Annotated in this window: 47 protein-coding genes and 1 pseudogene (2 of these 48 cut by a window edge); 27 read left to right on the top strand and 21 right to left on the bottom strand. The window is 63.0% G+C overall.

Annotated elements, in window-relative coordinates:
- The 3 genes in view from AC56LN_RS04020 to AC56LN_RS04010 are tightly spaced (each overlapping or abutting the next) and all read left to right on the top strand, a layout consistent with a single transcriptional unit that may run on beyond the window.
- Window positions 1-308 carry the final stretch of an efflux RND transporter periplasmic adaptor subunit gene (locus AC56LN_RS04020; protein WP_499570066.1) on the top strand. The gene continues 898 nt to the left of window position 1, outside the view, so 308 of the gene's 1,206 nt are visible here — the last part of the coding sequence; its start codon lies beyond the left edge, outside the window; its stop codon occupies window positions 306-308.
- A complete protein-coding gene (locus AC56LN_RS04015) occupies window positions 305-1,039 on the top strand; it encodes an ABC transporter ATP-binding protein (RefSeq protein ID WP_499570065.1) in 735 nt (244 codons plus the stop codon). The genes AC56LN_RS04020 and AC56LN_RS04015 overlap by 4 nt, the downstream gene beginning before the upstream one ends.
- On the top strand, window positions 1,036-2,259 hold the full coding sequence (locus AC56LN_RS04010; RefSeq protein ID WP_499570064.1) for an ABC transporter permease: 1,224 nt from the start codon (window positions 1,036-1,038) through the stop codon (window positions 2,257-2,259). Before AC56LN_RS04015 ends, AC56LN_RS04010 begins: the two co-directional genes overlap by 4 nt.
- A gap of 29 nt (window positions 2,260-2,288) precedes the next feature.
- Here the strand turns inward: AC56LN_RS04010 and AC56LN_RS04005 are convergent, their stop codons facing one another.
- The 3 genes from AC56LN_RS04005 to AC56LN_RS03995 form a co-directional block, all read right to left on the bottom strand.
- Window positions 2,289-2,762: an RES family NAD+ phosphorylase gene (locus AC56LN_RS04005; RefSeq protein WP_499570063.1), complete on the bottom strand. Its 474-nt coding sequence runs from the start codon at window positions 2,760-2,762 to the stop codon at window positions 2,289-2,291.
- Window positions 2,759-3,241 (bottom strand): Xre family toxin-antitoxin system antitoxin, encoded by a 483-nt coding sequence (locus tag AC56LN_RS04000; protein ID WP_499570062.1) that lies wholly within the window; start codon window positions 3,239-3,241, stop codon window positions 2,759-2,761. Before AC56LN_RS04000 ends, AC56LN_RS04005 begins: the two co-directional genes overlap by 4 nt.
- A 98-nt stretch (window positions 3,242-3,339) precedes the next feature.
- Entirely contained in the window at window positions 3,340-3,969 is a 630-nt protein-coding gene (locus AC56LN_RS03995; protein ID WP_499570060.1) for a helix-turn-helix domain-containing protein, read from the bottom strand.
- Window positions 3,970-4,108: 139 nt separating this feature from the next.
- On the opposite strand from AC56LN_RS03995, the gene AC56LN_RS03990 reads away from it, so the two are divergent.
- The 9 genes from AC56LN_RS03990 to AC56LN_RS03950 all read left to right on the top strand — a co-directional run bounded on the left by AC56LN_RS03990 (window position 4,109) and on the right by AC56LN_RS03950 (window position 18,395).
- Window positions 4,109-6,157: a serine hydrolase domain-containing protein gene (locus AC56LN_RS03990; protein ID WP_499570059.1), complete on the top strand. Its 2,049-nt coding sequence runs from the start codon at window positions 4,109-4,111 to the stop codon at window positions 6,155-6,157.
- Window positions 6,157-7,170, top strand: a complete 1,014-nt coding sequence (locus AC56LN_RS03985; protein ID WP_499570057.1) for a dipeptide epimerase — start codon at window positions 6,157-6,159, stop codon at window positions 7,168-7,170. The genes AC56LN_RS03990 and AC56LN_RS03985 overlap by 1 nt, the downstream gene beginning before the upstream one ends.
- A complete protein-coding gene (locus AC56LN_RS03980; protein WP_499570056.1) occupies window positions 7,167-8,468 on the top strand; it encodes a peptide MFS transporter in 1,302 nt (433 codons plus the stop codon). Before AC56LN_RS03985 ends, AC56LN_RS03980 begins: the two co-directional genes overlap by 4 nt.
- A 27-nt stretch (window positions 8,469-8,495) precedes the next feature.
- Entirely contained in the window at window positions 8,496-10,721 is a 2,226-nt protein-coding gene (locus AC56LN_RS03975) for a TonB-dependent receptor (RefSeq protein ID WP_499570054.1), read from the top strand.
- Window positions 10,721-11,755: an N-acetyltransferase DgcN family protein gene (locus AC56LN_RS03970; protein WP_499570053.1), complete on the top strand. Its 1,035-nt coding sequence runs from the start codon at window positions 10,721-10,723 to the stop codon at window positions 11,753-11,755. The genes AC56LN_RS03975 and AC56LN_RS03970 overlap by 1 nt, the downstream gene beginning before the upstream one ends.
- Window positions 11,752-13,329 carry a serine hydrolase gene (locus AC56LN_RS03965; protein WP_499570052.1) on the top strand — a complete coding sequence of 526 codons (1,578 nt, stop codon included), beginning with the start codon at window positions 11,752-11,754 and terminating at the stop codon, window positions 13,327-13,329. Before AC56LN_RS03970 ends, AC56LN_RS03965 begins: the two co-directional genes overlap by 4 nt.
- Window positions 13,326-14,540 (top strand): dipeptidase, encoded by a 1,215-nt coding sequence (locus AC56LN_RS03960; protein WP_499570051.1) that lies wholly within the window; start codon window positions 13,326-13,328, stop codon window positions 14,538-14,540. Before AC56LN_RS03965 ends, AC56LN_RS03960 begins: the two co-directional genes overlap by 4 nt.
- 252 nt (window positions 14,541-14,792) lie before the next feature.
- The gene (locus tag AC56LN_RS03955; RefSeq protein ID WP_499570050.1) at window positions 14,793-16,469 is read left to right on the top strand and encodes a methyl-accepting chemotaxis protein; all 1,677 of its coding nucleotides are present in this window, start codon (window positions 14,793-14,795) and stop codon (window positions 16,467-16,469) included.
- Window positions 16,470-16,730: 261 nt separating this feature from the next.
- The gene (locus tag AC56LN_RS03950) at window positions 16,731-18,395 is read left to right on the top strand and encodes a methyl-accepting chemotaxis protein (protein ID WP_499570049.1); all 1,665 of its coding nucleotides are present in this window, start codon (window positions 16,731-16,733) and stop codon (window positions 18,393-18,395) included.
- 28 nt (window positions 18,396-18,423) lie between these two features.
- Here the strand turns inward: AC56LN_RS03950 and AC56LN_RS03945 are convergent, their stop codons facing one another.
- Window positions 18,424-19,365, bottom strand: coding sequence for a LysR family transcriptional regulator (locus tag AC56LN_RS03945; protein ID WP_499570048.1), 942 nt, complete (start codon window positions 19,363-19,365; stop codon window positions 18,424-18,426).
- Here AC56LN_RS03945 and AC56LN_RS03940 point away from each other — a divergent pair.
- Genes AC56LN_RS03940 through AC56LN_RS03925 form a run of 4 tightly spaced genes read left to right on the top strand, consistent with a single transcriptional unit; the run spans window position 19,346 to window position 23,609 of the window.
- Window positions 19,346-20,812: a CitMHS family transporter gene (locus AC56LN_RS03940; RefSeq protein WP_499570047.1), complete on the top strand. Its 1,467-nt coding sequence runs from the start codon at window positions 19,346-19,348 to the stop codon at window positions 20,810-20,812. The two genes, AC56LN_RS03945 and AC56LN_RS03940, sit on opposite strands and share 20 nt — an antisense overlap.
- Before the next feature lie 31 nt (window positions 20,813-20,843).
- Window positions 20,844-22,181, top strand: a complete 1,338-nt coding sequence (locus AC56LN_RS03935) for an acyclic terpene utilization AtuA family protein (protein ID WP_499570046.1) — start codon at window positions 20,844-20,846, stop codon at window positions 22,179-22,181.
- 1 nt (window position 22,182) lies between these two features.
- Window positions 22,183-22,485: an AtuA-related protein gene (locus AC56LN_RS03930; protein WP_499570045.1), complete on the top strand. Its 303-nt coding sequence runs from the start codon at window positions 22,183-22,185 to the stop codon at window positions 22,483-22,485.
- 47 nt (window positions 22,486-22,532) lie between these two features.
- Entirely contained in the window at window positions 22,533-23,609 is a 1,077-nt protein-coding gene (locus tag AC56LN_RS03925) for a porin (RefSeq protein ID WP_499570044.1), read from the top strand.
- A 61-nt stretch (window positions 23,610-23,670) separates the two neighbouring features.
- Here the strand turns inward: AC56LN_RS03925 and AC56LN_RS03920 are convergent, their stop codons facing one another.
- From AC56LN_RS03920 to edd, 6 genes are all read right to left on the bottom strand, one after another.
- Entirely contained in the window at window positions 23,671-24,348 is a 678-nt protein-coding gene (locus AC56LN_RS03920) for a penicillin-insensitive murein endopeptidase (protein WP_499570043.1), read from the bottom strand.
- Window positions 24,345-24,899, bottom strand: a complete 555-nt coding sequence (locus tag AC56LN_RS03915) for a Rhs element Vgr protein (protein WP_499570042.1) — start codon at window positions 24,897-24,899, stop codon at window positions 24,345-24,347. The genes AC56LN_RS03920 and AC56LN_RS03915 overlap by 4 nt, the downstream gene beginning before the upstream one ends.
- Before the next feature lie 555 nt (window positions 24,900-25,454).
- A complete protein-coding gene (locus AC56LN_RS03910) occupies window positions 25,455-26,831 on the bottom strand; it encodes a DUF4062 domain-containing protein (protein ID WP_499570041.1) in 1,377 nt (458 codons plus the stop codon).
- A gap of 109 nt (window positions 26,832-26,940) precedes the next feature.
- A complete protein-coding gene (locus tag AC56LN_RS03905; RefSeq protein ID WP_499570039.1) occupies window positions 26,941-27,129 on the bottom strand; it encodes a hypothetical protein in 189 nt (62 codons plus the stop codon).
- A gap of 20 nt (window positions 27,130-27,149) precedes the next feature.
- On the bottom strand, window positions 27,150-27,773 hold the full coding sequence (gene eda / locus AC56LN_RS03900; protein ID WP_499570038.1) for a bifunctional 4-hydroxy-2-oxoglutarate aldolase/2-dehydro-3-deoxy-phosphogluconate aldolase: 624 nt from the start codon (window positions 27,771-27,773) through the stop codon (window positions 27,150-27,152).
- On the bottom strand, window positions 27,770-29,689 hold the full coding sequence (gene edd, locus AC56LN_RS03895; RefSeq protein WP_499570037.1) for a phosphogluconate dehydratase: 1,920 nt from the start codon (window positions 29,687-29,689) through the stop codon (window positions 27,770-27,772). Before edd ends, eda begins: the two co-directional genes overlap by 4 nt.
- Window positions 29,690-29,919: 230 nt before the next feature.
- Between edd and pgi the strand changes: the two genes are divergently transcribed.
- Together pgi and AC56LN_RS03885 are read left to right on the top strand one after the other, a co-directional pair.
- Complete coding sequence (pgi, locus tag AC56LN_RS03890) at window positions 29,920-31,563, top strand: glucose-6-phosphate isomerase (RefSeq protein WP_499570036.1); 1,644 nt, start codon at window positions 29,920-29,922, stop codon at window positions 31,561-31,563.
- Window positions 31,564-31,587: 24 nt separating this feature from the next.
- Window positions 31,588-32,484: an SMP-30/gluconolactonase/LRE family protein gene (locus AC56LN_RS03885; RefSeq protein ID WP_499570035.1), complete on the top strand. Its 897-nt coding sequence runs from the start codon at window positions 31,588-31,590 to the stop codon at window positions 32,482-32,484.
- Window positions 32,485-32,502: 18 nt separating this feature from the next.
- Here the strand turns inward: AC56LN_RS03885 and AC56LN_RS03880 are convergent, their stop codons facing one another.
- The 3 genes from AC56LN_RS03880 to AC56LN_RS03870 form a co-directional block, all read right to left on the bottom strand.
- Window positions 32,503-34,911, bottom strand: coding sequence for a TonB-dependent receptor plug domain-containing protein (locus AC56LN_RS03880; RefSeq protein WP_499570034.1), 2,409 nt, complete (start codon window positions 34,909-34,911; stop codon window positions 32,503-32,505).
- Between the two features lie 144 nt (window positions 34,912-35,055).
- The gene (locus AC56LN_RS03875) at window positions 35,056-36,477 is read right to left on the bottom strand and encodes a methyl-accepting chemotaxis protein (protein ID WP_499570032.1); all 1,422 of its coding nucleotides are present in this window, start codon (window positions 36,475-36,477) and stop codon (window positions 35,056-35,058) included.
- 143 nt (window positions 36,478-36,620) lie between these two features.
- Window positions 36,621-37,556, bottom strand: a complete 936-nt coding sequence (locus tag AC56LN_RS03870; RefSeq protein ID WP_499570030.1) for an aromatic alcohol reductase — start codon at window positions 37,554-37,556, stop codon at window positions 36,621-36,623.
- A gap of 151 nt (window positions 37,557-37,707) precedes the next feature.
- On the opposite strand from AC56LN_RS03870, the gene AC56LN_RS03865 reads away from it, so the two are divergent.
- From AC56LN_RS03865 to tal, 5 genes are all read left to right on the top strand, one after another.
- A complete protein-coding gene (locus AC56LN_RS03865) occupies window positions 37,708-38,619 on the top strand; it encodes a LysR family transcriptional regulator (RefSeq protein ID WP_499570029.1) in 912 nt (303 codons plus the stop codon).
- A gap of 140 nt (window positions 38,620-38,759) precedes the next feature.
- The gene (gene zwf, locus AC56LN_RS03860; protein ID WP_499570027.1) at window positions 38,760-40,229 is read left to right on the top strand and encodes a glucose-6-phosphate dehydrogenase; all 1,470 of its coding nucleotides are present in this window, start codon (window positions 38,760-38,762) and stop codon (window positions 40,227-40,229) included.
- Between the two features lie 9 nt (window positions 40,230-40,238).
- Complete coding sequence (locus AC56LN_RS03855; RefSeq protein ID WP_183555662.1) at window positions 40,239-41,093, top strand: SIS domain-containing protein; 855 nt, start codon at window positions 40,239-40,241, stop codon at window positions 41,091-41,093.
- A 35-nt stretch (window positions 41,094-41,128) separates the two neighbouring features.
- A complete protein-coding gene (locus AC56LN_RS03850; RefSeq protein WP_332531379.1) occupies window positions 41,129-41,626 on the top strand; it encodes a free L-methionine (R)-S-oxide reductase MsrC in 498 nt (165 codons plus the stop codon).
- A gap of 19 nt (window positions 41,627-41,645) precedes the next feature.
- Window positions 41,646-42,575: a transaldolase gene (gene tal, locus AC56LN_RS03845; protein ID WP_499570026.1), complete on the top strand. Its 930-nt coding sequence runs from the start codon at window positions 41,646-41,648 to the stop codon at window positions 42,573-42,575.
- A 307-nt stretch (window positions 42,576-42,882) separates the two neighbouring features.
- On the opposite strand, the gene AC56LN_RS03840 is transcribed toward tal, so the two are convergent.
- Both AC56LN_RS03840 and AC56LN_RS03835 read right to left on the bottom strand, forming a co-directional pair.
- Window positions 42,883-43,374: a TetR family transcriptional regulator C-terminal domain-containing protein gene (locus AC56LN_RS03840; RefSeq protein ID WP_499570777.1), complete on the bottom strand. Its 492-nt coding sequence runs from the start codon at window positions 43,372-43,374 to the stop codon at window positions 42,883-42,885.
- Window positions 43,375-43,500 (bottom strand): annotated as a pseudogene (locus tag AC56LN_RS03835) (TetR family transcriptional regulator); the annotation flags it as partial. It abuts the gene before it with no gap.
- A 163-nt stretch (window positions 43,501-43,663) separates the two neighbouring features.
- Between AC56LN_RS03835 and AC56LN_RS03830 the strand changes: the two are divergent.
- The 3 genes from AC56LN_RS03830 to AC56LN_RS03820 are packed head-to-tail and all read left to right on the top strand — an operon-like array spanning window position 43,664 to window position 49,644.
- Complete coding sequence (locus tag AC56LN_RS03830; RefSeq protein WP_499570025.1) at window positions 43,664-44,986, top strand: efflux RND transporter periplasmic adaptor subunit; 1,323 nt, start codon at window positions 43,664-43,666, stop codon at window positions 44,984-44,986.
- Between the two features lie 24 nt (window positions 44,987-45,010).
- Window positions 45,011-48,199 carry an efflux RND transporter permease subunit gene (locus AC56LN_RS03825; RefSeq protein ID WP_499570024.1) on the top strand — a complete coding sequence of 1,063 codons (3,189 nt, stop codon included), beginning with the start codon at window positions 45,011-45,013 and terminating at the stop codon, window positions 48,197-48,199.
- The gene (locus tag AC56LN_RS03820; RefSeq protein ID WP_499570023.1) at window positions 48,196-49,644 is read left to right on the top strand and encodes an efflux transporter outer membrane subunit; all 1,449 of its coding nucleotides are present in this window, start codon (window positions 48,196-48,198) and stop codon (window positions 49,642-49,644) included. Before AC56LN_RS03825 ends, AC56LN_RS03820 begins: the two co-directional genes overlap by 4 nt.
- Window positions 49,645-49,745: 101 nt before the next feature.
- Here AC56LN_RS03820 and AC56LN_RS03815 read toward each other — a convergent pair whose 3' ends face one another.
- From AC56LN_RS03815 to AC56LN_RS03800, 4 genes are read right to left on the bottom strand one after another with little or no spacing between them, the layout of a single operon-like run.
- Entirely contained in the window at window positions 49,746-50,006 is a 261-nt protein-coding gene (locus tag AC56LN_RS03815; RefSeq protein WP_499570022.1) for a PAAR domain-containing protein, read from the bottom strand.
- Entirely contained in the window at window positions 49,999-51,393 is a 1,395-nt protein-coding gene (locus AC56LN_RS03810; protein ID WP_499570021.1) for a T6SS immunity protein Tli4 family protein, read from the bottom strand. The genes AC56LN_RS03815 and AC56LN_RS03810 overlap by 8 nt, the downstream gene beginning before the upstream one ends.
- Window positions 51,393-53,123: an esterase/lipase family protein gene (locus tag AC56LN_RS03805; protein ID WP_499570020.1), complete on the bottom strand. Its 1,731-nt coding sequence runs from the start codon at window positions 53,121-53,123 to the stop codon at window positions 51,393-51,395. Before AC56LN_RS03805 ends, AC56LN_RS03810 begins: the two co-directional genes overlap by 1 nt.
- A gap of 29 nt (window positions 53,124-53,152) precedes the next feature.
- The gene (locus AC56LN_RS03800) at window positions 53,153-55,885 is read right to left on the bottom strand and encodes a type VI secretion system Vgr family protein (protein WP_499570019.1); all 2,733 of its coding nucleotides are present in this window, start codon (window positions 55,883-55,885) and stop codon (window positions 53,153-53,155) included.
- 175 nt (window positions 55,886-56,060) lie between these two features.
- On the opposite strand from AC56LN_RS03800, the gene AC56LN_RS03795 reads away from it, so the two are divergent.
- Complete coding sequence (locus AC56LN_RS03795) at window positions 56,061-56,330, top strand: hypothetical protein (protein ID WP_499570018.1); 270 nt, start codon at window positions 56,061-56,063, stop codon at window positions 56,328-56,330.
- Window positions 56,331-56,343: 13 nt separating this feature from the next.
- On the opposite strand, the gene hemW is transcribed toward AC56LN_RS03795, so the two are convergent.
- Window positions 56,344-57,594, bottom strand: a complete 1,251-nt coding sequence (gene hemW, locus AC56LN_RS03790; RefSeq protein ID WP_499570017.1) for a radical SAM family heme chaperone HemW — start codon at window positions 57,592-57,594, stop codon at window positions 56,344-56,346.
- Window position 57,595: 1 nt separating this feature from the next.
- Window positions 57,596-57,671: the 3' end of an RdgB/HAM1 family non-canonical purine NTP pyrophosphatase gene (gene rdgB, locus AC56LN_RS03785; RefSeq protein WP_499570776.1), read on the bottom strand. Its footprint extends 515 nt past the window's final position; only the last 76 of its 591 coding nucleotides appear in the window; the start codon falls outside the window, past its right edge; it ends in the stop codon at window positions 57,596-57,598.

Genomic DNA, 57,671 nt, shown 5'->3' with positions numbered 1-57,671 from the left:
CCACGGCGCTGCGTTTCCGGCTGTCGGAAGAAGAGCAGGAGGCCGAGCGCAAGCGCAACAAGGACGCCAAGCCCGGCACCGTTGCCCCCACGCCCGCGCCGGTCAAGGACGACGACGTCGCATTCCGCAGCGCGAGCGACACCACGCGCATGTTCAAGATTTACAAGCTCGACGCGATGAACCAGCCGCACCCGGTCGACATCCGCGCCGGCCTGTCCAACTTCCGTTATACCGAAGTGGTCTCGGGCGACCTGAAGCCGGGCGACCGCGTCGTCACCCGCTCGCTGGCCACGCCGGAGAATCCATGACAGGACCGCTGATCGACATCCGCAGCGTCGTCAAGACCTACCTGAGCTGCGCGGTGGAAACCCCGGTGCTGCACGGCGTCGACCTGCGCGTGGAGCACGGCGACTTCGTCTCGATCATGGGCCAGTCGGGTTCCGGCAAATCGACACTGATGAACATCCTCGGTTGCCTCGATCAGGCGACCGGCGGCACCTACCTGCTCAATGGCATTGACACGCGCACCCTCGGGCGCGCTGAACTGGCCGACATCCGCAACCGCACGATCGGCTTCGTGTTCCAGAGCTTCAATCTCATCAAGCGCATGAGCGTGGCGGAAAACGTCGCCCTGCCCCTGATCTATGGCGGCATGGGCCGCGCCAAGGCGCAGGCGCGCGCGGTGCAGGAGCTCGAGCGCGTGGGCCTGGGCGAGTTTGCCAAACGCACGCCAAGCCAGCTGTCGGGCGGCCAGCAGCAGCGCGTGGCGATCGCGCGCGCGCTCGTGACCGATCCGCCACTGCTGCTGGCCGATGAACCCACCGGCAACCTCGACACCCACACGAGCGACGACATCATGACCAGCTTCGGCACCCTGAACCGCGAGCGCGGCATCACGATCGTGCTGGTGACGCACGAACCCGACGTCGCCGCCTACAGCCGGCGCCTGGTGCGCCTGAAGGATGGCCGCGTGCTGTACGACGGCCCGGCGGCCGAAGGCCTGCAACTGGCAAGCAGCCAGGCAGGAGCCGCGCGATGAACCTGGTCCAGGTCCTGATCGAGTCGTTCCGTTCGATGGCGGCCAACCGGCTGCGCACCGCCCTGACGATGCTGGGCATCGTGATCGGCATCGCGTCGGTCGTGCTGCTGCTCGCACTGGGCGACAGCATGCAGCGCTTCATCAGCAAGCAGTTGCAGATGCTGGGCACGAACATGGTCTACGTGATGCCGGGGGGCGATCGCACGGCGGCCCAGCGCGCCCGCGAAGGCAAGGTGGCGGTGCTCACGCTCGACGATGCCGAGGCACTCAATGCGCTACCCAGCCTGACCGGCGCCGCGCCGGCGCTGCAGGGCAGCTTCAAGGTCGCCGCCGGCAACGAGAACGCCAGCAGCATGGTCATGGGCGTGACGCCGGCGATGTTCACGATCCGCAACTGGAAAGTCGACCAGGGCACGCTGTTTGGCGAGAGCGACGTGCGCGCCAGCGCGCGCCTGGTGGTGATCGGCCAGAAGGTCGCGGACCAGTTCTTTTACCGCGCCGATCCGCTCGGCCAGTTCCTGCGCATCGAGAACGTCGCGTTCCAGGTGGTGGGCGTGCTGGCCGGCGAAGGCCGCCAGACCGACGGCACCGACCTGGCCGAACAGATCCTCGTGCCGATCACGGCGGCCAGCGCCAACCTGGTCAAGTCGCCGTTTCCGCAGAACGTCCATTACATCAATGCGCAGGGGCGGCCCGGGGTGGCGATGACGGACGCGATCGAGGACATCAAGGAAGTCATACGCAGCAGGCACCGGATCCGCGTCGACGATCCCGACGATTTCCGGGTGCAGAACCTGAATACGATCGCCGAGACGGCCAACAAGATCACGGCCGGCGTGGCGCTGCTGCTTGGCCTGATCGGCGCGATCTCGCTGCTGGTCGGCGGCATCGGCATCATGAACATCATGCTGGTGTCGGTGACCGAGCGCACGCGCGAGATTGGCATCCGCATGGCCATCGGCGCGCGGCCCAACGACGTGCTGATGCAGTTCCTGGCCGAAGCGGTGGTGATCTGCCTGGCCGGTGGTTTGGTCGGCATTGCCATCGCGGCCGGCGGCGCGGCGCTGATCACGAAGTTTGCCGATTTCGAGGTCTATCTCACCATCACCGCGGTCGTAGTGGCGTGCGGGTTTTCCACGGCAGTGGGCGTGTTCTTCGGCTTTTATCCGGCCCGGCGCGCTTCACGGCTGTTGCCGGTGGATTGCCTGCGCTACGAATGACATCCTCCCGGAACAGCGGGAGTTTGGGATCAGGAAAAGAAGCGAGGGTCGTACGTCCAGCGCTTGTGGGTCGTTGCGACGATTGTCCCGGCATCGCCGTGGCGCGGATTGATCAGCACATTGAATTCGTCCGGCACGATGACGGAAGGGACAAGCAGGAGCGCCGAGTCGCCCGATGCAATCCAGGCATCGCCCGTGATCCGGGCGGCTAGGCCTGCCGGAATCGCATCCCAACCGCCAGGCAGCGGATCGAGCACCCGACGCGCATCCCACACCTGGTCCGGAATGTCGATCCGTACCAGGTAGCGATTGAACGGCAGGCCGCCGCTACGCAGGTAATGCACGGTTTCGAGCGTGGCCAGCGCGATGTTCATGGCGCAGTACACGACGGGTGTGCCTTTGCTGTTCCAGCGCCCGCCCGTCATCTTGGCGCCGGTGCCATGCAGATCATTGGCAGCGTAGGTCGGTGCTTCGACTGCGATACGCCACACCGGCACGGTCATGCGTACGCCCCGCTCTGGCTCATGGACAGCAGTTCAGCGACGAGTTTCTGCCCCTCGAACGTATCCATGTAGCTGGCCGGTGTCGCACCGGCCAGCGCCGGCAGTGGCCTGGTCAGCCAGTCCGAGACCCAGCGCGCCGCATCGAACCCGGCCGGATCCCCGGACTGCTCGACCATGGTCTGTACCATGCCGATCAGCGTTTCGACACCCAGTACCCGTTCGGACTCGTCTTTGGACAGCAGCGTGGCGTCCTTTTCCTTGCGGCTGATCGTGGCACGGGACAGGCCGAGGCTGGACAACAGATGCTCCTTGCTCATGCCCATGCGCGACGACAGATTGCTGATCGTCGCGGCAGAGATGCCCTGGCGGATGACTGCGATGCGTGCCTGAGGATCAAGGCGATAGACCTGTATTCCATCGCTGACAATGGTGGTACCAGGCGCCGGAGCGCGTTTTGCCGTTGCCTTGGAATTTGACATGACCGTCTCCTTTAAGACAGAAGTATAGATCAAATGAGGCAAAGCGCAAGTACGTGCACCCCGCCCTGCACCGTAGACAGGGCGCGGTAAAACCAGACTCAGGTTCCTGACTGCGTGTGCGACGACATGATCGCCTGCATCTGCTCTTCATCCTCGCTCGACATCACGGTCAGCACCTCGGCCTCGTCGCACCCTTCCGGCGCCAGGTACGCGTGCCCCATGCTCGAGTCGAAGTAGATCGACTGCCCTTCCCTGAGCACCACCGGATCATAAAATTCGCTGTGCAGCACGACTGCGCCCTTGAGCACGTACGTGAATTCTTCGCCCGAGTGATGCACGAGTTGCCCGAACTGCTTGACCGACTTGGCGCGGATGCGCGCGATGACGGGAATCATGCGTTTGCGGCGCAGCTCCGCGCACAGGTAGTGATAGTCGTAGTTGGGCGTTTCCACCCGCACCGCGCTGGCCAGGTCGCCGATGCTGCGCCGCGCCGTTACCGGTGTGTCCGCGCCTTTGTCGTCTTCGGCAAACAGCTCCGACATGCGCATGCCGAGCTTTTGGCTCAACTGATACAGCTTGTCGTAGCTGAGCGTCAGCTGGCCGTGTTCCACCTTTGACAGCGTGGACACCGGGATGCCGCTGTTGACGCTCATTTCTTTCAGCGTCCACCCCTTGCGGCTGCGCAGGCTGCGGATCAACACGCCAAGGGTCGGGGATTCAGAGGTCATGGACGGCATTCATAAAGTGTTGACATGGTTTCTAATTGAGTAGATATTTCTCCAATCAGAGAAATATAACTCGGATCAAGCTTTATTTTATAGGCTGACCCGATCGACCGCAAACAACCGCACGAACACGGGAGCCTTGATGAAATTTCTGAAGATGGTCTTGATGAGCATTGTCTGCTGGAGTGCCGGCGCCGCCGCGCAGCAGGCGCCCCAGGCCCCGGCCGTGCCGCCCTCGCCTGCCGCCACGAAGCCGGCTGCTACCGCGCCAAAAGGACCGCCGCCAACGCTCGTTGCGGCGCCGCGCGCCGGCAACGGCCACGCGCTCGACAAGACGGACGTCGACGCCTGGCTCGATGGCTACATGCCGTTCGCGCTGAACAAGAGCGACATCCCCGGCGCGGTTGTCGTCGTCGTCAAGGATGGCCAGATCCTGACCGCGCGCGGCTTCGGTTACGCCGACGTCGACAAGCGCACGCCGGTCGATCCGGAGCGCACGCTGTTTCGTCCCGGCTCGGTCTCCAAGCTCGTGACCTGGACCGCCGTCATGCAACTGGTCGAACAGGGCAAGCTCGATCTGGATGCCGACATCAACGGGTACCTCGATTTCAGGATCGCCCCGCGTGCCGGCAAACCCGTCACGATGCGCCAGATCATGACCCACACGGCCGGCTTCGAAGAGTCGGTGAAGTACCTGATCGTCTACGACAAGGCGGATATCCGCCCGCTCGGCGAACTGCTCAAGGAGCGCGTCCCGGCGCGCATCTTTGATGCCGGCACCACGCCCGCCTACTCCAACTACGCCACCTCGCTGGCCGGCTACATCGTCGGGCGCATCGCCGGCATGTCGTTCGACGATTATGTGGAGCAGCGCATCTTTGCACCACTGAACATGCGCACCGCGAGCTTCCGCCAGCCGCTGCCGCCCGCACTGGCGCCGCTGGTGGCCACCGGCTACAGCAAGCCAGGCGAGCCGTCGCTGGGCTTCGAAGTCGTCAACTCGGCGCCCGCCGGCGGCCTGTCGGCCAGCGGCACCGACATGGCCAACTTCATGATCGCGCACCTGCAGAAAGGCCAGTTCAACGGCGCGCGCATCCTGTCCGAGGCCACTGCCAACGCAATGCACAGCAGTTCGCTGGACAAGGTCAACCCCGCATCCCTGCTGCCACCGCTGAACCGCATGGAACTGGGCTTTTTCGAAACCAACGTCAATGGCCGCGACGTGATCGCCCACCTGGGCGACACCGAAGCGTTCCACACATCGCTGCACCTGTACATGGACGACGGCGTCGGCCTGTACCTGTCGGTCAACAGCGGCGGGCGCGAAGGCGCCTCCAACCCGCTGCGCAGCGCTGTATTCCAGGATTTCTCGGACCGCTACCTCCCCTCCACCCTGGCGCCCGATGGCCGCGTCGACGCGAAACTCGCCGCGCAGCACGCGCAGATGATGACCGGCTCGTGGGAAAGCAGCCGCCGCGCCGAAACCAGCTTCTTCGCCATCTTCGATCTGCTCGGCCAGGTCAAGGTGGCCGTCGACGACAAGGGTGCGCTCGTCATACCGGCCATGGTGGGGACCAATGGCCGGCCCCGCGAATGGGTCGAGATCGCGCCTTTCGTCTGGCGCGACCGCAACGGCGAAGACCGTCTCGCGGCGCAGGTGGTCAACGATCGCGTGGTCCGCTGGAGCATGGACTTCATGTCGCCGTTCATGGTCATGGAACCCGTCCCGGCCGGAAAGAACGGCGCCTGGCTGCTGCCCGCGCTGTACGTGGCGCTGGCCGTGTTCGTGTTTGCGGTGCTGGCCATGCCGGCCGGCTGGATCGTGCGCCGCCGCTTCAAGCTGCAGCATGCATTGACCGGCCCGGCGCGCAAGGCGGCGCTCGCCACGCGCATCGCGGCTGCGGCCTGCCTGGCAGTACTGGCGGGCTGGGTCGGCATCGTGTCGGTGTTCGATATCAGCCTCAAATACGCCACCGCCTCGCTCGACCCGTGGCTGTGGCTCCTGCAGATCGGCGGCCTGCTGGCCTTCGTGGCGGCGCTGCTGGCCGGCGCGCGCAATCTGCAACTGGCGTTTGCACCTGGCCAGGGTCGCCTGCGCCGCGTGTGGAGCGTGCTGTTCCTGGCCTCCGCACTGCTGATCGCCTATGTCTGCCTGCGCTTCGGCCTGCTGTCCATGACGGTGTCTTACTGATGGCCCGCCTTACCGTGGCGATCGCCGTCGAGAAGCTGCCGTTGACCACGCCGTTTCGCATCTCCGGCTATCTGTTCGATGCCTTCAACGTCATCGTCGTGACGCTCCGCGATGGCCGCCACAGCGGACGCGGCGAAGGCGGTGGCGTGTATTACCTGGGCGACGACGTGCCGCACATGCTGGCGCAGCTCGAGGGCGCCAGCGCCGCGATTGCCGCCGGGCCGACGCGCGACGCACTGCGCGCGATCCTGCCGCCCGGCGGCGCGCGCAATGCCGTCGATTGCGCGCTGTGGGAGCTGGAGGCGGCGCGCGCCGGCGTGCCGGTCTGGCAGCTGGCCGGCAAGACGGCGCCACGACCACTGCGCACCACCTTCACTCTGGGCGCCGACACGCCATCGGCGATGGCCGCCACCGCGCAGCGCCACGCGCAGGCACGCTCGATCAAGATCAAGCTGACGGGCGACCTGGCACTCGACCTGGCGCGCGTGGCGGCGATCCGCGCCGCGCGGCCCGAGGTCTGGCTGGGCGTCGACGGCAATCAGGGATTCACGCCGGGCCAGCTCGATGCGCTCATTGCCGGCCTCGTGGAACAGGACGTGGCGCTGCTCGAACAGCCGCTGGCGCGCGGCCAGGAAGCCGATCTGGAAGGCCTGCGCTCGCCGATTCCGCTGGCAGGCGATGAAAGTATCCAGTCGCTGGACGACATTGCCGCCAGCGTCGGGCGCTACGACATCGTCAACATCAAGCTCGACAAATGCGGCGGCCTGACCGAGGGCCTGTTGATGGCGCGGGAAGCGCGGCGCCTGGGCCTGCAGGTCATGGTCGGCAATATGGGCGGCTCGAGCCTGGCGATGGCACCCAGCTTCGTGCTGGGCCAGGAATGCGACATCGTCGACCTGGACGGCCCGATCTTCCTGGCCGCCGACCGCCGCCCGGGCGTCGAGTACTTCGCCGGCAATGTCTGGGCCGGTCCCGACGTCTGGGGCGGCGGCGCGGCGAAGGCCACGGCATGACCGCCACGATGCCGGCCCAGGCCACGTGGTTCGGCCATCCGCGCGGCCTGACCGTGCTGTTCCTGACGAATATGTGGGAACAGTTCTCGTACTACGGCATGCGCGCGCTGCTGGTCTACTTCATGACCAGGGAGCTGCTGTTCAGCCAGGCCCATGCATCGTTCATCTACGGCGCCTACACGGCCGCCGCCTACTTCACGCCGATCCTCGGCGGCATGCTGGCCGACCGCGTCCTGGGCAAGCGGCGCGCCATCATCATCGGCGCCTCGGTCATGGCGGCCGGGCACTTCATGATGACCTTCGACGCCCTGTTCTACATTGCGCTGGCCACCATCGCACTGGGCAACGGCCTGTTCCTGCCCACGCTGCCAAGCCAGGTCGGCGACCTGTATGCGCGTGGTGACGCGCGCCGTGGCTGGGCCTTCAATGTGTATTACGTCGGGATCAATATCGGCGGCTTCCTGGCGCCGCTACTCTGCGGCACGGTGGGCGAGCTGTATGGCTGGCACTACGGCTTCGGCCTGGCCGGCATCGGCATGCTGCTGGGCCTTGTCATCTATATCAGCGGCGCGCGCCACCTGCCGCCCGAGACGGCGCCCGCCAGGTCCACCGTGACAACCGACGCACCGCGTGGCCTGGGCCGCGAAACGATCCTGGTGCTGATCGGGATCGGCCTGGCCGTCACGGTGTTTCGCGCCGCCTACGAACAGGTCGGCAACACGGTCGCGCTGTGGGCCGGCAGCGGCGTCGATCGTGCGGCCGGGGGGTTTCTGATTCCGATGACCTGGTTCCAGTCGCTCAATCCGCTGTTCGTGATGCTGCTCACGCCGCCCCTGCTGGCCTACTGGCACCGCCGGGCGGCGGCCGGCATCGATCAGGCACCGCTGCGCCGCATGGCGGCCGGCGCGCTGATCGTGGCGCTGGCGTATCTGCTGCTGGCAGCGGTGGGCTGGACCGCCAATGGCCAGGTTACGGGCTGGATCTGGCTCGTGTTGTTCTTCCTGGTGCTGACGATCGGCGAGCTGTTCATCCTGCCGACCGGCCTGGGCCTGTTTGCCCGCCTGGCGCCGCGCCATCTGGGCAGCACGACGGTGGCGGCGTGGTTCCTCGTCACCTTCGCCGGCAGCCTGGCGGCCGGCCTCGTGGGCAGCCTGTGGAGCCGCTTCGCCCCTGGCGCGTTCTTCGCCCTTCTGGCGCTGCTGTCGGCGATCGCCGCCGGCCTGCTGTGGTGCCTGCACCCGCCGATGCAGGCGGCGGAGCGGCGCCATGCAATCACGTCCGAACCATCCGCACGCTAATTACAACGACTACCGGGAGAGATTCACATGGCAACAGTAGCAGGCCGTATCGCAGTGACTTCCATGGCGCTGGCCATATCGAGTGCCTTCGCCGCAGACCAGGCCACGCCGCAGGACGACGTCCAGCAAGTGGTCGTGACAGCGCAAAAGCGCGCGCAGACGATGGTGGATGTGCCGCAGTCGATGTCGGTGGTGGGTGGCGACACGCTCGACAAACACCAGGCCACCGGCTTTGCCGATTACCTCAAACTCGTGCCCAGCCTGCAGCTGGTGCAAAGCACGCCCGGCGAAGGCCGGCTGGTGCTGCGCGGGCTGGACACGGGCGGCGTGGCGTCCACCGTCGCGGTCTACCTCGATGAAACGCCGTTCGGTTCCAGCAGCGGCCTGGCCAATGGCGCAATCCTGGCGGGCGACTTCGACACCTTCGATCTGGCCCGCATCGAGGTGCTGCGCGGACCGCAGGGCGCGCTGTACGGCGCCAGCGCGCTCGGTGGCCTGGTCAAGTTCGTGACCAATGCGCCGGACCTGAACGGCTTCGCACTGCGCGCACGGCTGGGCGCAGCCACCGTCGACGGCGGCAAGGTGGCGTACCGCTCGAACCTGGTGGTCAACACGCCAATCAGCGACACGGTGGTGCTGCGCATGTCCGGCTCGTACCAGAAGGAACCGGGCTTCATCGACTCGATCGGCACCGCCGGCTCGGACATCGAGCGTAATATCAATGGCGCGCGCAACTACGGGGGCCGCGCGTCGCTCCTGTACAAGCCGAGTACCACATTCGACCTGCGCCTGAGCGCCGTGACGCAGAACATCGCCACCGATGCACCCGGCACCGTGGAGAGCGACCCGGACACGCTCGAGACGCTGTATGGCCGCCCGACGCAGTCGCAGTTCATTCCGCACAGGCGCGACATCCACTACCGTGTCTTCAACGGCACCGCCAACTGGAACCTCGGCGCAGCCAGCCTGACCTCGTCCACCAGCTACAGCACGCAAAAGCAGTTCGCGCGCGAAGACGTCAGCTTCAACCTGAGCGCACTGGTCGAAGAGGTGTTCGGTGTGCCCAATGAGCTTTACCTGGGCCAGGAAACCGAAGTGAAAAAATTTACCCAGGAGCTGCGCCTGAGTTCCAACGCCGGCAAAAGGTTCGACTGGCTGGCCGGCCTGTACTACACCGACGAAGAAGGCGCCATCGCGCAGCGCTACAACGCCGTGGCGCCGGGCTCGATGACGCCGGCAACCGGCCTGCCGCTGCTGGCCGACATCCGCCTGCGCTCGAACTACCGCGAGGTGGCCGCGTTTGCCAACTCGACCATCCACCTGACGCCGGTGTACGACCTCGATGTCGGTGGGCGCTATAGCCATAACAGGCAGGATGCCCGCCAGATTGGCGACGGCGCCCTGGCCGGCGGCCCGGCCGACAACCGCGCCGATTCGTCCGAAGGCGTATTTACCTATGCCGTGGCACTCAAACGAAAGTTCAGCGAACGCAGCGCCGTGTATGCGCGCGCGGCCAAGGGTTTCCGGCCCGGCGGGCCGAACGTGCTGCCGCCCAATCCCGGACCCGGCACGCCCGCCACCTATGATTCGGACAGCGTGATGAGCTACGAGGCCGGCATCAAGACCCAGACGGTCGACGGCATGTGGTCTCTCGACCTGTCGGCCTTCCACATCAAATGGAAGGACATCCAGCTGCTGGCGGTGGTCAACGGGTTTGGCGTGAACACCAACGGCGCCGGCGCCACTGCCGACGGCATCGAGATCAGCGCGGGCTTGCGCCCGATGCGGGGCTTGCGGCTGTCGGCCAACGGGGCCTGGAACAAGGCGCGCCTCGATGGCGCGACCGATCCGCTGGTGGGCGGCTTCAAGGGCGACCGCCTGCCCTTCTCGCCGAAATACACGGCCGCGCTGCTGGCCGACTATCGCTGGACGATCCGCGACACCACGCCCGCCTACGCCGGCGTGTCGGTGCGCCGCATCGCGGGGCAGTTCGCGTCGTTCGATTTCGACTACCGCACGGCCAACGGCCGCCAGCGCGAGATCCCGTCGTACAACGTGTTCGATGCCCATGCGGGCGTCGAATTGGGGACCTGGACGGTCGAACTGTTCGGCAAGAACCTGGGCAACAGCGACGGCAGGACGTCTACCGCATCCTTGCTGGCCAACGGCGGCTTCGTCTATCCGAATGGTGCGCTCGGCACCGGCGTGATCGCACCGCGCACGCTCGGCTTCACGCTGACCAGGGAGTATTGATGGCGCCCGTATCGAACGACGCACGCGCCGTTGACCGCTGCCTGCTGTTTCTTGGCGACGTGACCGAACCCGGCTTCGCCAAGACCGCCTTCGGACTGCGCGATTGGGCGGGCGAACGCTGCGTGGGCGAACTGCGCCTGCCCGGCGCCACGGTGACCACCGGCCTGCCCGCGCTGTCAGCCTGGGAGGCTGCGGCGCAGGGCGCCACCGCCATCGTCATTGGCGTGGCGGCGCCGGGCGGCACGATCCCCACGAGCTGGGTGCCGGCGCTGGCCGAGTCGCTGGCGGCGGGTCTGGACATCGTCTCGGGCATGCACGTGCGCCTCGACCAGATCGACGTGCTGAAGGCCGCCGCGGCGCGCCACGGCCGGCGCCTGATCGACGTGCGCACGCCACCCGCCGACATCCCCATCGCCAGCGGCCGGCCGCGCCCGGGGCGGCGTATCCTCACGGTCGGCACCGACTGCGCACTGGGCAAAAAATACACGGCGCTCGCGCTCAGTCGCGGCCTCGCCGCGCGCGGCCTGGACGTGACCTTTCGCGCCACCGGCCAGACTGGCATCATGATCGCCGGCAGCGGCATGCCGATCGACGCCGTGGTGTCGGACTTCGTGGCCGGCGCCGCCGAGATGCTGAGCCCAGCGGCAGCGCCCGGGCACATCGACGTGATCGAGGGCCAGGGCTCGCTGTTTCATCCCGCATTTGCCGGTGTCTCGCTCGGCCTGCTGCATGGCAGCCAGCCCGACATGTTCGTGGTGTGCCACGACCCGGCGCGCAGTCACCAGCTTGGGTATCCGGGTTCGCCACTGCCGTCGATCGAGACCGTCATCGAACAGACGATCGTGCTCGGACGCGTGACCAGTCCGGCGATCCGCTGCATCGGCGTCGCGCTCAATACCGGCAGCATGGACGCACTGGCCGCGCAGGCTGCCATCGAGGCGCATGCCCGCCATTTGCCGTACCCTGTTGCCGACCCGATGCGCGGCGGTGCCCATTTCGAGCGCCTGCTCGACGCTTGCCTGGAGATGCCATGAACTGTTCTCGTCTCGCTCCTTCCCTGATGCTGGCGCTTGCCAGCTTCCCCGCGCTGGCCGCGCCACCGGCGGGCTTCGAGGCCCGCGTCGAGACGCTGCGCCAGCGCGTCGGCACGCCGGGCCTGGCGATTGCCATCGTCGAAGACGGCAAGACGACGCTGGCGCGCGGATTCGGCGTGCGCCAGCTGGGCGCGCCGGCGCCCGTTGACGGCGATACGCTGTTCCCGATCGGCTCGACCACCAAGGCAATGACGGCGGCCGCACTGGCCACGCTGGTCGATGCCGGCAAGCTCACGTGGGACGACAAGGTGACCGACCACCTGCCCGCCTTCCAGATGTACGACCCATGGGTCACGCGCGAACTCACGATCCGCGACCTGCTGACGCACCGCGCTGGCCTGGGCTACGGCGCGGGCGACCTGCTGTTCGTGCCGCGCACGAACCTGTCGCGCGCCGAGACCGTGCGCCGCGTGCGCTACCTGAAGCCGGCCACCAGCTTTCGCAGCATCTACGCGTATTCAAACCTGATGTATGTCGTGGCGGGCCAGCTGATCGAGCAGGTGAGCGGCCAGCCGTGGGAAGCCTACGCGCGCGAGCACGTGCTGCGCCCGAGCGGCATGCGGCTGTCCACCACCGACAACGTCGACAACTTCGCCACCGCCAACCGCGCCTTCCCGCACGCGCGGATGGACGGCGGGCTGCGTGGCGCCGGCACCCAGGTGCGCCTGGACGAACGCGATGACCTGGGCCGCAACGCGGCGCCCGCCGGCGGCGTGGCCAGCAGCGCCAACGACCTGGCCGCGTGGCTGCACACGCAGCTGGCCGGCGGCGTGGCGCCGGATGGCAAGCGTGTCTTCAGCAAGGCCACGCACGCGCAGATGTGGGCGCCGTCGATGACCGTGCCGCTCGACGAGATGCCGCCGGAACTGAAGCTCATTGAATCGACCTTCGCCAACTATGGCCTCGGCTGGGACCTGGTGGACTACCGCGGCGCGCGCATGGTCTGGCATGGCGGCGCGGTGCTGGGCTTCGGCACGGCCGTCGTGATGCTGCCCGAGCAGAAGGTGGGCTTCGCGATTGCGATCAACAGCGAAGACGGTGAGCTGGTGCGGGGCCTGATGTACGAACTGGCCGACCATTACCTGGCCAAGCCGAATGCCGACTGGCCGGCCACGTTCGAGACCTACAAGGCGAACAAGATTGCCGAGGGCCTCGCGCTGCTCAAAAGCAGCGCCGCGAAACCGGTGCGCTCGACGCCTTCGGTGGCGCAGGCTGCGCTGGCCGGGACGTATGCCGACCCGTGGTACGGCAAGATCACCATCGCGGCAACGAAGAATGGTCTGCGGGTCGATTTCGGCTCGACGCCGCGCATGGCAGGCCCGCTCGTACACTGGCAGTACGATACGTGGATCGCGCGCTTCGACGACGAGACCATCGAGCCTGCGTACCTGAGCTTCGCATTCGACAAGGACGGCAAGGTCGAACGCATCAGCCTCAAGCCGGTCTCGCCCATTGCCGATTTCAGCTGGGATTACGCGGACCTGAACTTCACCCCGATCAAGGCGCCCGAATGAACCGCACCATGACGTCCACCATGACACTGGCCTGCGCCCTGCTGGCCGGCTGCGCCACACCGGCGCCGACGCCGAATCCAATGGATCCGACGCACCGCTCGCTGCTGACACTCGACGCGCACCTCGACACGCCAGTGCATTTCGGCCGCGCCGGCTGGGACTTCGGTGCGCGCCACGATCCGGCCACCGAGCTCGCGCAACTCGACCTGCCCCGCATGGCCGACGGCAGCCTGGATGGCGGCTTCTTCGTGATCTACACCGAGCAGGGACCGCTGACGGCGGACGGTTTCGCCGCCGCGCGCCGCCATGCACTGGCGCGCTCCGCGCTGATCGACGCCACGCTCGCGCGCTATCCGGACCGGATCGGCATGGCCACCAGCGCGCACGACGCACGCCGCCTCGACGCGGCCGGCAAGCTGGTGGCGTTCAAGAGCATCGAGAACAGCTATCCGCTGGGCGAGAGCGTGGCTGCGCTGGCGGAATTCCAGCGCCAGGGCGTGCGCCTGGTGGGCGTCGTCCACAGCCTGAACAACCAGTTTGCCGATTCGTCGACTGACAAGCCGCGCTGGAATGGCCTGAGTCCCCTGGGCCGCGACTGGGTAGCCGAGATGAACCGGCTCGGCATGGTGATCGATGCGAGCCATGCGTCCGACGCTGTCGTTGATCAGTTGCTGGACCTGTCGCGCGCCCCGCTGCTGCTGTCGCACACGAGTTCGCGCACAAGCTTCGACCATCCGCGCAACCTGGACGATGCGCGCATCCGCCGCATCGCTGCGGCCGGCGGCGCGGTCTGCGCATCGACGATCTACCTGGGCGACATGCGCCTGGGTCCACGACGGGGCGAGCTGTTCGACCAGATCGACCAGATCGGCGACATGACGCCGGCGCAGCAGACGGCGCTGGGCAAGGAGTGGCTTGCGCTCGAAGCGGACACACCGATGTGGAACACGAGCTTCGACCAGTACATGGCCTCGCTACAGCATCTGATCGACGTCGCGGGCATCGATCACGTGTGCATGGGCGCGGACTTCGACGGCGGTGGCGGGTTTCCCGGGCTGGCCGATGTGTCGTCCCTGCCGCGCATCACCGCGCGGCTGAAGGCTGGCGGGATGTCGGACACGGATCTGGCCAAGCTGTGGAGCGGCAATCTGCTGCGCGTGATGGATGCGGCGGCGAAGGCAGCGCAGCAAGCACGTCAATTCGGCCCATAGCCTGGTGTTATACGTGATCCATGCGCAGGAATTGATTTCCTGATAACTCAGATATGCAATTGTTATCGGGCAATGCCAACCAACTATCAATTTGTTTATCTAGAGCAACATTTATCGTTATTACCGGATTTTTTGATGTCCATTCAGGCTGGCCGCGTTTACGCTTGCCGCTGTGCACTTGCGCTCCCGGCACGATGCACGCCCCGGCTTCACCAGGTTGCCGGGGCATCAATTGCTACCTGAACGGATACTATGAAAATCAACGATCTGAAAATCGGCGCACGCCTTGGCGGTGCGTTTGCTGCCGTACTCGCCCTGATGGTCCTGATGCTGGGCGTCGCCCTCTGGCAGCTCGAGCGGATCGCCGACGCCAAGCAGACCATGGCGCAAACGTCCTACCGCGCCAAGCTGGCCAAGGAGTGGAGCCAGGGCACCGTGACCAACAGCGTCAGCACCGTTGCCAAGTACAAGAGCATCGATCCGGTCGACGAGAAGTACCACGACGCGCAGATGAAAGTCATCAGCGACAGGGCCGGCAAGCTGCAGAAAGAGCTCGAATCGCTGGTCCAGAGTGAACAGGGCAAGGCACTGCTGGCGGACATTGCCACTGAGCGCGCCAAGTATTCTGTCATGCGCAACGAGGGTTTCAAGATGAAAAGCGCGCTTGGCGCCGACAACGCCGAGGTCAAGGCGTTCTTCGAGACCAGGGTGATCCCCGAAATGCGCATTTATGTCGGCACCATCGAGAAACTCGCGACGTTCCAGGAGCAATTGTTCAACAATGCGGACAACAGCATCGATGCGACCGTCGTGTCGGCAACACGCATCCTGATCGGCCTGGGCATCGCGGCGCTGGCAATCGGCGCGGCCTGCGGCTGGCTGCTCACGCGCAGCATCACGCGCCCGCTGGCGCACGCAGTCGGCCTGGCCCGCCAGGTGGCCTCGGGCGACCTGACGGCCGATATCCGCGCCGAGTCGCGCGACGAAGTGGGCGACCTGGTGCTGGCACTCAAGACCATGAACGACAACCTGCTCAAGACCGTCACCGAAGTGCGCGCCGGCACCGAGACCATCGTCACCGCATCGCAGCAGATCGCCTCGGGCAATCTCGACCTGTCGTCGCGCACCGAACAGCAGGCCAGCTCGCTCGAAGAGACCGCATCGTCGATGGAAGAGCTGACCAGCACCGTGCGCCAGAATGCCGACAATGCGCGCCAGGCCAATGTGCTGGCCAAGAATGCGTCGCAGATCGCGGCACATGGCGGTGACGTCGTGTCGCAGGTGGTGTCCACGATGGCGTCGATCAATGCGTCGTCGAAGAAGATCGGCGACATCATCGCCGTCATCGACGGTATCGCATTCCAGACCAACATCCTGGCCCTGAATGCGGCAGTCGAAGCAGCGCGCGCCGGTGAGCAGGGGCGCGGCTTTGCGGTGGTGGCGAGCGAAGTGCGCAACCTCGCACAGCGCTCGGCCGCCGCGGCCAAGGAAATCCGCGGCCTGATCAGCGACTCGGTCGCCAAGGTCGATGCCGGTGGCCGCCTGGTCGATGAAGCCGGTGTGACGATGCAGGAAATCGTGCAGGGCATCGGGCGCGTGACCGACATCATGGGCGACATCGCCATGGCCAGCGCCGAGCAGACCACGGGCATCGAGCAGGTCAACGAAGCGATCACGCAGATGGATGGCGTCACCCAGCAGAACGCGGCGCTGGTGGAAGAAGCAGCGGCCGCCGCCGCATCGCTGCAGGAACAGGCGACGACGCTGGCGCAATTGGTCAGTGTGTTCAATGTCGGCCATGGCAGGCCGGGTAGCGCACGCCAGGCTGCGCAACCGGCAATGGCCGGGCGTTCACTGGCGGTACGCAGCACCACGCCGGCCCGCGCCAGTGTCGAGCGGGTCGAGGATGAAGAAAACGCCATCGCCTGATGACGTCTGCCGCAGCGGGCCGCCCTGGCCCGTTGTGGCACAAAAATATATATGTTGGCAACGTTATTGTGCGCACTCCCTGCGAAAGGTGATGTTCACACATTATTTCGTTTACGTTAAGCAACACCCCACGCAAATTTTTCATTTACCCCTGTAAATACAGCACGATCCGGGATTATTCTGCTCCTGAGGGTTGCCCGTAAGTAAAATCATCTGAAGGCACCCTCGATCGTCTCACCTATTGTCAGAAATGGAATAGAAATGAACATCAAGGACCTCAAGATCGGCACCCGTCTGGGTGCAACACTCGCCATCATCGTCGGCCTCATGGCGCTCATGGCAGGCATCGCACTATGGCAACTCTTGCAGATTTCGACTGCGAAGACAGAGATGTCGGAGGCCTCTGAAAAATTCATGCTGGCCACGCAATGGCGCCAGGGCGTGGCGGTCAACCGGGTCAGCACCATCGCGCGGTTCAAGAGCACCTCGCCTGCCGACGAGAAATACCACGAGCAGGAAATGAAGGCGGTCAGCGCCAACGTGAGCAAGGTCCAGGACGAACTGGAATCGCGCATCAAAAGCGACGAAGGCAAGGCATTGATCGCCGCCGTGGCGACGCGCCGCACCGCCTACATCGACGCGCGCAATGCCGCTTACAAGCTCAAGCGGGAACTGGGGCCTGACAATCCGCAGGTCCCGGCCTATTTTGAACAAAAGGTGATGCCGGAGATGCTGGCCTACACCGAGAGCGTGAATAAAGTCGCGGCCTTCCAGCAGGTGCTGTTTACAGCTGCCAATGATCAGATCGAGGTGCTTGACCAATCGGCACGACGCTCGCTGATCGTGCTGGCGCTGATCGCGCTGGTGGTCAGTATCGTGCTGGGATTGATGCTGACGCGCAGCATCACCACGCCGCTCAGGCGCGCCGTGGCCCTGGCGCGCCAGGTTGCGGCCGGCGACCTGACAACCGAAATCCGCACCGAATCGCGCGATGAAGTCGGCGACTTGCTCGATGCCCTCAAGACAATGAGCACGAGCCTACGCAAGACCGTGACCGAAGTGCGTGCCGGAACGGAACACATCGTCACCGCATCGCGCCAGATTTCGTCGGGCAATATGGATCTGTCGTCGCGCACCGAGCAGCAGGCCGGCTCGCTCGAAGAAACCGCCTCGTCGATGGAAGAGCTCACCAGCACCGTGCGCCAGAATGCCGACAATGCGCGCGAGGCGAATGTGCTGGCCAAGAACGCATCCCAGATCGCGGCGCACGGCGGCCAGGTGGTGTCGCAGGTGGTCTCGACGATGGCATCGATCAATGCCTCATCGAAGAAGATCGGCGACATCATCGCCGTCATCGACGGCATTGCCTTCCAGACGAATATCCTGGCCCTGAATGCGGCCGTCGAAGCAGCGCGCGCCGGTGAGCAGGGCCGCGGCTTCGCGGTCGTGGCCAGCGAAGTGCGCAACCTCGCGCAGCGCTCGGCCGCCGCAGCAAAAGAGATTCGCGGCCTGATCAGTGACTCGGTCCAGAAGGTCGATGCCGGCGAACGCCTGGTCGGTGAAGCCGGCGCGACGATGCAGGAAATCGTCCAGGGGATCGGGCGCGTGACCGACATCATGGCCGAGATCGCCTCGGCCAGCGCCGAGCAGAGCACGGGCATCGAGCAGGTCAATGAGGCGATCACGCAGATGGATGGTGTGACGCAGCAGAACGCCGCGCTCGTCGAAGAAGCGGCGGCAGCATCAGCGGCGCTGCAGGAACAGGCGACCACGCTGGCGCAGCTGGTCAGCGTGTTCAATGTAGGCGACGGCAGCGGCGAGGCGATTGCCGCCGCCACGCGCGCACCTGCCCCCAAACGCTCGCTGGCGCTGCGGGCAAAGGTGCAGGCACGGACTGGCAAGGTCGGCCAGGAAGCCGTTGCCTGACAACGCGTCACTGCCGGGCCGAGGCGCGCTACAGCGCCAGCCGGGCGGCAGCCGGCGCCGCAGTGCGCTGCCGGGCGCCGGTCGACAGCCGCGCTTCGATCATGTCGAGCATCGCCTGCGCGGCGTGGGTCAGGTCGCGGTCCTTGCGCTGCACGATCAGGATCGGGCGCACCACGGCTTCGGTATCGAGCGCAATGGCGACCAGATCGAGACTGCGGAACTGGAACAGTGTCAATTCGGGTACCAGGCTGACACCCAGCCCGTGTCCGATCAGCGCGGCGACGGTGGCCAGGTGCTCGACCTCCAGGCCGGAATGCCGGACCGCCAGCCCGTGCGTGAGCCGGTCGACATGCTGCCGTACGCTGGTCGACGGCGCAAGGTGGATCAGTTCGCAGCCCACCAGGTCAGTCATGCTGATCTTGCGCTTGTGCGCCAGCGGATGGTCGCGCCGGCAGACGAAAAAGAACGGATCGCTGCACAAGGTGCGGGTGTCGAACTCGGCCAGATTGGCGCCGGGCGCCGTCAGTGCAAGATCGACCTTTCCCTGCCGCAGTAGCTGAAGGCACTGATCCGACAAGGCATCGAACAACTGGACCGTGATGCCGGGATAGGCTGCCTTGTATTCTGCGAGCACCTCCGGCACGCCATTGGCGGCCAGCGAAGGCAGCACGGCCAGCGCCACGCGGCCCTTGCGCCGCGCGATGAAGTCACCCATGTCGGTAAATGCAGCGTCCAGATCCGACAGCAGGGCGCGCGCCACTTCCACGAACAATTCCCCCTCGGTCGTCAAGGTCACGTTGCGCGTGTCGCGCTGGACCAGCTTCGCGCCGACGTTCGCCTCGAGTTTCTGGATCACGGCACTGAACGCCGATTGCGACAGATGGCAATGCTCGGCCGCCTTCGTGAAGTGGCGGTACTGATCCAGCGCGAGAAACGCCTGCAACTGCCTGGTGGAGATATTCGGTAGCATCGTCCGCCCATTAACCCAAAAAATCGCACAATCAATCGGAAAAATCCATTTTACAAGAAAAAGCTCTGCACCCAAGATTGGCCCAAGTGCTGCATCGATCAGCACACTGACTATATTGGAGACTTCAATGCTGGCCCTGCTTGGCTTCGTCACGATTTTCGCGCTGCTGTTTGTCATCCTCGGCAAGAAGATGTCCGCCCTGGTCGCGCTGATCGCGATCCCTGCACTGACTGCGCTGATCGGCGGCTTCGGCCTCGAGATCGGCACCTTCATCACCGACGGCATCAAGGCGATCGCACCGGTGGCGGGCATGCTGCTGTTTGCCATCCTGTTCTTCGGCATCCTGACCGACGCCGGGATGCTCGACCCGATCGTCAACCGCATCCTGAAAATCGTTGGCACCCACCCTGCCCGCATCACCCTTGGCACCGCCGTGCTGGCGGCGATCGTCCACCTCGACGGTTCTGGCGCGGTGACGTTTCTCGTCACCGTGCCAGCGATGCTGCCGCTGTATATCAAGCTGAAGATGGACAAGCGCATCCTGGCCTGCATCGTGGCGATGTCGGCCGGTGTGGCCAATGCGCTGCCATGGGGCGGCCCGACCCTGCGCGCGTCGGCCGCGCTGCATATCCCGATGACCGAGCTGTACCTGCCAATGGTGCCGGTGCAGATCGCCGGCATGCTGTTCGTGTTTGCCTGTGCCTGGATGATGGGCGTGCGGGAACAGCGGCGCCTCGGCCTGACCGGTGCCACGCTTGCCGGCGCCGCTGGCAGCATGGGGAGCCATCACGTGCCCGAGATCGACGAGGCGCAACAAAAACTGCGCCGGCCCGGGCGCTTCATTCCCAACCTGCTGCTGGTGGTCATCGTGCTGGCAACGATGATCAGCAATGTGCTCAATCCGGTCGCCTGCTTCATGTTCGGCACCGTGCTGGCCCTGATGATGAACTACCCGGATGTCGCCGAGCAGCGCGCCCGCGTCGATGCGCACGCCAAGGCGGCCCTGATGATGGCGAGCATCCTGTTTGCCGCCGGTGTTTTCACCGGCATCATGAAAGGCAGCGGCATGCTGACCGCGATGGCCCAGGTGCTCGCGGCCAGTATCCCGGTCAGCCTGGCGAGCCACCTGCCGTTCGTCACCGGCCTGGTGTCCATGCCGCTCAGTTTGGTGTTCGATCCGGATTCGTTCTATTTCGGCGTACTGCCGGTACTGGCCGAGGCCGGCAATGCCCTCGGCGTGCCGCAGGTGCAACTGGCACAGGCCGCGCTGCTCGGCCAGATGACGACCGGCTTTGCCGTCAGCCCGCTGACACCGGCAACGTTCCTGCTGGTCGGCCTGGTGGGCATCGACCTGGGAGAACACCAGCGCTTCACGATTCCCTACCTGTTCGCCACCACGGTATTCATGACCTGCGTCGCCGCGCTGATCGGGCTGTTCCCGTTCTGACGAACCTTTTCACCATTTCAAGGACTGCACCATGAAAACCCTACGCATCGGCTGCGGCGCCGGCTATTCGGGCGACCGCATCGAACCGGCGCTCGAACTGGCCGAGCATGGCGACCTCGATTACCTCGTGTTCGAATGCCTGGCCGAACGCACCATCGCCCTGGCCCAGCAGGCCCGGATGAAGGATCCGGCGCTCGGTTACGACCCGCTGCTCGAAGCGCGCATGCTGGCAGTGCTGACGCCCTGCGCCGCCAGGGGGATCAAGATCATCACGAACATGGGCGCGGCAAACCCGCTCGCAGCAGCTGCCAAAACCAGGGAGATCGCCGTCTCGCTCGGCCTTGGCCACCTGAAGATCGCCGCCATCACGGGCGACGACGTGCTCGAACAGCTGCGCCAGGGCGACTACCTCGACGACACCGGTGAACCGGTGGCGGCATTGGGCAGCCGCCTGCTGTCGGCCAACGCCTATCTGGGCGCGCAGCCGCTGGTCGACGCGCTGGCGCAAGGCGCCGACATCGTCATCACCGGCCGTATCGCCGACCCGGCGCTGGTGCTCGCGCCGGCCATCCACGCCTTCGGCTGGGCGATGGACGACTGGCAGCGCCTGGGCCAGGGCACGCTGGCCGGCCACCTGCTCGAATGCGCCGGCCAGGTTTGCGGCGGCTACTTCGCCGATCCCGGCGTCAAGGACGTACCAAGCCTGGCGCGGCTGGGTTTCCCGCTTGCCGTGATCGGCGCGGACGGCAGCGTCGAGATCACCAAGGTGGCCGGTTCGGGCGGCTACGTGACCCGCGCCACCTGCACCGAGCAGCTGCTGTACGAAATCCACGATCCGGCCGCGTACCAGACGCCGGATGTCGTTGCCGATTTCTCGGCGGTGACGATGACCGAATGCGCACCGGACCGCGTCAGCCTGCAGGGCGCCAGCGGCCATCCGTGCAGCGGCATGCTGAAAGTCTCGATCGGTTACATCGACAGCTACATCGGCGAGGGCCAGATCTCGTACGCGGGACCCGGCGCACTGGCGCGCGCCCGACTGGCGCAGGCGATCGTCGCCGAACGGTTCGCGCTCACGGGCGTCGCGCTGACTGAAGTGCGCTATGACCTGATCGGCGTGAACGCGCTGCATGGCGACCGTCACGAACCAGGCGACGCCGAACCGCGCGAGGTGCGGCTGCGCGTCATCGGCCGCACCGACAGCCTGCAGCAAGCGATCCGCATCGGCAATGAAGTCGAAACCCTGTACACCTGCGGGCCGGCGGGCGGCGGCGGCGCCACCCGATCGGCGCGCGAAGTGATCGCGATCCGCTCCACGCTGCTGCCTGCTGCGCAGGTCAGCCCAGTGATCCATTTCGAGGAAACCTGACATGAAACTTCGCGACATCGCGCATTCGCGCGCCGGCGACAAGGGCGACATTTCCAACCTGTCCCTGATCGCGTTTCACGCGGCCGATTACGCACTGCTGGAACAGCACGTCACCGCCGAACGGGTGCGCCTGCATTTCGCCGGCATCGTGCATGGCGACGTGACCCGCTACCTGCTGCCGCAACTGGGCGCCATGAATTTCGTCATGCAGCAGGCGCTGGGCGGCGGCGTGACGCGCTCGCTGGCCCTGGACGCGCATGGCAAATCGCTCAGCTCGATGCTGCTCGACATGGAACTCGACTGAGTCGCATGCCACCACGCTGTACCCCATAAAAACACACGGAGACAAACATGAAACTATCACCGGCGATTCCGATCGTCATGCTTCTTGCTGCCAGCGGCGCAGCCACGGCCCAATCCAATATCACGATCTATGGCATCGCTGATGCCGGCGTCGTGTCCGAACGCGGCGGCGCGGCCGGCAACGTCACCAAAGTCAGCAGCGGCGTCGCATCCGCCTCGCGCCTCGGGTTCAAGGGATCGGAAGAACTGGGCGCCGGCGTCTCGGCGCTGTTCGTGCTCGAGGCCGGGATCTCGATCGACACCGGCGCGCTGGCCTCGTCCGGCCAGGCCTTCAACCGCCAGTCTTTCGTGGGACTGGCCAGCAAGGACGCCGGCAGTCTGACGGTCGGGCGCCAGTACACGCTGACCTACAATGCCCTCGGTCAGGTCGGCGATCCGTTCGGCAGCGGCCTGTCGGGCAGTGCCAAGAACCTGTTCCCGGTCGCGGGCGCCAATCTGCGCGCGAACAATTCGATCATCTACACGACGCCCGTGAAGAATGGCTTCAGCGCAGGACTGCTGTACTCGCTGGGCGAGACCGCCGGCGACAGCGACGCCGGCAGCCAGTACAACGTCAGCATCAACTACGCCAAGGGGCCGGTCAACGCCCGGCTGGCACACAACCATCGCAACAACGACAGCGCCACCCTCACCGGCACCGACAGCGGTCGCAACACGCTGTTCGTGGCCAATGTCGACTTCAAGGTGGTCAAGGTCTTCTTCGCCTACAGCAACGACAAAGGGCTCAACAGCGCGCCACTGAACAATGCCACGCCACTCCCCTACGGCAAGGTGTTCAGACCAAGCCTGCGCGGCGACGACACGCTGGTCGGTGTCACCATCCCGGTCGGCCCGGCCGGCACCATCATGACCTCGTACATCCGCAAGAACGACAAGACTGCGCCGAACCAGGACGCCGCCCAGTATGCGGTGGGCTACGTGCACGCGCTGTCCAAGCGGACCAGTGCGTATACCTCGTACGGCATGATCGACAACAGGAATGGGGCTGGCTATACGGTGGGTAACAATGCCGAGACCGGTTCGGGTGACCGGGCTTTCAATATCGGGTTGCGTCATACGTTCTGAGCGAGGCAGGCTGGCGAGCGGTTCGATGGCGCAACTGGCAACGGTAGCTGCCGCCGTCGATCTACTTGGCGCACTTGACCGCGAAATCGACGTGATAATGCTCGTCGTGCCGAACCCAGGGCTTCGTCTTCATGAACGGCAGCGACTTGATACGCTGGCCTGCAGGTGTGGCGAGTACGCGCGGGATATAGGCCGGCTCCAGAATGACGCGCGCAATACTGAATCCATGGCGCCGCGCGTCCACATCCAGCTGCGCCAGGTGTGCGGCAATGGCAGCGAAGTCGATGCGCAAGTCGGCAAGCTTGCCGGCTTCGTCGAATTCCAGATCGTACCCATAGTGGTTGTGCGCGGTGCGTGGCAACGACGTCGGCCGACCATCCCGGCCGCGCACCGGCACCATGAAGTCAACCGAAGTTCCGTTTTCGTGCGTGCGATGGGGCGGCATCGGGCCGCCGGTGCGCAGGCCGGTCTCGCCGTAGACGTACTGCACGTCCGGCGTGCTGCGGGACAGTGCCGAATACGCGTCCAGAACCACATCCCTCACCTGTGCATGCACGTAAGTTCGGCCAAGCTTAAGACCAAGTTTCGAGTAGGCGGCGAAGTTGGCGCCCGCGAGCGGCAAAGGGACTGCGCCTTCGATGCGCCCGCTCCCGCTGCTGCCAAAGCAGGTGCTGGCCAGCGCGGGCGCGCACAGGAAGGCGGCAGCTAGTGCCGCACCCATGGAAAGTTTGCGCATCATGCAGCCAGCCAGCGCGCCGGCCCACGGGGCAGACTCGCGTGGCTGACAGGATCGGCCAGGAACAGCGCCAGTACCTTCTCGTACAACGGCAGGCTGTCGCGGTAGCGCTGCTGCCGCATCGCTTCCGGCCGGCGCAAGTGCTTGAGCACGAAATAATCCGCCAGCAAATCGCCCTGCGCTTCCATATTGAAGTCCTCCAGCGTCGAATCGTCGGTCAGCGTGTAGCCATAAGATAGCCCGATCCGGAACGCGCCGCGCAGCCGCACCGGATACCCGAGCTGATGCTGCCAGACGTGCACCATCTCGTGCATGAACCAGTGGATCGCGGGCGGATCGCCGCGCGCATAGTCGGGGAGAAAACAGGAATGGTGAAAATACATGCTGCCATTCGGCGTCATGCAGCAGTTCCGTGGCTGGAACGGCATGTAGCGGCGGTTGTGGATCCGCACACGGGCATAATCGATGGCGTCGCTGAAAAGCAACGAAGCCATAGCGATTTCGATTGCGGTGAGGGGGCGCGAGCGTTGCGAATGCAGGCGGCGAAGTGGCATGGCATCCATCGATTAGCTTTGCAAGGTTCAGAGTCTTGGTAAGCTTAACTTAGTTTACTGAATACCTTTTGCACGGCTTTTTAAGAGCAACACTACCAAGCCCCAGTGCGCTATCGCGCGATTTACCTGTCCGGAGCTTGGCTTCTATCCGGCTACAGAAAGTCCTTGATGTCCCGGCAACATCGGTGAACTGAAATCAAGAGGAGGAGCATCATTCCTTGGCCATGGATTAATACATTGGACTCAAAAAAGGTTGTAGCTGGGGCGATAGAAGGCGTAAGCATCTGAGCTTCGTACCTTAAACCCATGCTAACACAGCCAAAGGTCCAAAATCATATTGCTACCATTGAGGAATATTTCCATAAAGAAAAATAAAATTCGCTTCGCCTCAGCAAATTGTGCATGTTATTTTGCCGATTTCTTGGTACCTCACCGATTTTCACAAGAGAGACCATTGCTGCAATGGCTTCAAGTCTGCGACACGCAATATTGCTTCTGTTGCAAAAGTGAGATCACGTTCCTCGAAAAAATCAGTAGGACAAAACTACGTGACCCTCATGGCTTGACCGGAGCTTCCTTTAACTTCTGCAGGTCAACATAAACCTGACGAGCCAAGTCTTCAGTACTTTTGAACTTGTACACTAAGTGATTTGAGCAAATATGATCCTTTAGTTCATTCAATTTTGCGAAGCTTTTTGGATTCTGTTCGATATGAGCGACAGGGACTGCGGCAGAGGTATCAATTACATAAAGCAACATCGGCTTGAGCTGCGCTTCTGCCTCACGAAATTCCAGCTCAGTCATTGACAGGCCGGTTACCGGATCTACGCTACCGTATCTCATGCCGAAAATTCCTAAATAAACGTCAGCCTTTCTCACCTCGTCCACAATCACTTTAGCGGGTGGCATCACATTTGGCGTCGCACCAAAGTGCTCCATGCCACGGAAAAACAGATCGGATCTCAACAATGCGTCTCTGACCGCAGTGCGTGCAGCCTCCATGTCAATATATGTGGAACTGACGAAAACAATTTTAGGCTTCCAAACCGGATCACTAGCAAGCGGTTTGTTTGCCTCACTGCTGCTGAGTGTCTGGAGTTCAGTCATGTATTGCAAGCGTAGCTCTTGATTGCTTTTCAGCGCGCTATTGACTCCCTTTTTCTGAGACGGATTCGACAGTGCCGCGATAAGTTGCAACTCTAATTTCGCTCTATGCTCCTCCAATTGCGCCAGCAGGCGCCTCAGATGATGTACACGCTCACGTTTCAAGTCGTCCTGAGTCTTGCTTATCAAGTCTTGGCAATTTTTCACGGGTTCACTCCCGTACTCACTCTCCACAGTCTGATGCCGGGAAAACTTTGGTACACGAGCTGCGAACTCCTCAAAGAAATTAACAAATTCAAGGTCGTTCATTCGACCGAAACGATCAAACAGGTAAATCGTTACGCGAGCAGGCTTCTCCAGTTTTAGCAATTCTTCCTCAATGGTCTCTGCCATCACCGCCGCCACGGATTCGTACGAAAAGCCTGCGACACCAGCACCTATTGCAGGGAATGCAATTGAATTTAATTTCAGATCGTTTAGGAGGCGCATACACCGTGCGATTGCAAGCTTTACTGTTTTTTCCGGAGGAAGCGCAAGGTGATCACGTCCAATCGTAATTGCATGAAAAACATACTGAGCGGACAATGATCCTGCAGTAGTCACAACAACGTCACCAACTTCAACGGGCACCTTTTTCGACGCGTCCAACGCTATTGCGTTGCCGCCAGCGGCACGTATCGATGCAGAGACGCCACCTCCCATACTGATGTAGCAATCATCAGAACTAACGATAACATCCGCATCAGCTTCAGTAATGTCACCAAACCGAAGAGTTAGTGTCGAGGCTCCAAACTGATAGATACGCTGACGTGCATTGTTAGTCCTCATGACAATTAACCTTGTGTTTATATTTACTATTAATAGTGCACCGTGACTTGCCCATTCAACCCGGTAAATAATGAAACTGTGTTCAATTAACTATGCTCAATGGCGAACCCTAGTCGGGGAGAAAACAGGAATGGTGAAAATACATGCTGCCATTCGGCGTCATGCAGCAGTTCCGTGGCTGGAACGGCATGTAGCGGCGGTTGTGGATCCGCACGCGGGTGACATCGATGGCGTCGCCGAACAGCAGCGACGCCAACCTGATTTCGCCTTCGCTCAAGGGGCGAAAGTACGAGCGCACGATGCGTCGCCCGCCGCCGGTCAGCTGGCGCGCAGCGCCGCGGCGGCTTTGGCCAGCGCGGTGATGTGGGCCCAGTCGCCGGCCTCGATCGCGTCCTTTGGCGTGAGCCACGAACCGCCCACGCAGGCGACGTTCTTGCAGGCCAGGAAGGCCGGTGCGGTCTCGATCGTGATGCCGCCGGTCGGGCAGAACGTCATGTCCGACAGCGGGCCGCGGATCGCATTGAGCATACCAACGCCGCCTGCCTGCATGGCCGGGAACAGCTTGACCTGGCGGAAGCCCGCTTCGCGCGCGGCCATTACTTCCGATGGCGTCATGACGCCCGGCAGCAGCGGCAGGCCGCTCGATTTGGCGGCGGCGATCAGCGCTGGCGTCAGGCCCGGCGAGACACCAAAAACGGCGCCGGCGTCACGCGAGGCGACGAATTCTTCGGGCGACGTCAGGGTGCCGACGCCGACGATGGCGCCTTCGACTTCGCTCATCGCGCGGATCGCGCCCAGGCCGTGCTCCGTGCGCAGCGTGACTTCGAGCACGCGGATGCCGCCGGCAACCAGCGCCTTCGCCAATGGGACGGCGTGCGCCGGATTGTCGATGGCGATGACAGGGATCACGCTCGCCGAGCGCATAATTTCAAGTAAGGTCATTTCTGCGTCCTAAAGAGAAAGTCTTCGTCTGAACCCGGCACGACCTCATTGGCGTCCAGGCCTTCGTGCAGCGGCACGATGGTGGGGATCGGCGACGGCAGCGGGAACGTCGCCGCGCCCTGCTCCGCGGCGCTGATCGAGGCGCGGAACATCGTAAACAGTTCGCGGCCCATGCCGATGTGGCTCTTGCTCAGGTCGGTCGTGGCCTGCTTGCGCGCAGCCCATTCTTCGGCCGGCACCAGCGCCTGCAGCGTGCCGGTGGTGGCATCGACGCGGATGATGTCGCCGTCGCGCACGAGGCCCAGCGGGCCGCCGGCCAGGATTTCGGGCGACACGTGGATCGCGGCCGGCACCTTGCCCGACGCGCCCGACATGCGGCCGTCGGTGACCATCGCCACCTTGAAGCCGGCATCCTGCAGGTTCGACAGCGCTGGCGTCAGCGCGTGCAGTTCCGGCATGCCGTTGGCGCGCGGGCCCTGGAAGCGCACCACCGCCACGAAATCGCGATTGAGCTGGCCGGCCTTGTAGGCGCCCATGAAATCTTCCTGCGAATCGAACGTGATCGCCGGTGCTTCGATCACGTGGTAGTCGTGCTTGACGGCCGAGATCTTCATCACGGCGCGGCCCAGGTTGCCCTGCACCAGCACCATGCCGCCGTTGTTGCTGAACGGATTCGATGCCGGGCGCAGCACGGTTTCGTCGCCGCTCTGGGCCGGCGTGTCGCGCCAGATGGTCTTGCCATCTTCGCCCAGGAACGGCTCCTTGCAGTGGGCGCGCAGGCCGTGGCCCAGCACCGTGTTGACGTCTTCGTGCGCGAGGCCAGCATCCAGCAATTCGCGGATGATGAAGCCCGGGCCGCCGGCGGCCTGGAAGTGGTTCACGTCCGCTTCGCCGTTCGGGTAGATGCGGGTGAGCAGCGGCACGACCTTCGACAGCTGGTCGAAGTCGTCCCAGTCGATCACGATGCCGGCCGCGCGTGCGATCGCCACCAGGTGCAGCGTGTGGTTGGTGGAACCGCCCGTCGCATGCAGCGCGGCGATGGCGTTGACGATGCACTTCTCGTCGACGATGCGGCCGATCGGCATGTAGGTGCCGCCCTGCTGCGAGATCGCCACTGCCTGGCGCGCTGCGCTCTTGGTCAGCGCGTCGCGCAGCTCGGTGCCCGGCGTGATGAACGCGGCGCCCGGCAGGTGCAGGCCCATGACTTCCATCAGCATCTGGTTGCTGTTGGCGGTGCCGTAGAAGGTGCAGGTGCCGGCGTCGTGGTACGACGCGGCTTCGCATTCCATCAGTTCTTCGCGCGTGGCCTTGCCCTGCGCGTAGAGCTGGCGCACGCGCGCCTTCTCTTTGTTCGATAGGCCCGACGTCATCGGGCCGCCCGGCACGAAGATGCCCGGGATGTGGCCGAAGTGCAGCGCGCCGATCAACAGGCCCGGCACGATCTTGTCGCAGATGCCCAGATACAGGCTGGCGTCGAACATATTGTGCGACAGGCCGACGGCCGTGGCCATCGCGATGGTGTCGCGCGAGAACAGCGACAGTTCCATGCCCGGCTGGCCCTGCGTGACGCCATCGCACATGGCGGGCACGCCGCCGGCAAACTGGGCCACGGCGCCGATCTCGCGCACGGCATCCTTGATGATCTTCGGATAGCTCTCGAACGGCTGGTGCGCCGACAGCATGTCGTTGTAGGAAGAAACGATGGCCACCGACGGCTGCTTGACTTCACGCAGCTTCAGTTTGTCGTTGGCCGGGAACGCGGCGAACCCGTGGGCGAGGTTCGTGCACGACAGCGCGCCGCGCTGCACGCCCTGGATGCGGGCGGCCTCGAGGTGCGCCAGATAGGCTGCGCGCGACGGGCCGCTGCGCTGGATGATGCGATTGGTAACCTGTTCGACTACGGGGTGGAGCGCCATGTTCGTTCCTTCCTGAATTTAGTATCTGAAATTTTACTACAAATCGGGGTGCTGTGATCTTTGACTACCCCCGATGCTGTAAGGATGCGCGTAAAAAGGTGCCGCGCAAAAGGCCGCAAGTCGGTATCCTGTTGACGCACACGCGCTTTTATGTAGTGAATTTACGCGCAAAGAATTGTATTATTCGATAATCTGTTAACGACAACATTGTGCCACGCACCCAGGACCCCATGCGCCAGCCATCCCTGACCAGTACCGCCAGCTTCCAGGCTCTCGCCCAGCACGCCGACATCGCCACCACGTGGCAGATGCGTGATCTGTTTGCCGCCGACCCGCAGCGCTTCGAGCGTTTCAGCGATGAGGCTGCAGGCCTGTTCCTAGACTATTCAAAAAATCGCCTCGACGGGCGCACGCTTGAACTGCTGATGCAGCTGGCGCGCGAGCGCGGTGTTGAAGCGCGGCGCGATGCAATGTTCCTGGGCGCGCGCATCAACAACACCGAAGGCCGCGCCGTGCTGCACACCGCCCTGCGCGCCCCGCGCGGTGCATCGCACGTCGTCGACGGCGTGGACATCAACGCCGACATCCACGCCGTGCTCGATCGCATCAAGACCTTCACCGATGCGGTGCGCAGCGGCGAATGGCTCGGCCACACCGGCAAGCCGATCACGGACATCGTCAATATCGGCATCGGCGGTTCGGACCTTGGGCCGAAGATGGTCGTGCTGGCCCTGCGCCACTATGCGCATCCGCGCCTGCGCATGCACTTTGTCTCGAACGTCGATGGCCACGACATGGACGCCGCCCTGGGCCAGGTCGATCCCGAAACGACGCTCTTCATCGTCGCTTCCAAGACCTTCACCACCACCGAGACGATGATGAACGCGCAGACCGCGCGCCGCTGGTTCCTGGCGCACGCGCCTGAAGAGGCCCTGGCGAAGCACTTCGTCGCCGCATCGACCAATACCGAGGCAATCAAAGCCTTCGGCATCGACCCGGCCAATATGTTCCCGTTCTGGGACTGGGTTGGCGGGCGCTATTCGGTGTGGTCGGCGATCGGGCTGCCGGTCGCACTGGCCGTGGGCTTCGGCTACTTCAAGGACTTCCTGGCCGGCGCACACGAACTGGATGAACACTTCCGCACTGCGCCGCTCGAGCAGAACCTGCCGGCGCTCCTGGGCCTGATCGGCTTCTGGAACCGCCAGTTCCTCGAGTGCAGCTCGGTCTCGATCGCGCCGTACCACCAGGACCTGAACCGCTTCCCGGCCTACCTGCAGCAGCTCGACATGGAAAGCAACGGCAAGCGCGTCACGCGCGACGGCCAGCCAGTGGACACGCCAACCTGCCCGGCGATCTGGGGCGAGTGCGGCACCAACGGCCAGCACGCCTACTTCCAGCTGCTGCACCAGGGCACCGACGTGACGCCGATGGACTTCATCGCGGCCCTGCGCCCGGCGCACGAGATGGACCACCACCACACTGCCCTGCTGGCAAACTGCTTCGCGCAGTCGGAAGCCTTCATGAAGGGCAAGACCGCCGACGAAGTGCGCACCGACCTGACGGCGCAAGGCTTGCCGGCGGACGAGGTCGAGCGTCTCACGCCGCACAAGACCTTCCCCGGCAACCGCCCGAGCAACACCATCCTGATGGAGCGCCTGACGCCCACCACGCTGGGCGCCCTGATCGCGCTGTACGAGCACAAGACGTTCGTCCAGGGCGTGCTGTGGGACGTGAACAGTTTTGACCAGTGGGGCGTCGAGCTGGGCAAGGTATTGGCCAAGAAGATCGAGGCCGAACTGGCGGGCGAGCCGGTGCCCAACCTGCACGACAGTTCCACCAATGGGTTGATCGCGCGCGCGAAAGCCGCCGTCTGATCCCGAACCTTTGATCCCGAGACTATGGCAACCGAAAAATTTGAAGTGGTACACGATGTGCCAATGCTGGTGGGTGAATCGGCAATCTGGCACGAAGTCGAATCGGCCCTGTATTGGGTCGATATCGAGGGTCTGACCGTCAACCGCCTGCACGCAGCAAGCGGTAAATTCAGCTCATGGAAGATGGGCTCGAACCCGTCGGCGCTGGCCATCGACGACAACAATTTTCTGGTCGTGGCCACGCGCGAGCGCCTGCTGCGCCTGAACACGACCGACGGTGCGGAGACCCCGATCGCCGACGCGCCGTACGATCCGTCGAAGGTGCGTTTCAACGATGGCCGCGTCGACCCGGCAGGCCGCTTCTGGATCGGCACCATGTACGAGCCGCGCGACCAGCCGGCCGCCGAGATGTACGTGCTCGATCGCGACAACCTGCGCTGCGCCTGGCGTGGCGGCATGACCAACTCAAACGGCCTGGCCTGGAGCCTGGATGGCCGCACGATGTTCCACGCCGACACCACCACGCACCGCATCGACTGCTACGACTTCGATGTGGCCACCGGTGAGCACAGCAACCGCCGCACGATCCTCACCTTCCCGACTGATAAGACGGCGCCGGACTACGGCGGCCGGCCCGATGGTGCGACGATGGACGCCGAGGGCATGTACTGGGTGGCGATGTTCGAAGGCGGACGCGTGCTGCGCATCTCGCCAAGCGGCGAGATCCTGCGCGAGATTAAATTGCCGGTGCGCTGCCCGACGTCGGTCTGCTTCGGCGGGCCCGACCTGCGCACCCTGTACATCACCAGCGCCAGCCACGGTCGGTCGAGCGAAGAGATCGCGCAGTATCCGCACACCGGCAAGGTGCTGTCGGTGCGACTGGATGTCGCCGGTCGCGAAGAGCCCGAGTACGCTATTTGAACCCGGGCCCGCACCTGCTTACCAGGTGTAGCCGGCCTTCACATAGAAGTAGCGGCCATTGAAGCCGTTTGGCGCCCACACGCTGTATGGCTGGGTGCCGTTCACGTTCAGGTTGGCCCGCGACGTGACCTGCGCAGGATAGCGGTTGGTCACGTTGTCGATGCCGGCCGTCAGGCGCCACTGGTTCAGGCGCACGCTTGCTGCCAGATCAAGCACCCACTGCGGGTCGTAGTTCTGGTCCAGCGCCGGATCGTTCTGCGGCACCGTGAATTCGCCGTAACGCGTCACGACGGCGCGCGCATTCCACGCACCCTGCGTAAAGTCCCCCGTCAGACCAAGCTTGTCCTTCGGCGAGCCGACCGTCAGGCGGTTGATGCTCTGGCGGTCCACCAGCGACAGTCCCTGCCCCGACAGCACGGCCGGCGACGCCGCCACACCCTGCACCTCGTTGTCGTTATGGTTGTAGGCCAGCGTCAGATCGGCGCGCGCGCCCTGCGCGAAGTTCAGGCGGTACGTGCTGACCACGTCAACACCCTTGGTACGCGTGTCGACCGCATTGGTGAAGTAGCGCGCGGCGCCGACGAACACACCCTGGGCCGCGAGCGCGCGTGACAGCGCCGGTGCGTTGGCCAGCTGCAGGTTCGACGAAAACACGATGCGGTCGTCGATATCGATGCGGTACAGGTCGACCGTCGTGGTCCAGTTGCGATTTGGCTGCCACTGCGCGCCGATGCTCAGGTTGCGCGCCTTTTCGGCCTTGAGCGGCTGCGCGCCCAGCGCACGGGCGGCGGTGCTGCCGACCGGGAACGTGCCCGTTTCCACCAGCGCGCTGGTGCCGTTCACGAGCAGCGTGTTGGTGGTAGTGATCGTGTAGAACGACTGGGCCAGCGACGGTGCGCGGAAACCGTTCGATGCCGTGCCGCGCAGCGCGAAGGTCGGCGTGAACGCATAGCGCGCCGATGCCTTGGCCGAGTTCGTGCTGCCGAAATCGCTGTAGCGTTCATGGCGCAGCGCCAGGGCGCCCGACAATGCGCTCGTAATGTCGCCTTCCAGGTTCAGGTACACCGACTTGTTGTTGCGGGTGTTTTCGCCCGCGTTCTCGGGCCGGAAGCCCGAATAGCCCTGGGCGCCGGAACCGAAGTACGAACCGGCTTCACCCGCGCCGATCTCGTAGGATTCATGGCGCGCTTCCAGACCCAGGGCCACCGTCAGCGGACCGCTCATGAACGACACGGGAATCTCGCGCGCCACGTCCAGGTTGGCCAGACTTTGCTTCGAGGTCAGTTCGCCCGCATAGAAGCTGGTCGGGCTGGCCGCGCCCAGGCTGTAGTTGACCGTGTCGTTGACGTCCAGCGTGAAGCGGTTGCGGCCGTGGTTCAGGCTCGCATCCCAGCGCCAGCCGGCGGCCACGCCGCGCAGGCCCGTCACGATCGAGGCATCGACCGAGGTGCTGCCCAGCAGCGGCTGGAAGCCTTCCGGATACAGGGGCGAACGCAGCGTGGTGCGGCTGTTGTCCGTGAACGCGGTGCGGAAGGTCGCCGCCGACGAGGTGTCGCGCTCGCCGTAGCTCGCAAAGGCGTACCAGTCGATGTCGTCGTTGATTCGCACTTCGCTGTTGACGAACAGCGTGCGCGGGCGGCTGTCCGGGTCACCGTAGCGCTGGGTGATCAGGCCCTGGCGTGGGCCCGCGGACGGGCGCGGGTCGGCGAACGAGCGGTTGGTGGCGTTGCGCTCGGCCGCTTCGACGGCGATGCGCACCCAGCCATCCTGGCCCAGGTTGAAGCCGGCCGAGCCGCGCACGGTACCCTGCTCGCCATCACCGGCGTCATACTGGCCATACACCACTTCCGCTTCGCCGCCCTTGGCGCCGCGCTTGAGGATGATATTGACCACGCCGGCGATGGCGTCCGAGCCGTATTGGGCTGCGGCGCCGTCGCGCAGCACTTCGATGCGCTCGATCGCCGCGAGTGGAATCGCATTCAGGTCGACCGGGGCCGAGCCGCGGCCCAGCGTGCCGTTGACGTTGACGACGGCCGATGTGTGGCGGCGCTTGCCGTTGACCAGCACCAGGGTCTGGTCCGGCGAGAGGCCGCGCAGCTGCGCCGGACGCACCGCGTCGCTGGCGTCGGCGCCGCTCGGGCGCGGGAAATTCATCGATGGCAGCAGGCGCGACAGCACGGTGGCCAGCTCGCCCGAGCCGGTGCTGAGCAGTTCCTTGTTGCCGATGACGTCGACGGGCGACTCCGAATCGAGCGTGCGACGGTTGAGGGAACGGGTGCCGGTGACGACGATCGTCTGCAGGTCCTGGGCGGCGGGCGCCGCTGGCGGCGTTTCCTGGGCCAGCGCGGCGGTCGGGGCCAGCGTTGCGATCAGGCTTAGGATCAGGACCGCGCGATGCGGATTGGCGTGATGGTGCTTGCAGCTCATGGGGGCTTCTCTTCTTCTGGTCGGTGACGGCGGTACCTCGACCGCCGAAGGGACGCGAAGCTTAACAGGCCTCCAATTGCGCTGCCAATATCGATTTTGCCTATGCTTATATCTTGAACCGGCAGATAGGAACAGGCGTCCCGCTCAGCCCATCATGCGGGCCGAATCGTAGCCGATCCGCACCGCGCCCCAGTGCTTCCCGTCGAGGATGACCGGCATCGACAGATCGTTGATCACCTCACCCGTATCGCGCAGGTAGGTCTGCAGCAGGAACGGCTCGCGGTTCTTCGCCAGCCGGATGCCCACCGGGTCGTCGAAGATCCGCTTGTTGCGGCAATACACCAGGTCGTGCGCGCGCTGCCCGTTGGGCGGGCGCGAGAACTTGGTGTTGTGGGTCGGCGCGAAGCCGCGATTGTCCACGGCCAGCGCGTAGGCCGCGCCCGGCAAATCGGTCAGCACGCGGTCGAACAGCACCTGCAGGTCGCGCTCGACGATGCGGTCGTAGGACGTGGTAAAGCGCGGCGGATCGGACTGCGCGATCGGCTGGTAACTCTGGTCGAACACATTGGCGCCGCCCTCGGCGTGGCGGCGCAAGCAGGCCAGCACCTCGTCGCGCAGCACGGTGGTTGCATCGACCAGCGCGTCAAATGGCGTGCCGCCAGTGCGAAACCCCGCGAGCACGCCTTGCAGATCCTCGGTTGCCAGGCGCACCTCGTCGACCCGGCGCGACGCATCCTGCATCGTTGCCGCCGCACCGGACGCATTGCTCGCCACTTCGCCGACGCGCGCACCGATCTGCTGGTTGACGCCGTCGAGCGACTGCATCGCCAGTGCCATCTGGTCCACGGTCGCGGTCATGCGCTCGAAATCGGCCACGAATGTCGTCAGGTGACTCGCAGCGCTGCCGGCTTCGCGCGCCGAGACGTTCACGCCCTCGAGGATATCGGCGGTCGCGCTGGAGGTCGATGCGACCAGCCCGCGCATCGCGCCACTGGCGGCGGCGATCTTCACGGCTTCGGCGTTGACCACCTGCGACAGGCGCCGCACTTCGGAGGCCACCACGGCGAACCCGCGCCCGGCCGGGCCGGCGCGCGCCGCTTCGATCGCGGCATTGATCGCCAGCAGATTGGTCTGGTTGGCGACGTTCTCGATGACGGTGCCGAATTCGCCGATCTCGTGCAGGTGCCCGACGAGTTGCGAGACGGTGTCCGAAAAGCCGTGCACCTGCGCCTCGATGGTGCGCATGCGCGCTTCGAGGCGCGTCAGTTCATCCATCGATTCGCGCGCCGTGTGCAGGTTGCGCGCGGCAGTGTCAGCGATGCGCAGCGTACCGGCGTTGACGTCGGCCGACAGCTCGGTGACTTCGCGCGCCGCGGCGGCCAGCGCGCCGGCCGCCTGGTGCTGGCACGCGGCCTGGGCCTGTGCCTGGTCGACTTCCTTGCGCAGGCGCGCGGCGTTGATCGCCGTGCGGATGCTGCCATCGCGCGCCTTGACCACCAGCGCGCGCACGCTGCCACCCACGGCCCGGCCGCCGAACGGCGACAGTGCCTGTCCCAGATGTTGCATCCAGCCCATCATGTCTCCCGCGTCCCCGCCGCTCGAATGGCTGCGGTATTTACTTGAGGAAACTATAGCCCCATTTGACGGGGCTGTCATCCGTCATGGATGCCAGCGCGCCGACTGTCGGCACGACGCGACAGGCGCGTCACTCACGCCATGTGCTGCGTGAGCCAGGTGCGAATGTCCGAAGTCGGAATACCGCGCTGCGCGTTGTAAGCGCTTTCTTTGCTCCAGGCCATCCCGTCACCGCGCGCGAAGGCGAGGCGGTAGCGCGCCGTGGCATCGTCCGGCTGTGCGGCGAGACCGGCCCGCAGCGCTTCCTGCGTCAGCAGGGTACGCTCGACGCTGCGCCCCGTCACGCGCTCGACGATGTCCGCCAGTTGCCCGTACGAGACCGTATCGCTGGCCAGATACACGACCTGATTCGCGACGCGGGGCACCTCGAACAGGACTGCGGCGGTACACCGGCCGATGTCATCGGGCGTGGTGACCGTCACCTGCGTGGCCCAGCTCCCCAGGCCGCGCACGATGCCTGCATCCAGGTCGACGATGCCGGCGGTCTTCTCGAACAGGAAACTGGTGAACATGCCGGTCGAGATGATGATCCACTCGGTCCGGTCCTGCCCGCGCAGCATGCCGCGCACGTCGAACTGCTCGTCGAATACGGGCTGGCCACTGCCCTTGCCGACGATGTCGTAATCGACCCCGAACTGCCATGGAATATGCCGCCGCACGCCAGCGGCCACCACCGCCCGGGTCAGCCGCAGCTGGGTACCCGGGCCGGCGACGAAGCCGGTACAGTTGATGACGGTGTCGAACGGGCGCAGCAAGGCGATGAGGTCTTCGTCGCTGCGCTCTGCCAGGTCGAACGGCACCAGGGAGACATCCAGCGCGTGCAATGCGGCGTGATCCTGCCGCTGCTGCGGGGTCGGGGCGGCGATCGAGCCGGGCGTGACCAGAACGGCCAGCGCGCGCCCCGCAGCCTTCTGGCGCGGCGCCAGATGGCGCAGGATGGCCATGCCGAGTTCACCGGCGCCAAGCACCAGCGTGTGAGGCAGAGTGATCGGATTGTCGTGGTTTGTCATGTGAGTTCCTGTCTTGGTGAATGGCGTGGAGTATGGCCACCCGCCCTTCTGCGCGTAAGCCCGCCCGCCGGCATTTCAGAATTGCGATGGGTGGGATAATCGACGGATCAGGCAGATCAGCGAGGCAGGATCGATGGACAAGTTACGGGCAATGCAGATTTTTTCACGCGTCGTCGAAGCACGCAGTTTTGCCGGTGCCGCCACTATCCTGGCGGTGCCGCGTTCCACGGTCAGCCGCGCGATCCAGGAACTCGAGGCGTCCCTGGGCGTGCGGCTGCTGCAGCGCACGACGCGCACCCTGCACGTCACGCCGGACGGCAGCCTGTATTACGACCACTGCCAGCGCATCCTGAGCGACATCGAAAGGGTCGAGGCAGCCCTGTCGGACGGCACGGTCGCACCGCGCGGGCTGCTGCGCGTCGACATGACATCGTCGTTCGCACGGGCCGTCGTGCTGCCGGTCCTGCGAGAATTCCAGACCCGGTACCCGGCCATCGACCTGACCCTGACGCTGGGCGACCGTCCGGTCGAACTGGTCCAGGAAGGCGTCGATTGCGTGGTGCGGGCCGGCACGCCGGCGTCATCGGCACTGCTGGTGGCGCGCCATCTCGGCAGCTTCGACTGGATCACCTGTGCCTCGCCCGAGTACCTGGCGCGCTGCGGCACGCCGCACTCGCTCGATGCGCTCGATGCGCATGACATCGTCGGTTACCAGTCCGCCGCCACCGGCCGCGCGACCGACTGGCGCTTCACGGTCGATGGCGCCGGGCGCACCATTGCGGCCGGCACGCGGCTCATCGTCAACGATACCGACGCCTATCTGGGCTGCGGCCTGGAAGGGCTGGGGCTGATCCGGGTCGCCAGCTACGTGGCGTTGCCGCACCTGAACGCTGGCCGCCTGGTGCGGGTCCTGCCGGCAGTCCAGGGCCCACCCGTTCCGCTGTCGCTGATCTATCCGCAGGACCGGCACCTGGCCTCGACCGTGCGCGCGTTCGCCGACTGGCTGGGCCAGCAGGTGCACGCACAGCAAAGTACCTGGCATGTGCCCCTGCCTCGCGGGTGACACGCCGGCTTGCGCTGCGCGCGCGGCGAATATGGCACCATAGATCGTCACAGGGCGCGAACGTAGTAGATTTTCTTGATCCCGCATAAATTATGTAGTAAATTTACAAAACCCTTTTACTGACGCAGATCCGACCCATCATGGCGATTCCCGATTTCGACCTCGTATTCTTTGGCGGCAGTGGCGACCTTGCGATGCGCAAGCTGTTGCCTGCCATGTTCGCGCGCGACGTGGCCGGCGACCTGCCGGCCAGCGCCCGCATCATCTGCGTCGGGCGTGACGACGCCACGCAGGAAGAATTCCTGCACATGGTCGAGACCAACTCCAAGCCGCACATCAAGGAAGCGCCATCTGGCGCTAACTGGGACAAGTTCCTGGGCCGCATCACCTATGTGGCACTGAACGCCACCGATGCCGGCACCTACGGCGATCTGGTCGCCGCCCTGCGCGCCGACACGTCGCTCACTCGCGTGTACTACCTGGCCACGCCGCCGCAGATCTTCGCCAAGATTTGCGATAACCTGGCCGCAACGGGCCTGGCCACGCCCAATTCGCGCGTGGTGCTCGAAAAACCGCTGGGCCGCGACCTGGCCTCGGCCAAGCAGATCAACCTGGACGTGGGCAAGGTCTTCGCCGAATCGCAGATCTACCGGATCGACCACTACCTGGGCAAGGAGACCGTGCAGAACCTGCTGGCCCTGCGCTTCGGGAACATCCTGTTCGAGCCGCTGTGGCGCCGCGAATGGATTTCGGATGTGCAGATCACCATCGCCGAGAAGATCGGCGTGGGCAACCGCATGGGCTACTACGACAACTCGGGCGCGCTGCGCGACATGCTGCAGAACCACCTGCTGCAGCTGCTGTGCATCGTGGCGATGGAGCCGCCGGCCTCGATCGCGCCGGACGCCGTGCGCGACGCCAAGCTGCAGGTGCTGCGCTCACTGAAGCGCTTCACGCCGACGACGCTGACGCACAATATCGTGCGCGGCCAGTACCGCTCGGGCTACATCGACGGCCAGCCGGTGCCGGGCTACCGCGACGAACCGGATGCGCCAAAGAGTTCGCGCACCGAGACCTTCGTGGCGATGAAGGCCGAAATCGACACCTGGCGCTGGGCCGGCGTGCCGTTCTATCTGCGCACCGGCAAGCGCATGTCCGACCGCCTGGCCGAAATCGTCGTGCGCTTCAAGCCGATCCCGCATTCGATCTTCAACCAGCCGACGTCGAGCTTCCAGCCCAACAGCCTGGTGATTCGCCTGCAGCCCGACGAAGGGCTGTCGATGAACCTGATGGCCAAGACGCCGGGCGACTCGATGCGCCTGAAACAGGCCGAACTCGAACTCGATTTCCGCGAGCAGTTCACGTCGCCGCGCATGGAAGCGTACGAGCGCCTGCTGCTCGACGTGCTGCGCGGGCAGCTCACGCTATTCATGCGCGGCGACGAGCTGGAAGCGGCGTGGGAATGGGTCGAGCCGATCCTGGAACACTGGGAACAGGACGACTCCTCACCCGCCCCGTACACGTCCGGCACCTGGGGCCCGGCTGCGGCCAGCGCCCTGATCGGACGCGACGGCTTGCAGTGGCGCGAAGAATCGCTGCCCGAAGACTAAGGCTGACCCATGCTGCTCGACTCGATCCGCACCCAGCTCGACACGCTCTCCAAATCGGAGCGCAAGGTGGCGCTCGCGGTGCTGGCGGCGCCATCAGGCACCGTGAGCCAGAACATCACGGCGCTCGCGCGCAACGCGGGCGTGTCGGAACCGACCGTCGTGCGCTTTTGCCGCACGCTCGGTTACGACGGCTGGCACGAGTTCAAGCTGAAGCTGGCGCAAGGCCTGGCGCTGGCCCTGCCCGGCGCCAACGAGGCGCCGCACCAGGACGACCTGGCGTCGGACCTGATCAACAAGATCTGCAGCCGCTCGATCAACACGCTGCTCGACCTGCGCAACAACCTCAAGCCGGAGTTGGTCCAGCAGGCGCTCGAGATCCTCGCGCGCGCCAACAAGATCGAGTTCTACGGCCAGGGCACGTCCGGCTTCGTGGCGGCCGATGCGCAGCACAAGTTCTTCCGCTCGGGCGTGCCGACGGTGGCCTATACCGACCCGGCGATCCACTCGATCGCCGCGGCCCTGCTGCGCGAAGGCGATGCCGTGGTCGCCATTTCGCAGCGCGGCAACAACCCGGCGCTGACCCGTTCGGCCAAGCTGGCCAAGGCGGGCGGCGCGCAGGTGATCGTGCTGGCGCCATCGGGCACGCCGCTGGCCGAGATGGCCACGCTCCTGATCCCGATCGACCTGGTATTCGCGACCGACCCGTACACGCCGATCTCGGCGCGCCTGGCCTACCTGGTCGTGATCGACGTGCTGGCGGTGGGCCTGGCGCTGCGGCGCGGGCCGGAGTTTCGCAAGAAAATGCAGAACGCGCAGAAGGCGCTGCAGGAGTTCGACATGCAGTTCGATTCGTTCATCGGCTAAAATAGTTTTTTTATTGACCGCCGAATGGCAACGCCATGCACATCAATCCAGAACGCAGCGACCGCCCCGATTACGACCTGCTGGTCCGCCAGGTCACGAGCATCCTCGAAGGTGAACGCGACCTGACGGCCAATGCGTCGCAGTTCTCGGCCCTCGTCTACGACACCATCGCCGACCTGAACTGGGCTGGCTTCTACTTCACCGTGCCGTCCAAAAAAGGCGAAGGCAACGACCTGCTGGTCGGCCCGTTCCAGGGCAAGCCCGCCTGCGCGCGCATCCCGTTCGGGCGCGGCGTGTGCGGCGCCACCGCCGTCAAGCGCGAGACCATCGTCGTCGCCGACGTGCATGCATTCCCCGGCCATATCGCCTGCGATTCGGCGTCGGCCTCCGAGATCGTGATCCCTGTGCTCAAGGACGACCGGCTGATCGGCGTGTTCGATATCGACAGCCCGAAGCTCGAGCGCTTCAGCGACGAAGACCGCGCCGGCCTTGAAGCCATGCTGGCCGCGTTTGTCGCGGGCACCGATTTCTAAGCCTATTCAAGAGACCACCATGAACCAACTCGAACAGCTCAAGCAATTCACCACCGTCGTTGCCGACACCGGCGACTTCCAGTCGATCAAGGCGTACACGCCGCAAGACGCGACCACCAACCCGTCGCTGATCCTGAAAGCCGTGCAAAAGCCGGAATACCGTCCACTGCTCGAAAAAGCCATTGCCAACGCACCCGACGCATCGATCGACGGCATCATCGACAGCCTGTTGATCGCCTTTGGCGTGGAGATCCTCAAGTTCGTGCCGGGCCGCGTTTCGACCGAGATCGATGCCGCGCTGTCGTTCGATACCGAGGCCACGGTGGCCAAGGGCCGCGAACTGATCGCGCTGTACGAAGCGGCCGGCGTGTCGCGCGAGCGCGTGCTGATCAAGATCGCCTCGACCTGGGAAGGCATCCGCGCCGCCGAGATCCTGGAAAAAGACGGCATCCACTGCAACCTGACGCTGCTGTTCTCGCTGTGCCAGGCGGTGGCCTGCGCCGAAGCGGGCGTCAAGCTGATTTCGCCGTTCGTCGGCCGCATCTACGACTGGTACAAGAAGTCGACCGGCATCGATTACCAGGGCGCCGACGATCCGGGCGTGCAGTCGGTCAAGGGCATCTACCAGTACTACCGCAAGTTCGGCTACGCCACCGAAGTGATGGGCGCCAGCTTCCGCAACACGTCGCAGATCCTGGAACTGGCCGGTTGCGACCTGCTGACGATCTCGCCGGACCTGCTGCAAAAGCTGGCCGACAGCGACGCGCCGTTCGAGCGCAAGCTGGTCAAGGACGACAGCGCGAATATCGAGAAGATCGCGATCGACGAAAAAACGTTCCGCTTCATGCTCAATGAAGATGCAATGGCAACCGAAAAGCTGGCCGAAGGCATCCGCGCCTTCGTGGCCGATTCGATCAAGCTGAAGGTAATGATCGAAGGCATGCGTTAAACACGGTGAACACAGCTGGGGTCAGGTCTGACATTCGGACACGACCTCAGCCTTAGCCACTTCCAACACAGCCGCACAGCCGGCACAGCCGGGGTCAGGTCTGACATTCAGACACGGCCTCAGCCTTAGCAACTCCCAATGTTGTCTCACTTGGTATTGGCATGGCCCGCTGCCAGCTAGTTCCGGCTGACCGGACTGTCCAGCTCGTGTCCGAATGTCAGACCTGACCCCCGCTTCTTCTTCAAACTGTCGAGGTCGTGTCCGAATGTCAGACCTGACCCCCGCTGTTTCATTTGGATAGCCAGGGTTAGCGGGTTCGCAAGCCGGCGATGTAGGTGTCGATCAGTTCAGCGCCCAGGTCAACCAGTTCGAATGCCCCCGGCTCGAAAATCCAGTTGCGGATCAGCCCGTCGAGCATGACCCACATGCACATCGATGCGTTGCGCGGATCGACGCTGGCCGGCAAGGTGCCCTCGGCCTTGGCTTGTGCGAACTGATCCTGCAAGCGGCCGCGCCAGCGCGCTACCGATTCGCGCTTGTGCGCACGGGCCGAATCGACTTCGTCGGTAAATTCGGTCTTAAGCGTCGCGATTTCGAATACGCGGCGTGCTTTCTCGTCACCCTCCACGATCTGCAGCACCGCCATCATTTCGTCGCGCAGGCTTTGCAGCGGGTCGGTGGGCGCGCGCTCGCCGGCCAGCTTGACGGCGGCATCCATCGGCATCGTGGCGCGCTCCATCATGGCGCTGAACACGGCGCCCTTGTCGACAAAATGCCAATAAATCGCCCCGCGTGTCACGCCCGCTGCGGTAGCAATATGCTGTAAAGTTGTTCTCGAAACGCCATGTTTTGCGAACAAAATTTCTGCTGCGTCAAGGATGCTATCGCGTGTTGCGGCGGCTTCTTCTTTCGTCCTGCGGACCATATTCGGGGGTTACTCCAAAATTACAAGGGGGCAAACATTTTACATACAGTCGTGATAGTATATAAAACTATTTGCAAAAGCCAGTGTTGATCTCACCCTTCGCCATGTTTTCCTGAGCGGTGTGTGGCATCAACGCGTTACTAACTAGAAGGAAGCACACGTAATGCGCCCTGCCCAATCCTCGTCCCCGTCCCTGACCCGGGTCGCTGCCGCCACTCTGGCAGCCCTGGTTCTGTTGTCCGCCTGCGGCAAGAAAGATGCAGCACCAGCCGGCGCCGCCCCAGGCGGCCAGCAAGCTCCCGCCGTCCAGGCTGGTGTCATCACCACCAAGATCGAAACCGTCGCATTGCAGACCGAGCTGCCAGCCCGCGTCGAGGCCATCCGTACCGCCCAGGTTCGTGCCCGCGTCGATGGCAATGTCCAGAAACGCCTGTTCACCGAGGGCAGCATGGTCAAGCAGGGCCAGGCGCTGTACCAGATCGACGCTGCGCCGTACCAGGCCCAGGTCGCTTCCGCCCAGGCTGACCTGGCGCGCGCCCAGGCCAATCTGGTGGCGGCCAAGTCGATTGCCGATCGCTACAAGCCACTGGTCGAAGCCGCTGCCGTCAGCAAGCAGGAATTCGACAACGCCGTCGCGGCGCAACGCCAGGGTGAGGCCGAAGTGGCCGCAGCCCGCGCGCAGGTCCGTGTGGCGCAGATCAATTTGGGCTACACCAACGTCAACGCACCGATTTCCGGCCGCATCGGCCGTTCGCTGGTCACCGAAGGTGCGCTGGTCTCGGCAACCCAGTCGACCGAGCTGGCCCTGATCCAGCAGACCGACCGCATGTACCTGAACATCACCCAGTCGGCGAACGACCTGCAGCGCCTGCGCAAGCAGGCCGGCGGCAGGATCGATGCCGAGCTGCCGGTCACGGTCGTGCTCGACGACGGTACCGTGTTGCCGCGCAAGGGCAAGCTGCTGTTCTCGGACGTGACTGTCGACGAAACGAGCGGCCAGGTCACGCTGCGCGCCGCCATCGACAATCCGGACAACGCCCTGCTCCCGGGCCAGTACGCACGCGTGCGCCTGTCGCAGTCGGAAACGCGCGGCATCCTGGTGCCGCAGCAAGCGGTCACCCGTGGCGGCCAGAACGGCGATACCGTGATGGTCATCGGCGCCGACAACAAGCCAGTGTCCCGCACCGTCAAGATCGCTTCGCAGCAAGGCGAGAGCTGGATCGTCACCGACGGCCTGAAAGAAGGCGAACAAGTGATGGTCGACGGCTTCCAGAAGCTGCAGATGCTGCCGCCAGGCACCCCGGTCAAGCCAGTGCCATGGACCCCGGTCGCCGCCCAGGCCCCGGCCCAGGCTGGTGCCCCGGCTGCCCAGCCGAACGCTGCCGGCGCCCAGGCCGCCGCCGGCGCGAATGCTCCCGGTGCGCGCACCCCGAATTCCGGTTCGCCGGCAGCGGGTGCAACGACCCCGGCCAACAGCAGCCGCTAAGAATAAAACGAACAGGACTTTTCAATGGCACGTTTTTTTATTGACCGCCCAATTTTTGCATGGGTGATCGCGCTGTTCATCATGGTGCTGGGTACTGTTGCGATCAAGCAGTTGCCGATCGCCCAATACCCATCCGTGGCGCCACCCGCGATCGTCGTCAACGTCACCTACCCGGGTGCGTCGGCGCAGACTCTGGAGGATTCCGTCATCTCGATTATCGAACGCGAGATGAACGGTGCCCAGGGCATGATCTACATGGAATCGACCAGCCAGGCCAACGGCACTGGCTCGATTACCATTTCCTTCGAGACCGGCACTGATCCGGAACTGGCCCAGGTTGACGTCCAGAACCGCCTGTCGCGCGCGACCCCGCGCCTGCCGCCGGCGGTGACGCAGCAAGGTGTGCGCGTCGACAAGTCGCGCTCGAACTTCCTGCTGTTTACGATCCTGTCGTCGGACGATCCGAAGATGGACAATATTGCGCTGGGCGACTACGCTTCGCGCAATGTGCTGCCTGAAATCCAGCGTATTACCGGCGTTGGCCAGGCCCAGCTGTTCGGTACCGAGAAGGCCATGCGGATCTGGATCGACCCGACCAAGCTGGTCGGCTTTAACCTGTCGCCGGCCGACGTCACGAGCGCGATCTCGCAGCAGAATGCCCAGGTCGCATCGGGCACGATCGGCGATCTGCCGATCGCGCAAGGCCAGCAGATCAGCGCCACCGTCATCGTCACCGGCCAGTTGTCGAACGTCGAACAGTTCGGCAATATCGTGCTGCGCGCCAACCAGGACGGCTCGACCGTGCGCCTGAAGGACGTCGCCCGCATCGAAGTCGGCGGCCAGTCGTATGCCACCTCGGCGCGCCTGAACGGCAAGCCATCGGCCGGTATCGGCGTGCAGCTGGCACCATCCGGTAACGCCCTGGAAACCGCCGATCTGATCAAGGCCCGCATGGCCGAACTGCAGAAGCTGTTCCCGGCCGGCGTGAAGTACTCGATCCCTTACGATTCGACCACCTTCATCTCGATCTCGATCGAGCAAGTGGTCCACACGCTGATCGAAGCGATCGTGCTGGTGTTCCTGGTGATGTACCTGTTCCTGCAGAACTTCCGCTATACGCTGATCCCGACCATCGTGGTGCCAATCGCACTGCTGGGCTCGTTCGCCTGCCTGCTGGCGATGGGCTTCTCGATCAACGTGCTGACCATGTTCGGCATGGTGCTGGTGATTGGTATCGTCGTCGATGATGCCATTGTGGTGGTCGAGAACGTCGAACGCATCATGAGCGAAGAAGGTCTGCCGCCGCTCGAAGCAACACGCAAGGCGATGGGCCAGATTTCGGGCGCCATCATCGGCGTGACCGTGGTCCTGATCGCCGTGTTCGTGCCGCTGGCCTTCTTCGCCGGCGCGGTCGGCAACATCTACCGCCAGTTCTCGGTGGTCATGGTCACCTCGATTGCCTTCTCGGCGTTCCTGGCGCTGTCGCTGACCCCGGCGCTGTGCGCGCACCTGTTGAAACCCGTCGAAGCCGGTCACCACAATGACAAGAAGGGCTTCTTCGGCTGGTTCAACCGCAAGTTCACCACCGGCGCCAAGAAATACGAAGGTTTTGTCGGCGCCCTGATGCGGCGTGCCGGCCGCTGGATGGTCGTGTTTGCCGTGCTGGTCGTCGTGGTCGGCGTGATGTTCACGCGCCTGCCGAATTCGTTCCTGCCGAACGAAGACCAGGGCTATGTGATCGCCAACGTCCAGCTGCCGCCAGGCGCGACGGCCGAACGTACCGGCGCCGTCATGCGTGCAATGGAAGAGTTCGTGATGAAGCAGCCGGAAACGGCGAACATCGTGGCCCTGACCGGCTTCTCGTTCTCGGGCCAGGGCCAGAACATGGGTCTGGCGTTCATCCCGATGAAAGCGTGGGACGAGCGCAAGGGTGATGGCCAGGACGCGCAATCGTTCGCAGGACGCATCATGGGCCACATGGGCGCGCTGCGCGACTCGTTCATCTTCGTGGTGAGCCCGCCGCCGATCCCGGAACTGGGTACCGGCACCGGCTTCTCGTTCCGCCTCCAGGATCGTGCCGGCAACGGCCACGCTGCCCTGCTGGCCGCGCGTAACCAGATGCTGGGCATGGCGTCGCAGAGCAAGATCCTGACGGGCATGCGTCCGGAAGGCCTGGAAGATGCGCCGCAGCTCAAGCTGAACATCAACCGCGACAAGGCGCAAGCCCTGGGCGTGAGCTTCGCCGCGATCAATACGGCGCTGTCGACGTCGATGGGTTCGTCGTACGTCAACGACTTCCCGAACGCCGGCCGCCTGCAGCGCGTGATCGTGCAGGCCGATGCGCCACAGCGCATGCAGCCGGACGACCTGCTGCGCATCAACGCGATGAATACCCAGGGCCAGCCGGTGCCGCTGTCGTCGTTCGCGACGACCGAATGGACCACCGGCCCGATGCAGACCAACCGCTACAACGGCTATCCGGCGATGAAACTGACCGGTGAAGCCGCGCCAGGTTACTCGAGCGGCGAAGCGCTGGACGAAATGCAGCGTCTGGCAGAACGCCTGCCGGCTGGTTTCTCGTACGAGTGGACCGGCCAGTCGCGCGAGGAACTGCTGTCGGGTTCGACCGTGTTCATCCTGATCGGCTTTGCACTGCTGGCCGTGTTCCTGGCTCTGGCCGCGCTGTATGAAAGCTGGACCATCCCGGTGGCCGTGCTGCTGGTGGTACCGCTGGGTATTCTTGGTTCGCTCCTGGCGGCCAATATGCGGGGCTTGTCGAACGACGTCTACTTCAAGGTCGGCCTGATCACCATCATCGGTCTGGCGGCGAAGAACGCGATCCTGATCGTCGAATTTGCCAAGGACCTGCAAGCCGAAGGCAAGTCACCGTTCGACGCGGCGCTCGAAGCGGCCCACCTGCGCTTCCGCCCGATCATCATGACCTCGCTCGCCTTCATCCTGGGCGTGCTGCCACTGGTACTTGCAGGCGGCGCCGGTTCGGCATCGCAACGCGCCATCGGTACCGGCGTGATGGGCGGTATGATTACGGCGACCGTGCTCGGCGTGATCTTCGTGCCGGTGTTCTTCGTCGTGATCCGTACGCTCTTCAAGGGCAGCGAACGCCAGAACAAGATGTACGCCCACGCGCAGGAAAAACAGCATGCCCTGGAAAAACAGGAACGCCAGGCAGCAGAAGAAGGGAAACAACCATGATCAAGCACATCAAACTGATCGTCACGCCACTGGCGCTGTCGATGGCACTCGCCGGCTGCATGTCGCTGGCGCCGGACTATGAGCGCCCTGCTGCCCCGGTGGCAAGCGCCTTCCCGGCCGTGCCACAGGCGGCCACGGCATCGACCAGCCCGGTGATCGCCCAAGCGCCGGCCGCGGTCGCCTGGCAGCAGTTCTTTGCCGATCCGCGTCTGCGTCAGCTGATCGACCAGGCACTGGTCAACAACCGTGACCTGCGCATCGCCATTGCCAACATCGAGCAGGCACGTGCGCAATACCGCATCACGCGCGCCGATCGCCTGCCATCGGTGGGCCTGGGCGTCAGCGGTAGCCGCCGTACCGTGGGCGAAGACCAGCCGATCGAAAGCACCTACCAGGCCGGCCTGCAGGTCACGTCGTTCGAACTCGACCTGTTTGGTCGGGTGCGCAATCTGTCCGAGGCCGCGCTGGCGCAATACCTGGCCACCGAAGAGGCGCGCAAGACCACGCAGATCAGCCTGATCGCGTCGGTCGCCAACGCCTACCTGCAACTGCTGGCCGACGAAGAGCTGCTGCGCATCACGCAGGACACGCTCAAGACGCGCCAGGATTCGGACCGCCTGACGCAGCTGCGTTTCGAAAACGGCGTCGCATCGCGCCTGGACATCCAGCAATCGCGTTCGCTGGTTGAAACGGCCCTTGCCACGCTGGCGCAGCAACAGCGCTTCCGCGCCCAGGACATCAACCTGCTGACGCTGCTGGTCGGCCAGCCGCTGCCAGCCGACGTCTCGACCGGCGCCACGCTGGCCAAAACCGAGCTGCCCGACCTACCAGCCGGCCTGCCATCGGACCTGCTGGCCAACCGCCCGGACATCCGTGCGGCCGAGCAAGAGCTGATCGCGGCCAACGCCAACATCGGCGCAGCGCGCGCGAACTTCTTCCCGCGCATCTCGCTGACGGGCAGCGCCGGCAGCGCCAGCACCGAGCTGTCGGGCCTGTTCGAGAGCGGCACCTGGGGCTGGTCGTTCGCACCGCAGGCGATCTTGCCGATCTTCGACTACGGCCGCAACACCGCGACGCTGGGCGCCGCCCGTGCCCAGCGCGACATCGCCGTGGCGCGCTACGAGCAATCGATCCAGACCGCGTTCCGCGAAGTGGCGGACGCCCTGGCTGGCCAGGCGACGTACAGCGAACAGCTGCGCGCGCAGGCAGCCGTGACCGAAGCCGAAGCCGACCGCTTCAACCTGTCCGACCTGCGCTTCCGCAGCGGCGCCGCCAGCCAGCTCGACCTGCTCGATGCACAGCGTTCGCTGTTCCAGTCGCAGCAGTTGTCGGTGCAGGCCAATCTGCTGCGTTTGCAGAACCAGGTCGCGTTGTATCGCGTGCTTGGCGGTGGTTGGGTGGAACCGGCGGCGCAGGCTGATGGGACGCCGGTGGCGGCGAGGTAAATGCGACGCTGCTGCTGAAGTGAATGAAAACCGGGCCTGCGTGGCCCGGTTTTTTTTTGCACGTAAAGGTTGGCTTGGAAGGTAGGGGCGCGTGGCTCGCCCTAGCTGTGAGTGAAGGTTGCAATGGTCGAAATTAACGTAGCGCCGCAGCTGGTTTGATGGCCGTTATAAGCAACTGGATTGCCATTGATCGTGTGCATGGACTCGCCCTCCACAATGGTGCCGTTACCGTGGATCGGGCATGCACATTTGTCGCCAATGCAGGCGACGGCGATGCCACCAACGGTGAAAGACGTAGCAGCGACAGCAGTGACCTTGCCGCCATGGCTGGTGGGATCGTTCAGGCGGATGACGTTAGGCATGGCTGTCTTTCACCGAATTACTTTCGCCCCCGCTGCCTGCCTCACCATCTGGAACTATTGGCACTTCATAGGAGCGCAATTTCCATTCGACCACCGCCGCTCGATGAACGTCACCGATCAGTTTTCTCAGCAGACCGACATTGCCGAAGAGAAGAACTGATGGAATGTTTTCGCCCTTCTTAAATAATCGAACTCGATCTCCAGCGATACGCCTTTTGTCAGCACATGCCCAAAAGCCGGTTTGCGGGCATATTTCTCCTGACCTGCTGACAGTACCTAAAGGAGCTTTTGACTTTGCTTCATGAGAAATGGTTGCATCGCCTGGCTTACGCAAACTAATAGTCTCAATTAGCATATCCCATAGAGCCAGAGCCTCTGTATCGTTGATGCTTGGTTTCACGGCGCTTTTTGCATTATTACTGACACCCGAATCCAACCGAATATCGAACTCGGGGTGGAATGGATCATTAACTTTCCCTACGCTATGAAAGCGAAACTCGTGCACTGATGCGGCGCTTTTATAAGCAGGCGTTCGATACGCAACCTCCTGTCCGCTCAAGTCAGCAAGCTGTCGAAGTTCCTCACGCAACACCTTAACGCGAGAAAAAACAACCCCTAATCCTTCAATTTCGGCGCTCTCCCTGGCTTTCTCGTGCAATAATTTTGGATTTGCAGACTCTTGCAAAAATTCTAAGTTTTTATGTGTATCAATTGACAGGTGCACATCTGGATATTCTTTCAGTCTGATACCAATAGTGGCTCTTTCATATTCATACGTCCCGGAAACAAATCCTCTCTCAATACACATTCCTTGTCCGGCAGGTATTTCCTCTTCCCTGCGATATTTCAATCTAGTAGCGACTGCGTTTATTTGATCGATTATATTTATATTTGGCAAAATCCCGTCAACACTTTGAACAAATAGGTGCGCATCCACTGGAACGTAGGAAGTTATTGTATAACTAACCTGATCTTTCGAACCAAACACTATTTTTTGTCCCGATCTCTGCCCATCCAAAGATTTTCCAAATAGTGGTAGAGAAGCAATCCCGGCCTCATCCAAAAATTCACGCTCACTCTCCACCTCAAGCATTTTCGAATTGACGTAATCGCTAATTTTGTTTGCTTCTCCTTCAAGATAATTTATCTGAGTAGCTACTTCAGCAGGTCCATATACGACTGTCGCCGTCTCTGGTACTTTTATCAAAAATCTCCCAAAGCAAACTATCTTGGTCTTTGCAAAAATAGTCTGCAGGCGGACTGGGGTTTCTTCCACAATATTCCTCGAGTCATTTTCTGATGAAATATTTGATTCATCGAATAAATATAAAAAACCCACCAATGTTAAAAATAACAGAAAATACATTCCTGTCTTTTTAAATCGCATTATTTTGACCATTTCATCGTCGAGATTATTTTCAACAAACTGTAGATCGTTGCTGCTATCACAGCTTCATTACTGTAGCTACCTTGGTGCTCGTAACCTGTCTGACGAAAAATCCCCTTAAATTTCCCACAACGAAGTTGCGCATCCGCAGAATGCGCTGGGACTGTCTGATCACCTGGGTCAACAGGTTCGCACAATGTTGCATTTACTGAAGATTTCAGGGTTTCTTTTTTAGATTGGGAGGGTGTTTGATGCATTACCAAAGTTCCCTTACCATCGTCTTGTGAAATTTTCAAATTTTCACAATCCTCCAAAGCTGATGTAGTTTTAAGTTCCCAGACAACCTTGTGCCATGCTCGCATTTCTGGATCTGCCCCATAATGGGCATAGCTTTGTTCGTGAAATGTGTCCGCGATTGAGTTATGAAAAGCTTTAGCTCCATCAAGAAGCTTATACGCCCTCTCCAGGGTGCGGCCGGGCAAGCGAGAAGGATTGATCCACTCTTCTTTCAATAAACAAAACCATTTATCGCTGACCTTATATATTTCTTCGTAGGGATCTCCCTGTATAGGCAAACTCTTTATCACTTTGTTTTCATGAACTAACTGAAGCCAATTATTTCCATAGGCTTGGCTAGGCAGCAACTCCAATCCGCCCTGCGAATTACCAAGAACAGGTGTCACATGATCACCTGTAGCTCCGAGTACTTTTACCGACGTACCGTCACCCTCAAATCCACAACGCATTCTTTTATAGGCAGCTCCAGCTCCAGTTGTGGGCATGACTCCATGAATTACCCCCAATACTTTATCGCCTGCATTTCCCATTTTTGAATGAATAGCCGCACGGGCAACGAGCCCGCCCATCGAATGAGTAATTAGTATAACTTTCTCGCACTGATACCCTTGACTTTGATAGGCGCTTATTAGATTGTTAATTCTTTTTGCGACGACAATTCCGGATTCCTTATTGCTTTTGAGCCAGTTATATCCCATGGCATGTACAGGGAACCAGCAGCCCTGAAGAGAATTTCGCATCATCTCCTCATTGATTGCTATCAATTTTGGAATTGCATTCGCCTCCCATTTGGATGGACAAATGTTCGCTATCGAATTTATGAGGTAAGAATCCTTGAAGTTTTTGGAGAAGGATGCATTTAACCGGACTTCACATGCACTGAGAATCTGCTCATAACTGCTTGAAAATACCTCTCCCCATCCTCGCTCTCGAGCTTTTTGATCTCGCGTTTTAGAATTTGGCATTCCGGGCTTGTCGCTTTGAAGCAAAGGACCATTGATACTCCTCCAGCTCCCAGAGTATTGACTGGAAAAATGACAGCTTTTATTTCTCATGTCAGCGGTTTCATTAGGATCACCAGTAATACTATTTTTCGGATCGTAAATATCAAGTTCAGTAGACATGGGATCAAAGTTCAACTGCCGTTCAGCCGCGGTACTATCTTTCATAGGAACAGTTACAAATAGATTGTCAGGCCTCCAAGCTATATTGTTTTTTTTGTTTAATTTCTTCTGCCGATCACTACTCATCCTTAAATTCGAACCCATTATTCCAGGAATGAAAATTATTGGCATCAATCGCTTGGGCGGTACGTTGTGAACCTGAGGCGACCGATCTTGATTGGGAGTCACGAAACCATGCGCCATCTTTCCAGTTTTTTCCTCGGGTTTTATCGGAAGTTTGTAACCTGCAAGCTTGTTGCCAGTAATCATCGCCTCACCTGTGGTTTCGATATCAAAATTTAGTCATCAACGGTTTCAATTGTGAAATTCGCAAAAGGAACTTCAGAAGTGAATTTTTTTGTCATCCCTTCTGTGTCTGTCCGCCCTTCAATGATCTGCCCATCTTCTAACACGACCCGATAATGTTGATCCGCCAAAGGTTCACCCGTACTCATATCAACCACTCGCACACGTTGATCATGATTTAAAGCACTTTCCGGCATGTCTAGCGACCTGGAAACTCCATCCCCTGCACCTGAAAATTCTGCTTTAGCCGACTTGACCATAAAACTCCCAGTGCACTGATGCGTAATGGCTCCATCCCCAAACGCCGCCTGCGCGCCCTGCGTCACCACGGTCACTTTCGGGGCCTGCAAAACGATCTCCTCCGTCGCCGTCAGAACAATCCTTTTCGACGACGTGATCTCGACGTTGTCATCCTGAGCAACAATCTCCACCTTCCCGCTTGCCGCAACAAGCTTGGTTCCGAGCGAATGCGCAAACAGACTAATCCCTTGCAATGCATGCAGCATCAGTTTGCGACCAGCAGATAGCTGAGTATTCCGAACACTGACCAGATCCACATGCGTCTGCGCCCCGATCGTGACGCCAGCCTGACTGCCAATGATCACCCCCGCCGGTGCCTCGATGGCGACAACGGGCGCACCGGTCCCTGCCGCAGCTTGCCGCGCCGTATTGCTGCCCTGCTCCCACTGTTCCAGATGCGACTTCACCTGCGACAACGACTCGCCTTCTACCGCATCTGTTTCATGGGCCTCGGCCAGCTCGGCCAACTGCTTTTGTACACTCGACAGCGCCTCGGCCAGTCCAATCAAGCCATCCCGATCCAGCTGCCGTCCCGCCGCTCGCAACGACGCATCCGCGCTGATCAGGACGCCTTGACCACCGCGCAGTGCCAGTGCTGCGTCTGTCCGCAATTCAGCGCCTTCGCCACGTGGCACGGCGGCACCATTGCAGCGTGGCTGCGTGAGATAACCCAGGTTGAGTTGACTGTGATCGTGTTCGCTCCCGATCTGCGCACTGATTTGTCCCGGCGTATCGTCCATGCGCAGTTGATTCGCGCGTCCCCCCTCGCCTTCCCGGCTTACGATTCCCGATAGATGCCTATCCCCGGGCAGGACGCTGGTATGGCTGAAGGCCGGGGGCGGTGTCCGGTATCCATGAACGCTGCCAATCACGAGAGGCTTATCCGGGTCGCCTCCCAAAAATACGACGACAACTTCATCGCCTGCGCGTGGCAGCGAGATCGCGCCATATCGGTTGCCTGCCCAACCGGTCGCAACACGCACCCACGCCGAATCCCGGTCGCTATCCGATGTGCCTGCACCGCTGGCATGTTCATGGTCTTGTGCGCGACAGGCGGGAAATCGCAGCTTGATTCTCCCCAGTGCGTCGCAGTAAATCTCTTGATTCGCAGGCCCGACAACGATGGCGGTTTGCGGCGCCGTTCGTGGCAGATCGATGCGTGGATCGAAGGCAGGAATGATTGGAATGCCGCGTCGTACGCAAGTGAATCTATTGGTATAACGTGCGCCCCGCTCGGCGCTGGCGCGTACCAGATCACCGCTCCAGCGATTCAGCGCGAATAAGCGGCCAGCGCGTTCATTCAAAGTCGTGGGCAGGTTGTTTTCAGCTTCCACCTGCAATTCGGTGCAGACAAAGTCACGCTGCGCTTCCGGATGCGAATCGATTTCACGGTGCCCGGTTATCCTGCGCCACTGCCCGACACGCATGTCGCGGTCGCCGCTTTCTCCCTCGAAGAACTTGGCTTCATACTCCTTGCGCTGGATGCGCGCAAGGCCAAGGTAGCGATAGTCGTCCGAATTCTCGCCCGCGTGCGGTGAGTCGATGAGGTAGTCATCAAGGGAGGCGGCGAACCGGTTGCCTGTCGCGCCCTGATTCGTCAGGCTCGTATCCTGGCTGGTCATCGACCAGGCATGCCGATAGTTCCAGCTCTGGCGTTCCACGCGCCCGGCGGTCAACTTGCGCACTGCATGCCAGGCAGTGATGCTGTCGCGTTGCTCAGTAGCGTCATCGCGGTGGTAACGTGCCGGGCCGGCTGGGTTCTGTTCCAGTGCGTTTGGTTGGTCGAACAGCACCAATGTATGAGTGGGCGTGTCGTCGCTTCCGCGTTCATTCGAGGCACCAGCGCGGATAAACCATGCGATGCCGCGCCGTTTCCATAAGCGGCGCAAAAATGCGGCGTTGGACTCGTTATATTGCATGGTGAATTCGCGGGCCGGATACACCTTGAGCCCGCTGAGGTCGAAGCGGAATGCAGCACTGGCAATGGGATTGGATTGGCACCACTCGCGAAGCATGATATTCGTGATATCGACCTCACTGCGATTGCGAAACACCCGCGTATTGGAGGTTTCCTCCAGCAGAGAAATCGCGTCACGGACGATCAACTGGTAAGTCGCCAGACCGCCATCGCTCTGTCCTTCCGTCACGCCTCCGACAATGCCGCAGACGGTGCGCAGCGATCCGGTATCAGTAACGAACTGCAGCTCGACCGGATTGGCAATGAAATCCTTCAGGGGCAACCCGGCCTTGAGACATACGCATTGCAGCGCGTATTCGATCCCGCCGCACATCGTCTCGACACCGCTCACATACTTCACCAGCAGCAGGTCGTCGACAATGCCGTTGGCGCCCGACAGACGAAGACGAATGGCGCGTTTCGCATCCGACAATCCCATGACGCTCGCAGCGATTTGATCGAGTTTCACTGTCTTCGCCTCACGATGACCTCCGCAGATCACACGGCAACGCCCGATCTTAGCGATGCGAAACTGTCGTGAAATTGATGATGCGCAACGTGTCGACGGTCATCGTTCTCGTTGTGGCTTTCATGCCGCAGTGCCCAAGCGCAGCGCGTGCGCCAGGCCCTTGCAGCAATGCGCGATGACCCAGATGCGCCAAGGGCTGGCAATCTCGGCTTACGTGATGGGCTTGATGCTCTCGAGCAATGACGATGGCGCTGGCAGCGCCGGTATGACGACCTTGCTGATCACCGGCAGCGGCTTTGCCGACTACCCCTATTTCCATACCGCGCCGTTGACTGCCGATGAGAAAACCGAGATGCAGCAGCCAGGCGAATTCGATGGCCTGGCCCGCGTCGTGGCCGGCCTGACTCGCACTCTCACCGCGATGGCAGGTGTGGTGCAAGCTTGAAGACCCAAGACGCTTACTCAGCCAAGAACATTTCCTGCAAATCGTTCAGAAAACGCTGGCCCAATTCGGTCGGCTTGATCAGCTTGTGATCGCGATAAATCAACCCCTTGGCCTCAGCCTCGTTGAGCGACTTCGTGATCGTGTTGATGCTCATCCCGGTGCGCGCGCCGAACAGGTTCGGATCGAAGCCACCGGTCAGGCGCAGCGTGTTGAGCATGAATTCGAAGCCCATGTCGTTGCGGCCGATCTCGTGCTCTTCCTGTACCGGATTGCCACGCTTTGCTGCCTCGATGAACGACGCCGGCTGCTTGTAGCGGGCCTGGCGCAGGATGCGGTGCGGGAACGAGATCTTTGAATGCGCGCCGGCGCCGATGCCCAGGTAGTCGCCGAACTGCCAGTAATTCAGGTTATGGCGTGCGCGCCGGCCGGCGCGCGCGTAGGCCGACACTTCGTAATGATCGTAGCCGGCCGCGCCCGTCACCTCGGCGATCATGTCCTGCATGTCCGCGCTCAGGTCGTCGTCCGGCAGCGCCGGCGGGTACTTGGCGAAGACCGTGTTCGGTTCCATCGTCAGGTGGTACAGCGACAGGTGCGGCGGCGCGAATGCGAGCGCCGTTTCCAGGTCGTGGCGCGCCTCGGCCAGCGTCTGCGATGGCAACGCGTACATCAGGTCGAGATTGAAGTTGTCGAACGTGTTTTTCGCAATCTCGACCGCGCGCAGCGCTTCGTCGCCGTCGTGAATGCGCCCCAGCGCCTTCAGGTGCGCCGGGTTGAAACTCTGGATGCCAATGGACAGGCGGTTGATGCCGCTCTCCCGATAACTCTTGAAGCGCTCGGCCTCGAAGGTGCCGGGATTGGCTTCCATCGTGATCTCGGCGTCCAGTTCCAGTGGCAGCAGGGTGCGCAGGTCGGACATCAGGCGATCCAGCCCCGCCGCTGACATCAGGCTCGGCGTGCCGCCGCCAATGAACACGGTGTGGATCTTGCGGCCCCAGATCAGTGGCAGCGACTGTTCCAGGTCCAGGCGCAGCGCGTCGAGATAATCCTTCTCGGGCAATTCTCCCTTGCCTTCGTGCGAATTGAAATCGCAGTACGGACATTTGCGCACGCACCATGGCCAGTGCACGTACAGCGACAGCGGCGGCAGCGCCGTCAGGTTCAGCGCGCCCGGCTGCAGGTATTGCAGCGCGGCCGTGGCGGGCGAACGGGGCTCGCCGGCCAACGGTTGCGGTACATTCTCGCCGACGAATTTAATGGGGATCATGTCAGGTGTTTTTCAGTTTCTCGACCAGCGCGCGCAGCGCCTGGCCACGGTGCGACAGCGCGTTCTTTTCGGCGGGC

It is taken from the genome of Telluria sp. ZT3P26 (genome assembly GCF_059686035.1).
Note: the sequence above shows the minus strand (reverse complement) of the source record. Positions and strands in the feature narration are given on the sequence as shown.

What these genes read in the sequence shown, in the direction of transcription:
- AC56LN_RS04015 (WP_499570065.1), top strand. Translation starts at nt 305, where the DNA reads ATGACAGGACCGCTGATCGACATCCGCAGCGTCGTCAAGACCTACCTG.
- AC56LN_RS04010 (WP_499570064.1), top strand. Translation starts at nt 1,036, where the DNA reads ATGAACCTGGTCCAGGTCCTGATCGAGTCGTTCCGTTCGATGGCGGCC.
- AC56LN_RS04005 (WP_499570063.1), bottom strand. Translation starts at nt 2,762, where the DNA reads ATGACCGTGCCGGTGTGGCGTATCGCAGTCGAAGCACCGACCTACGCT.
- AC56LN_RS04000 (WP_499570062.1), bottom strand. Translation starts at nt 3,241, where the DNA reads ATGTCAAATTCCAAGGCAACGGCAAAACGCGCTCCGGCGCCTGGTACC.
- AC56LN_RS03995 (WP_499570060.1), bottom strand. Translation starts at nt 3,969, where the DNA reads ATGACCTCTGAATCCCCGACCCTTGGCGTGTTGATCCGCAGCCTGCGC.
- AC56LN_RS03990 (WP_499570059.1), top strand. Translation starts at nt 4,109, where the DNA reads ATGAAATTTCTGAAGATGGTCTTGATGAGCATTGTCTGCTGGAGTGCC.
- AC56LN_RS03985 (WP_499570057.1), top strand. Translation starts at nt 6,157, where the DNA reads ATGGCCCGCCTTACCGTGGCGATCGCCGTCGAGAAGCTGCCGTTGACC.
- AC56LN_RS03980 (WP_499570056.1), top strand. Translation starts at nt 7,167, where the DNA reads ATGACCGCCACGATGCCGGCCCAGGCCACGTGGTTCGGCCATCCGCGC.
- AC56LN_RS03975 (WP_499570054.1), top strand. Translation starts at nt 8,496, where the DNA reads ATGGCAACAGTAGCAGGCCGTATCGCAGTGACTTCCATGGCGCTGGCC.
- AC56LN_RS03970 (WP_499570053.1), top strand. Translation starts at nt 10,721, where the DNA reads ATGGCGCCCGTATCGAACGACGCACGCGCCGTTGACCGCTGCCTGCTG.
- AC56LN_RS03965 (WP_499570052.1), top strand. Translation starts at nt 11,752, where the DNA reads ATGAACTGTTCTCGTCTCGCTCCTTCCCTGATGCTGGCGCTTGCCAGC.
- AC56LN_RS03960 (WP_499570051.1), top strand. Translation starts at nt 13,326, where the DNA reads ATGAACCGCACCATGACGTCCACCATGACACTGGCCTGCGCCCTGCTG.
- AC56LN_RS03955 (WP_499570050.1), top strand. Translation starts at nt 14,793, where the DNA reads ATGAAAATCAACGATCTGAAAATCGGCGCACGCCTTGGCGGTGCGTTT.
- AC56LN_RS03950 (WP_499570049.1), top strand. Translation starts at nt 16,731, where the DNA reads ATGAACATCAAGGACCTCAAGATCGGCACCCGTCTGGGTGCAACACTC.
- AC56LN_RS03945 (WP_499570048.1), bottom strand. Translation starts at nt 19,365, where the DNA reads ATGCTACCGAATATCTCCACCAGGCAGTTGCAGGCGTTTCTCGCGCTG.
- AC56LN_RS03935 (WP_499570046.1), top strand. Translation starts at nt 20,844, where the DNA reads ATGAAAACCCTACGCATCGGCTGCGGCGCCGGCTATTCGGGCGACCGC.
- AC56LN_RS03930 (WP_499570045.1), top strand. Translation starts at nt 22,183, where the DNA reads ATGAAACTTCGCGACATCGCGCATTCGCGCGCCGGCGACAAGGGCGAC.
- AC56LN_RS03925 (WP_499570044.1), top strand. Translation starts at nt 22,533, where the DNA reads ATGAAACTATCACCGGCGATTCCGATCGTCATGCTTCTTGCTGCCAGC.
- AC56LN_RS03920 (WP_499570043.1), bottom strand. Translation starts at nt 24,348, where the DNA reads ATGATGCGCAAACTTTCCATGGGTGCGGCACTAGCTGCCGCCTTCCTG.
- AC56LN_RS03915 (WP_499570042.1), bottom strand. Translation starts at nt 24,899, where the DNA reads ATGCCACTTCGCCGCCTGCATTCGCAACGCTCGCGCCCCCTCACCGCA.
- AC56LN_RS03910 (WP_499570041.1), bottom strand. Translation starts at nt 26,831, where the DNA reads ATGAGGACTAACAATGCACGTCAGCGTATCTATCAGTTTGGAGCCTCG.
- eda (WP_499570038.1), bottom strand. Translation starts at nt 27,773, where the DNA reads ATGACCTTACTTGAAATTATGCGCTCGGCGAGCGTGATCCCTGTCATC.
- edd (WP_499570037.1), bottom strand. Translation starts at nt 29,689, where the DNA reads ATGGCGCTCCACCCCGTAGTCGAACAGGTTACCAATCGCATCATCCAG.
- pgi (WP_499570036.1), top strand. Translation starts at nt 29,920, where the DNA reads ATGCGCCAGCCATCCCTGACCAGTACCGCCAGCTTCCAGGCTCTCGCC.
- AC56LN_RS03885 (WP_499570035.1), top strand. Translation starts at nt 31,588, where the DNA reads ATGGCAACCGAAAAATTTGAAGTGGTACACGATGTGCCAATGCTGGTG.
- AC56LN_RS03880 (WP_499570034.1), bottom strand. Translation starts at nt 34,911, where the DNA reads ATGAGCTGCAAGCACCATCACGCCAATCCGCATCGCGCGGTCCTGATC.
- AC56LN_RS03875 (WP_499570032.1), bottom strand. Translation starts at nt 36,477, where the DNA reads ATGCAACATCTGGGACAGGCACTGTCGCCGTTCGGCGGCCGGGCCGTG.
- AC56LN_RS03870 (WP_499570030.1), bottom strand. Translation starts at nt 37,556, where the DNA reads ATGACAAACCACGACAATCCGATCACTCTGCCTCACACGCTGGTGCTT.
- AC56LN_RS03865 (WP_499570029.1), top strand. Translation starts at nt 37,708, where the DNA reads ATGCAGATTTTTTCACGCGTCGTCGAAGCACGCAGTTTTGCCGGTGCC.
- zwf (WP_499570027.1), top strand. Translation starts at nt 38,760, where the DNA reads ATGGCGATTCCCGATTTCGACCTCGTATTCTTTGGCGGCAGTGGCGAC.
- AC56LN_RS03855 (WP_183555662.1), top strand. Translation starts at nt 40,239, where the DNA reads ATGCTGCTCGACTCGATCCGCACCCAGCTCGACACGCTCTCCAAATCG.
- AC56LN_RS03850 (WP_332531379.1), top strand. Translation starts at nt 41,129, where the DNA reads ATGCACATCAATCCAGAACGCAGCGACCGCCCCGATTACGACCTGCTG.
- tal (WP_499570026.1), top strand. Translation starts at nt 41,646, where the DNA reads ATGAACCAACTCGAACAGCTCAAGCAATTCACCACCGTCGTTGCCGAC.
- AC56LN_RS03830 (WP_499570025.1), top strand. Translation starts at nt 43,664, where the DNA reads ATGCGCCCTGCCCAATCCTCGTCCCCGTCCCTGACCCGGGTCGCTGCC.
- AC56LN_RS03825 (WP_499570024.1), top strand. Translation starts at nt 45,011, where the DNA reads ATGGCACGTTTTTTTATTGACCGCCCAATTTTTGCATGGGTGATCGCG.
- AC56LN_RS03820 (WP_499570023.1), top strand. Translation starts at nt 48,196, where the DNA reads ATGATCAAGCACATCAAACTGATCGTCACGCCACTGGCGCTGTCGATG.
- AC56LN_RS03815 (WP_499570022.1), bottom strand. Translation starts at nt 50,006, where the DNA reads ATGCCTAACGTCATCCGCCTGAACGATCCCACCAGCCATGGCGGCAAG.
- AC56LN_RS03810 (WP_499570021.1), bottom strand. Translation starts at nt 51,393, where the DNA reads ATGCGATTTAAAAAGACAGGAATGTATTTTCTGTTATTTTTAACATTG.
- AC56LN_RS03805 (WP_499570020.1), bottom strand. Translation starts at nt 53,123, where the DNA reads ATGATTACTGGCAACAAGCTTGCAGGTTACAAACTTCCGATAAAACCC.
- AC56LN_RS03795 (WP_499570018.1), top strand. Translation starts at nt 56,061, where the DNA reads ATGACCCAGATGCGCCAAGGGCTGGCAATCTCGGCTTACGTGATGGGC.
- hemW (WP_499570017.1), bottom strand. Translation starts at nt 57,594, where the DNA reads ATGATCCCCATTAAATTCGTCGGCGAGAATGTACCGCAACCGTTGGCC.